The sequence below is a fragment of the Erysipelothrix sp. strain 2 (EsS2-7-Brazil) genome (assembly GCF_016617655.1).
Classification (GTDB): Bacteria; Bacillota_I; Bacilli_A; order Erysipelotrichales; family Erysipelotrichaceae; genus Erysipelothrix; species Erysipelothrix piscisicarius.
In genome coordinates this window covers 73,821-131,491 of sequence record NZ_SCFT01000004.1, presented here as the reverse complement: position 1 = coordinate 131,491, position 57,671 = coordinate 73,821, and the positions used below count along the sequence as shown (strand labels likewise).

Below are 57,671 nucleotides of genomic sequence, written 5' to 3'. Positions count from 1 at the left end.
GCAATTAATACTAAAAATGAAGTAATGCGATACTTTGGTGGAAATACTGAAGCTGTGGAGAAACGAAGTAAGGTTCGTGTACGAGTCATGGCTCAAAACCTCGGTGAACATATTTTAGAATCCAGTAATGTCGTAATTGTAGGACACCGCATGATGGATTTTGATTGCTTCGGTAGTGCCTTGGGTGTCTCATCAATTGTTTCAGTTTACAATAAAGAAGCATCTATTGTGATTGATTTAGAGGACACTGAGGTTAATCTTGCAGGCGGAATTCGAAAGCATCGTGAAGAATTTGAGAAGGATCACAATTTAGTAACACATGAAAAGGCGCGTGAACTTATTGGGCCCAATACATTACTTATTATGGTAGACCATCATTCCTTACAACAATGTCAATTTCCGGATTTAGTGGATAAAGCAGAAACGATTGTGGTGATTGATCATCATCGTCGTACGGGTGATTTCAAGTTTAAACCAACACTAACATATATTGAATCTTCCGCGTCATCTGCAAGTGAGCTAATTGTTGAGTTGTTCCCATATCACCGTCGAAATGTTGTTATTTCAAAGTTGGAAGCAACCTTTATGTATACGGGGATGTTGATTGATACAAATCGATTTAGAAATCGAAGTGGAAGTCGAACATTCCAAGCAGCTGCTGAGTTACGAAAATATGGCGCTGACTTAATGGAAGTTGAGAACATGCTTCGAGATGAATATGAAAGTTTTGAAATGAAGAATAAAGTATTAAGCAAATGTGAATTTTTCGATGATTACTATGTGATTGCGGCCTATAAAGATGAGTTATTACCACGGCCACTCATGTCACAAGCGGCTGATGAAATTCTCACGGTTAAAGAGGTTGAGGCTTCATTTGTGGTTGCTTATGTTGATGAAGACATTGTGGCCATCTCATCGCGTTCAAAAGGAGAACTTAACGTTCAAGTTGTGATGGAACGCCTTGGTGGTGGTGGACACTTTACGGGTGCCGCGGCTCAAATTAAAGGACAGTCGATTCATGAAGTAGTGGAATCGTTGAAAAAAGCTATAGAAAATGTAAGAGAGGAAAGTGAATAATATGAAGTTGATTCTATTAAAAGATGTTAAAAAAGTAGGTAAGAAGAATGATATTGTTGAGGTAGCCGACGGTTATGCACGTAATTTTTTATTACCCAATAAACTTGCAGTTATGGCAAGTGATCAAAGTCGTGAAATTTTAGACCACCAAAAAAAAGAACATGCTGCAGAAGTGCAAGCAGAGATTGAAAAAGCGAAAGAACTCGCAAAAGAACTTGAAAAAATCACTTTAGAATTTAAAGTAAAAGTGGGTGAAGGGGGTCGTGTATTTGGATCTGTATCCACAAAACAAGTAGAGGATGCATTGAAGAAAGAACACAAAATCAAAGTAGATAAGCGTAAATTTAAACCAAATGGTCCAATTACTCATTTAGGATCGAACCGTATCCAAGCAACATTGTATGGAGATGTAACCGGAGAAATCCATGTTAAATTAATTGCTGAATAAAAGGAGGAACTATGCGTAAATTGCCTTACAGTCAAGACGCGGAGATGGCACTTTTAGGAACACTATTGGTGTTTCCAGAGTCTGTTGCAGTTGTTGAAGAATATGACATGCAAGTCGATGACTTTTATAATACCGAGCACCAAAGAATATTTTCTCATATGTTGGAAATTATTGAACGTGGTCGTGTTTTAGATGCGACGACTTTAATAACACGATTAAAAGATCAACATGAAATTGATAGTGTAGGTGGTGTTGAATACTTATTTGCCCTTACGGAAAACAGTGCGACACCAGCAAGTGTGAAGCATTATATCGAAGTAGTTCAAGAAAAAGCACAGATGCGACGTCTTATCGATGTTGGGCAGTCTATCGCTGAAAAAGGGTTTGACTCTACAACAGAACTTACCGCACTCCTTGATGAAGCAGAACAGAGGATTTTAGAAGTAACGCGTGTCCGTCGAACGACTGAGATGCAACAAAGTCGTGATGTTGTACGAGAAGTAATCGACAATCTAAATCGTATTCGTGATAATCATGATCGTATTACAGGTTTGAAAACAAATTACAGTCATTTGGACAATGTCACCAATGGATTACAACGGGGTGACCTAATCATCTTGGCGGCGCGTCCCTCTGTAGGGAAAACCGCTTTTGCGTTGAACCTGGCATTGAATGCTGCACGTCATAACAAAGATGAAAAAGCAGGTATGGCAATCTTTTCTCTTGAGATGCCTGCAACACATTTGATATCTCGGATGTTAAGTGCTCAATCTTCCGTTAAAAGTGAGTATTTACGAACCGGCAACCTCAATGATGAACAACTCAATAATGTTTATGCTGGCGCGAATGTTCTATCGAAACTGAATATTTTTATTGATGATAGCTCAACAATCACCGTTCCAGAAATCTTTTCGAAGTGTCGAAAACTTAAAGCTGAAGGAAATCTCGATATGATTGTAATTGACTATATTCAGTTAATTACAGGACGCGGTAAAACCGAATCCCGTCAACAAGAAGTATCTGAAATTTCCCGTGGACTGAAACAATTAGCTCGTGAGATGGATTGTCCAGTTATTGCTCTGTCTCAGTTATCACGTTTAGTAGAACGACGAGACAGTAAAATTCCTCAATTGAGTGATTTACGTGAATCCGGTTCAATTGAACAAGATGCGGATATTGTTATGTTCTTATATCGAGAAGATTACTATAAAGATCGTGAAGGCGAGGATGACGACGCACCTCAAATGCCAAAACCAGAACAACAAGAAGTATTACTTAAAATGGCGAAACACCGTAATGGTGCATTGGCAGATATTACCCTTATGTTCAATGCTTCCATCAGTAAATTTTATGGAGTAGCCGGAGAAGGAGGTAGATTGTAATATGAAAAAACATAAAAACCTCATTATGATATCCGTTGCATTTCTTTTTGCGATTGGATTGGGTTACCTTTACAAGTCGCCAACTTCCGCAACAGAAATAAAAACCGCGTATGAAGCAATCGATTCGTCATCCGCGATTTTTCCTCAAGAAGTAGTTACTGTAAATGATAATCCAGTGGTTATTACAAAACTTTATCGTGAACAGAAACTTGTCGGCGTTATTAAAGATTCAACACGCTTACAAAAAATGTTCGATGAAGTATATGAAAATGAATATAAAGAAGAATTTCCAGACTCAAAGCTTGGATTTATTGATGACTTGATTCAAGTCGATGAGATGAGTTTTAATATTTATGAAGATCGCGATAATGATATTTTTGACTACCTTTATAAAGAAAATTTATTTGCGATTGAAGCAAATAAGGTAACGTTTTCAAATGGAGCCATTATCTACGTAAAAAACTCCGAAGATTTTGATTCGGCGCGCGATAAATTTATCCAGAACTTTACCAGTGAAAGCACATTTGATGCCATTAAAAACAATAAAAAAATTCCAGCGATTACCGATTATGGAACGAAGGACATCGATGTAAAAGTTAAAGAAACCGTTAAAGTAACGCGGGGTCTGGCAACGAAAGATAAGATTTTAAAAGATGAAACGGAAATTCTTACGTTCCTTAGTTATGGGTATAATCCTAAAGTTGAAACGTATAAAATTAAGCCGTTTGATACATTAGAAGGTATTGCATACCATAGTGGAATGAACGTAAATCAAATTCAGTCCATCAATGCTGATAAAATTAAAGACGTAAATCAAGTGCTTGAAGTCGGTTCGGAACTACGAGTAAGTAAGTTTGACTCACCATTTACCGTTACCGTAACAAAACAACGTATGACGACGGAACCCGTTTATCCTGAAAAAACGGTATATCAATCTGATCCAGAACTGGCAGAAGGAAAAGAAGTTGTGGACGTTGTGGAACAAAATGGTGCACGAGATGTTATTTACGAAGACGTTTATGAAAATGGTGCATCCATCTCAACGAAAGAAATTTCAAGTAAAGAAACTAAGAAACCAGTTCGTGGTGTCATTCGTTATGGAACTAAAGTTGAACCAAAAGTAGGTAGTGGAGCTTGGCGTTGGCCATTAGACAATGCCTATGTCCTCTGTGGATATGGTTGTTATCCAAATCACTCGGGTACTGACTTCTCGACACACGGTAGTGGATACGGTCCAATTTATGCGATTGACCGTGGTGTTGTAACTACAAACTCCTATGATCCAGGTGGATGGGGTAATTATATTGTTATTGACCATGGTAACGGATACCGTTCCCTCTACGCGCATATGGCAAGCCCAGGATATTTCCAAGCAGGTCAAACGGTTGCGAAGGGTGAAAACATTGGTTATGTTGGTATGACGGGTCGAACAAGTTATCCACACGTTCACCTCGAAATTATTGTAGGTGGAGGAACACGTGTTGATGCATGTGGTGTTATTGGCTGTTAAGGCTTAATCAAATCGAAGTATAAACGAGATTACGGTCTCGTTTGTGCTTTCCAAAAGGAGTTGGTTTAATGAAACAACATAAAGAACTGAAATTAATCCTGATAACTTTTGTAGTCTCAGTACTTATTGCGTATGCAATCGAAACTGTGAGTGCGAATGCGAGTGTTGTGGATTTATACAAATTAACCGATACATCTACATCAATTTTCCCACAAGCGGCTCAAGGGAAGTCTGACAAACCGATTGAGGTTACAAAACTTTATCGCGATAATAAACTAGTGGGGATTATCAGCGATGGCTCTAAACTTAATAAGATGTTTGACAAAGTATATGAAGAAGAATATAAAGCGGAATTTCCAGATTCAAAATTAGGGTTTATTGATGATCTAATTCTGGTTAAAGAGCTAAGTTTTAATCACTATGAAGATCGCGATGATGAAATCTTTCAATATCTCTATGATGAAAAATTATTTGCGATTGAAGTAAATCAAGTGAAGTTCTCAAATGGTGCGATTATTTATGTCAAGAATATTGATGACTTCAACAAAGCGCGTGATACCTTTATCCGAAACTTTACGGATGAGAAAACTTTTGAAGCGATGAAAAACAACCATAAAATCGAAAGTATCAAAGATTATGGAACTCACGATGTCAATGTGGAAGTTGAAGAGACGGTTCAAATAAGCAAAGGACTCACGTCAAAAGAAAACATTCTTATGAATGAAAGTGATGTATTAACCTTTTTAAGTTATGGATATAATCCTAAAGTTGAAATTTATGAAGTTCAGCCTTATGACACAATTGCAGGGATTGCTTGGCATAAAGGTATGGATGCAAATCAAATAAAATATATAAATAGTGATATAATTAAAGACGTAAACCAAGTACTTGAAGTTGGATCAAAACTTCGAGTAAGTAAGTTTAATTCTCCATTTACCGTTAAAATTACTCGCGAACGAATGACTTCAGAAGTTGTTTATCCCGAGTCGACCATCTATGAATCGGACCCGGAATTATCGGAAGGGAAAGAAGTTGTGGATGTTGTGGAACAAAATGGTAAACGAGATGTGGTTTATGAAGATGTTATTGTGAATGGTGCTCCGAAGTCTTCAGAAGAAATTCGGACTCAAATGACTAAAGAGCCAATTCGTGGAAAAATCCGTTATGGAACTAAAGTTGAACCGCGTATTGGATCGGGTAACTATCGTTGGCCATTAGATAACGCGAATATCTCTTGTGTATACGGAAATTCCTGTTATTACAATCACAATGGAACAGATTTTGTACTTAATGGTGGAGGATTTGGTCCAATCTATGCGGTTGACCGTGGTGTTGTCTCGGAGACGGTAAGTGGTTGTTTCGAAGGGAATTATGGCTGTGGAAGTGGCTGGGGAAACCATATCGTAATTGATCATGGTAACGGCTATACAACACTTTATGCACATATGGCTACCGGACCATACTTTAATGTTGGAGATCTTGTAAAGCGCGGAGATAATATTGGCTATATGGGTATGACGGGAACGACTTATGGTCCTCATGTTCATTTAGAATTCCGTTATCATGGCGTGCGGGTGGACCCATGCTCTGTTATGGGATGTTAGATAAAGGAAGATGTTTATGAAATATTCAATGCTTGCAAGTGGATCTAAAGGGAATTGCTGTCTTGTGGAATCGCAAGGGGTTCGAATTATGATTGATTGTGGAACCACCAAGCGTTATCTTAAGCAAAGTTTTGAATCACTTGAACTAACATTTGATGATGTAGATTGTGTGTTGATTACGCATGATCATAGCGATCATACAAGTCAGCTTAAACATTTTTCACACCATCAAATCTACTGTCCTTCTGATATTGTGTTCAATCATATCAGAGTTGAACCGTATACAAATTATCACGTTGGACCATTCGTAATTACAGCCGTGAAAACATCTCACGATGCGGATGATTCAGTTGGCTATATTGTGGATGATGGACATCGAAAACTTGTTTATATTACTGATACAGGATATATTCGAGAACAAGATTTTGAACTGATTCGTGATGCAGATTACTACATACTTGAGAGTAACCACGATCCTGAATTGTTAATGCAAACCAATCGTCCTTATGCCATAAAGCGTCGTATTTTATCGGATACAGGTCACTTGTCAAATGAAGAAGCGGGTGTTCTGTTATCAAAAGTTGTTTCGGAAAAAACAAAGGAAATTTTACTAGCCCATCTTAGTTCGGAAGCTAATGATGAATATTTAGCCCTATCAACAGTTCGTGAATTAGTTGATAATGAGGGGATTGAATTCAATGTCGCTAAACAATTTGAAATTGTAATTGGAGGATATCAAATATGAAAAAAGACCAAGGCTTTAAAAACACATTTATCGGAATTTTAGTTATTTTACTTGCTTGGAATGGATTTTTAACATACCAAGTGTATGATTTAAACAATCGCCCTACAGTCACAGAAAAGACAGAAGATGGAAAAACTGTTGAGAAAGTTGTCACAGAATTTGAAACAGATCCAACAAAAGTCGTTGAGAATGTTCGCGACCAAGTAGTGAGTGTCTTAAATGTTCAAGGTGGACAACTGGCGGGTAGTGGATCTGGAGTTGTATACAAAAATGAGGGTGGTAAAATTCATATCATTACCAACAATCATGTAACGGAAAAAGGGGAGCAGTTTTATGTTCAGTTCTCTAATGGTGAAAAAGTCGAAGCGAAATTGTTAGGATCAGATCCATTTACCGATCTCGCATTGCTTCAGGTAGAAACCGAATCGGACGTAAAACCCATGAAACTTGGAGATTCATCGGTTGTTAAAGTAGGGGAATTTGTACTTGCAATCGGAAGTCCCGTCGATTTGGAATTCGCAAACTCAGTAACGTTCGGCGTTATTTCGGGTAAAGACCGAAAAGTTCCGGTAGATTTAAATGGTGATCGTAATCCAGATTGGGATATGGTTGTTATGCAAACAGATGCCGCAATTAACCCGGGAAATAGTGGTGGTGCCCTTGTGAATATGAATGGCGAATTAATTGGTATTAATTCAATGAAACTTTCTTCGGCTCAAGTTGAGGGGATGGGATTCTCGATTCCAATCAATGAAGTGGTTCCAATCATTAAACAAATTGAAGAAACAGGTAAGGTTCAATATCCCGTGATCGGAATTTCGGGTGTTTCCGTTTCAGAAATGAATCCATTCCTAAGAAATTACTATAAAGTGCCTGCGGATGTAAGTGCCGGCGTCTTTATTGCGGAATTAACACAAAATGGCCCAGCCCGAAAAGCAGATATTAAAGAGGGTGACATCTTAACTCACATTAATGACAAAGCTATTTCGAGTTATCGAGAATTTAGACGCGAACTTTATACACATAAAGTGGGCGATGCTGTTAAACTCACCATAAATCGAAATGGCGCAACACATGAGGCAGAGGTAACATTGCAGTGATTAAAATAATCGCAATTGGAAAAATAAAAGAGAAACCAATGCAAGCACTGATCCAAGAGTTTGAAAAACGTCTTAAACCCATTCATGCCGTTGAGATGGTTGAACTTACGAATTCCAATAAAACAGATATTACAAGCATCATCGAAGATGAATGTCAGCGTATTATGGAAAAAATTGATGATCGTGATTACGTGATTCTTATGGACTTAAAGGGTAAAGATTTGGATTCTGTATCAATGAGTGAGAAAATAATTGACCTGATTGATATGGGAAAACCAATCATCTTTATCATCGGAGGTTCTCATGGTGTGAACCAAGCGATTCGAGATCGTGCGAACTATCGATGGAAGATTTCAAACCTTACATTTCCGCACCAACTTGTACGACTCATGTTGTACGAACAAGTGTACCGTTTTTTTATGATTTCAAAAAATCATCCATATCACAAGTAAAAAAAGACTAATCATTGTATTAATCTTTAAAATAGTATAAAATTGAAATGAAAAGTAGGAGGTTATACTTATGAAAGAGATTACAGTAACAGTTATTGATCCTGTTGGATTGCATGCACGTCCTGCAACCGTAGCAGTAAATGCAGCAAGCAAATTCAAGAGTGAAATCAAAATCAGCTACAAAGGTAAAGCTGTAAACATGAAATCAATCATGGGCGTTATGTCATTAGGAATTCCAACTCAGTCAGAAATCGTTATTTCAGCTGAAGGCGAAGATCAAGATGATGCAATCGCTACAATTGAAGAAGTACTAAAAGCACAAAAAGTAATTGCTTAATTTTATAATTAGAATAAAATAGAAGATGAGAATCTTCTATTTTTTTTATGCAGGAGGGAATTATGTCATTAGATAGATGGAATGAGTTGGCTCGCAATTATTCATGGATTGAGGAAGCAATGAAATCAATGGATGAAAGCACAAAACAGGACGCTTTTTATAAGTCATTAGAATTTGGTACTGCAGGAATGCGCGGATTATTAGGAATCGGACCTAACCGCATGAATGTTTATACGGTAGCGAAAGCAAGTGTGGGATTTGCGAAATACTTAGTTGAGACATTCAAAAATCAAGAATTAAAAATAGCGATTGCATATGACAACCGTCATATGTCTAAAGAATTCGCGGATGTGAGTGCAATGGTATTGTCCACATACGGTATTAAAAGTTACATTTTCTCACAACCTCGACCAACACCGGAGTTATCGTTTGCGGTAAGAACTTTAAACTGTGTTGGGGGAATTGTTATTACAGCAAGTCATAACCCTAAAGAATACAATGGTTATAAAGTCTATGATGAAAATGGTTGTCAATTGGTGGATCACAAGATTGCGCGTGTGATTACGCTCATCAATGAGGAACCGGATGAAACATGTGTTGATATCAATCAAGGTGATCGTTCAATGATTACATATATGGAAGCTGATTTTGATGAGACCTATAAAGATGCCATTCATTCGATTCAATTACGCCCTGAGGAAGAAAAGACGTTATCGGTTGTATTTACATCTCAACACGGAACATCTTATCCGCTTGTACCCGATATCCTAACGGATGCAGGATATCATGTTATACCCGTTCTTGAACAAAGTAATTATGACCCTAATTTTAGTAATACTAAAACACCAAACCCTGAAGAAAAAGTATCTTATGATCTCGCGGTTGAATATGCGAAAAACCATGATGCAGATCTCGTGTTGAGTTGTGACCCGGATGCAGACCGCATGGGGATTGTAGTTAAACATCAAGATACGTATGTTTACCTTACAGGGAACCAAGGTGGGTCGATCCTCCAAGAATATATTTATGCTACGCATATTGAAAAAGAAACGATGCCCGAAAATCCAATTATGTTTAATACAGTTGTGACTTCTGATCTAGGCGAAAAGATTGCGCAAGCATATGGTGTTAATGTGGAGAAAACATTAACCGGATTTAAGTATATTGGTGATAGCATTGAAAACCACAATAAAGTTGGTGATTACAATTTTGTATTTGGATATGAAGAGAGTTATGGTTACCTCATTGCGGACTTTGTACGTGACAAAGATGCATTGCAAGCATGTATGATGGTTGCGGAGGCAGCAAACTACTATAAAAACAAAGGTTTGACGCTTGTAGATGTTTTAAACGGACTTTACGACCGCCATGGTGCTTATCATGAAACGCAGGTTGCGATTACGTTATCAGGACAAGAAGGCTTAAATCGTATTCAAGAAATACTAACAACGTTTAGAGAATCAAATATTGAAATGTTTGCAGGAATTAAGGTTCTATATCGTGATGACTATCTCACTTCGACACGATCAAATGGTGAGATGTTAACATTACCAAAATCAAACGTTATTAAATACAGTCTTGAAGATGGTTCTTGGATTGCAATTCGTCCATCGGGAACCGAACCAAAATGCAAGTTCTACTATTGCGTTGTCGGTAAAACAATCGAAGAATCACTCTTGAAATTTGAAGCACTAAAAAAAGACATTAATCAAATAGCGCAACTCGACTAAAAATACAGTGTGCTATGTCTTTTTAAGGCGTAAACGGTACATTGATATATTCGTTAAAATCATGTATCTTATATATGAAAAAGAAGGAGCACATATAAATTATGAATAATATAGAAAACTTAGCAGTTAATGCACTACGTGTGTTATCTGTCGATGCAGTTCAAAAAGCAAATTCTGGTCATCCAGGGATGCCTTTAGGTGCTGCACCCATGGCATACACAGTCTGGGCAAACCATATGAACTTTAACCCTGCTGATCCAAAATGGATTAACAGAGATCGTTTTGTTCTGTCTGCAGGACATGGTTCGGCACTGCTCTACTCATTACTCCATGTATTTGGGTATAATGTTTCAAAAGAAGATTTACAAAATTTCCGTCAGTTTAACTCGTTAACACCAGGTCATCCAGAATATGGTCATACGGATGGCGTAGAAGCTACAACAGGTCCTTTAGGAGCGGGTCTATCGACAGCAGTTGGTATGGCAATGGCTCAAGAACATCTTGCAGCAAAATATAACAAAGACGGTTTTGAAGTCTTCAATAACTTCACTTATGTCATTTCAGGTGATGGTTGTATGATGGAAGGAATTACAAGTGAAGCTTCCTCATATGCAGGAGCAATGAATTTAGGTCGCTTGATTGTTCTTTATGATTCAAACAACATTACAATTGAAGGAAGTACAGATCTTTCATTCCATGAAGATGTTTGTGCACGTTATGAATCCTATGGGTTTGATACATTCGTGGTTGAAGATGGTAACGATATCGAAGCAATTAATGCTGCAATTACAGAAGCTAAAGTAAATCTGGATAAACCTTCATTTATTGAAATTCGAACAAAAATTGGTTTCGGAACACCTAAAGAAGGTTCTGCCGCATCACACGGTGCTCCAATCGGTGAAGAAGGTATCAAAACATTTAAAGAACTTGTAAATTATCCAAGTCTTGAACCATTCTATGTACCCGAAGAAGTTTACGAACACTTTAGTTCAATTGCAGCTGAAGGCGCAAAAGCACAAGAAGCATGGAATGCAATGATGGATTCATATAAGAATACGTATCCAGAATTAGCACAACAATTAGAGCAAGATTTCAAAGATATTACTGTTGAAGAACTCACAGCAAATAAATCACTTTTTGAATTTGAAGATAAGCCAATGGCAACACGCAGTGTTTCAGGTATGATGATTAACCGTCTTAAAGATCAATATTCAAATATTTTTGGAGGGTCTGCAGATTTAGCGCCTTCAAACATGACTCATATGAATGATGAAGATTCATTCTCTTCACAAAACTTTGCAGGACGTAATATCCATTTTGGTATTCGTGAACATGCAATGGCTGCAATGGGAAATGGGATTGTTCTCTATGGTGGACTTAAAGCATATGTTGCAACATTCTTCGTGTTCTCAGACTTCCTAAAACCAATGGCTCGTTTAAGTTCACTTATGAACTTGCCACTAACCTACGTTTTAACGCATGACAGTATCGGCGTTGGAGAAGATGGACCAACTCATGAACCTGTTGAACAATTAACAATGTTACGTTCATTACCGAACTTCTATACATTCCGTCCTGCAGATGCTACTGAAACAGCATACGGCTGGGTTTTAGCACTTACATCAAAAACAACACCAGTTGGACTGATTCTTTCACGTCAAAACTTACCACAACTTAAATTAACAGGTGCGGATGCACTTAAGGGTGGTTATGTTGTGAAGGATGCGGAAAAGGTTGATGCAATCATCATGGCTACTGGATCTGAGGTTTCACTTGCAATTGAAGCAGCTGAGTCATTAGAAAAAGAAAACATCGGTGTTCGTGTTATTTCAATGCCATGTATTGAACTCTTTGAAGCACAAAGCAAAGAATATCAAGAATCGGTACTTCCTTCATCCGTTCGTGCCCGTGTTGCTGTAGAGGCAGGGTCATCGATGAGTTGGGGTAAATTTATCGGACTTGATGGTGCGTATGTAACCTTGGATCACTTTGGTGGTTCTGCACCAGCACCAAAACTTTTTGAAGCATTTGGATTTACTGTTGAAAATGTATCTGAAACTGTAAAATCAGTAATCAAATAATAACGATTAAGATGTGAGGAAGTCTCACATCTTTTTTTATTCAAAGGATAGGGTATAATAAACATAAAAAGAAGAGGTGCATGTTAGATGATACGTTATATGGAAATTCCCGAGATTGAACAGGTTATGAAAATATGGTTGGAGTGCAACTTGGAGGTTCACTCCTTTATGGAGGCCACCTATTGGACAGACAATTATGATACTGTAAAAGAAATGATGGAGAATTCAAACATCTATGTTTCAGTTGAAGAAGGTGTTATTCAAGGGTTTGCAGGTGTGACTGAGGGCTATTATCTTGCGGGTATTTTTGTTTTGAAAGATTATCGAAACAAAGGAATTGGTAAGCAACTTCTTGATTATATAAAAACGCGATATGATGAACTCACACTTGATGTTTATGATCACAATAAACAAGCACAAAACTTTTATAAACGCGAAGGATTTGTTGTTGTGGAAACGCATCCCGAGAGTCCTGTCGAACATACCATGGTTTGGCCAGAAACAGTTTAATGATCTCTCATTAAGAGACTTGACTTAGACCGATGTAAGATGTAAAATATATAAGCCTGTAAAAAGGCTTTTGTTATGTGGGAGAGTGATGCAACCATTCATTTAACCACAGCACAGACAAACACATATAAGGAGGAATGTCTCGTGAGTAAAAAAGTTGCAAGAGTAGTTAAACTACAATTCCCTGCCGGTGGCGCTAAACCAGGACCTGCATTAGCTGGTGTTGGTATTAACATGCCTCAATTCTGTACTGCGTTCAATGATCAAAGTAGAGAACGTGCAGGAGATGTCGTTCCTGTAGAAATTACAGTATACGATGACAAGTCATTTGATTTTGTCTTAAAAACAACACCTGCTGCAATCTTATTAAAGAGAGCTGCTGGCGTTAAGAGTGGATCAGCAACACCAAATTCAAACATTGTTGCTACAATCTCAGCAGATCAATTACGTGAAATTGCTGAATATAAAATGCCCGATTTAAATGCAAATAGCATCGAAGGTGCTATGAACATCGTTGCTGGTACAGCACGTAATATGGGTATTGCTATTGAAGGAATGGAGGACTAGAGTATAATGGCTAAAAAATCAAAAAACGTCGTTAAAGCTAATGAATTAGTGGATCGCTCAAAAGTTTACTCAATTTCTGAAGCAATCAAATTAGCAAAAGAAGCAAGTTTCGCAAAATTCGATGAAACATTTGAAGTTTCATACCGTTTAAATGTTGATCCTCGTCATGCTGATCAACAAATCCGTGGTGCTATGGTATTACCTAATGGAACAGGTCGTTCACAAAAGGTATTGGTTGTAACTCAAGGTGCTAAGGAACAAGAAGCAAAAGATGCTGGAGCAGATTTTGTTGGTGGTAAAGAAATTCTTGAAGAAATCCAAAAAGGATGGTTCGAGTTTGATATTATCGTTGCAACACCAGATATGATGGGTGAACTTGGTAAACTTGGTCGTGTATTAGGACCTAAAGGTTTAATGCCAAACCCTAAAACTGGAACAGTAACAATGGACATTACTAAAGCTGTTGAAGAAATCAAAAAAGGTAAAATCGAATACCGTGTTGATAAAGAATCAAACATCAATACAATTATCGGTAAATCATCATTTACAGATGAAGCATTAGAAGAAAACTTTAACGCATTACATGACGTAATTCTTAAATCACGTCCAGCTGCAGTTAAGGGTGCTTTTATTAAAAACCTTACAATCTCAACATCAATGGGTCCTGGAATCAAAGTTTCAATCGACTAATTTATGTTAAATTAAACAAACCGGTCTTAGACCGGTTTTTCTATATTAAGGAGTAACCATGGACTTAAAATTTAACAGTGAATACTGTGTTTTTGTAACAGTTCTCACTAAATACAACAATCAATTTTTATTTGATAAAAACCAAAAACCCATTCAAGGGGTTTTACGATACAAAGAACGCATTGAAGATTGCGCAAAGCGCTTGGTTAAAGAAACGCTTAATCAATCGATAGAAAATCTTGAATTTATCGGTCTTGGAGAGTCATTTGGATTTGAGTGTAGTCACGGTCATAATTTTATCTTGATTGCGGATGTGGAAGGTTTCAGTGAAAATACGTCTTTCTCTGTGGTACAAGAAGCAAATTATCCTGAGATGTGGCTCCCATTGATTAATGCAGAGGATTTTGATTTTTATGAGTATCGCACCGTAGAACCGAGTTCTTTGGAGTCCAAGGATTTAAGTTATGCGATCGCTACCGGACATGAGTTTACATTTCGAGTAAGTGCGGTAATACGTTCAGATCAGGGAATTCTCTTCGATGATGCTCATAATTTAATTGGTGGTCGTCAACGACTTAATGAAACAATCTATCAAGCGTTGGAACGTGAAGTTAAAGAAGAATCTGGATATGATATCGATGACTCATATTTCATAGGGATTGCGGAAGATATTGTGGAACTGCCAAAGTACAATAAAATCGTCCATTATTTAAATCTTGTTTTTGAAGTGTCGGGTGATTTTTCAGAAAACATTAAGTCATCCGGTCAAGGATTCGTATGGAAATCCGAAGATGACATTGAAGACTTAGATATGGGGATGGTTGAAGTTAAACATATCATTGAGAGCATGTAAAAAGACAGCAGATATAGGGTGCTGTCTTTTTTTGTGTTTATATGCAATGACGAAGTGTCTCGCGAATGACTGATTTGATGTCGTTTTCAGGAGTAATTCCTAGGGTTTCCATTGTATCCGCGGGATCGAGGTAGAGATCCTCTTCATTCATCTTTTGGGATATGGCGACGTGGATCCCGTGTTCTTTACCTTCAGCTGCAGCATGTTGATCTGCCGCGATGTATCGATCAGCCATGCTTTCATAATCAACAACGTGTATTTGAGTGTCTTGGTTTAATGCTTCCACAATCATGTGGAAAAATTCTTCATATTTAAGGTTTGAATCGCATATTGCGTAGGTTGTACGGTGGGTTCCGTTTTCAAGTGCTCCTACAGCGGCTTCTGCGACCTGTGTGGCGGTTATGATGGCAGTCCCCCCTTTGTGTACCGGATAAACGGGTTGGTCACGTACCATGTCCACAAACATCTTCCAAAGCGGTGTTCGACCTGGCATTGTACCAAATATATAAGGGAGTCGAAGACTTGTAACGCGCATCGCTCCTTCACCTTCAGCAAAGGCAATTTGTTCTTGAAGTAAACGTGTTCCGGGATAACCTTGATTTTTTAAGTTATATTGCGGCAGACGTTCCGCAAACTCTGAAAAGTAAGATCCAAAAACAACAAAACTTTCAACACCTGCTTGAACAGCTAGTCGCGCAATACGTTGTGTGGGTAAAACATTTGCTTGATAGAAAGCCCGATAGGATGGGGCATCTGGCAACCAGCGTTCATCGGCACCAATTGCGTAAACAAATCCATCGACATCGTAAAGCATATCAACAATTTCAGAGTCGCTCATTTGATTAATATCACCTAAATGGCTTTCCACATTATCCGGAAATAAATTTTCGGAGGGCATTGGAGGAAGGGACATTGTCTTTACCTGATAGTCTTTTTTCAAGAGTTCGCAAATGGTATGATAGCCAAGAAATCCCGTTCCACCTAAAACAAATACTTTTTTCATGTACATAAACCTCGCTTTCGAGTACAGTGTAGCATTTTGACGATATCCGTTGGAAAAAGTATGGTGAAAACTGCACAAAAAAAAGAAAGACTTAGCTTTCTTTACGCGTAAATATATAGGTATCCTCTGTGGACAATTCACGATTGTAACTGTAACCATCAAAACGTATGGATTTCAGTTCTTGGAAAGAATGGATACGTTTTTCAATTAAGTGTGAGACCATTTTCCCACGAGCGATTTTTACGTATGTCGATTTTGTTTTGAAGGTGTCACCGACCTGTTCTTTAAAATCAAGCGTAATCATCGGCACATTGAGATGTGCTTGGTCAATCATTGAACTGTACTCGTTGGATGCGAGATTAACAATAGGTTGCGCAAGACGGTTTAAGTAGTTTGTAATTGGGTTACGCCAGATTTTATAGAGATCCATGGGTCCATTCATCATAAAATCAAGACGATAACGGCCTACAGCAGAAGAACACTTTGAAAGGCCGTAGAGTGCGGAGAAAATATACAACCGATCTTGTGCCTCTTGATAATCATCAGTAGACCACTGTTCTCGATTCATATTTTTAAATGAAGACCCTTGATAAGACCACAGTGCCGGGGTTGTTTCAGAAAAATTTTGGTAATTATGATACACGGTATCCGCAATTTTATCGGAGATGTTCATCATCGATTTAAGTTCATCCCGTGTATATGCTTGCATGGTTCTAAGAATTTCTGATTTGAGGTCGGGAAAAAGAGAATTCTCAAGATTAAATTGAGAATTCTCTTTTTGTGTTTTCGTTGGTGATACGAGAATAATCATTACTTTAAGGTCTCATACATCTCTTCGTGGAACCCAACAAACACACCATGGTCTCCAATTAATAACGGTCTACGAACTAAACGACCGGTTGTAGAGAGCAATTCAAGGGCTTCATCATCGCTCATTTCAGGAAGTTTATCTTTAAGTTTCATTTCGCGATAAACAATCCCAGATGTATTAAAAAAGCGTTTAATAGGCAAGCCACTAATCTGGAGCCATTCTTTTAATTCTGCTTTCGTTGGATTTTCAAGCATCATGTCACGATAAACAACATCGATATTGTTTTCTTCCAAATATTTTACAGCGCGTTTGCATGTGGAACATTTTGGATAGTAAATAAATAATGGTTTCATAAGAACCTCCCTTTAAATATATGTTAATGATAACATATTATTTTAAAGGAATACGTCTTAAAATTGTGGATGCGATGGTAAAGTCGACAAGACTGTGGATAAAACCACCAACACCAACCGCTAAGAAGACAACGGTAAAATAAGAACCGGTAGATATTGATTGAGAAAAAAAGAAAGGTGTAACGGCGAGACACTCAAGGGTAGCATGAATGATTCCGATAATAATATTAAAACGGATGCGTTTTCCTTTATGACTTAAGAAGTCTGGATTTTTTTTGATATAAAGCGACCCTAATAACGCAAAAACACAATGCGAAAAAGCACGAACGGCTACGATAAATGGGGTTGAGAGAAGAAACCCAATACCGGTACCAATTGCAACGGCAAGTGCTACAGATGGCGAAATAAACATCGCAACGAAAAGTGGAACATGGCTTGCAAGTGTGTAGGATGCAGGTGGGATGATGATTTTAGGCATAAACATCGGTATGGTGATACCGAGTGCAATCAGCAGTGCAGTGATGCTTAGATTACGAACAGATTTCATTGTGAACCTCCAAAGTGTCTTGACACCTAGGAGTATTGTAGAGGGAAAAGAAAAAGGTGTCAAGACACCCTAGTTACTTTCATAGAGAAACGCATGTTTTTTTAATTCAGTGATTAAATCGGCGTAATTTTCTTCAGAGACGGCAACGCGATGCAAGTGAATACCATTGGTTAAGGAGGCAAGCAATTCGGGGTTTTGATTCATAAAAAGGTCTATATCCTCTTGAGATTGGATGTTTAATTGCCCTGTAAGGTAACCATAAATTGGATGTTCAACGGTGACATCCAAAACTTGAGCGTGATGCTTAATGAATATTTCTAATTCTCTTTGGGTATCCTGGTGATTGTGTTGCATCGCCAAGGTGTATATATTTCGATTCGCATCAATACGATTCATGAGATAACCCTTACCCGTTGCGATGATATCGTGCCCTTGCGCTCTAAGTAGTGCGACATCACCAACAATAATCTGTCGTGAGACATTGAAACGTCTTGCGAACTGATTTGCACTGATTGCATGCTCGGATTCTATCAATTTTGTAATAATTTGTGTACGTCGCATATCGCCATGCATCTAAAATCACCTCTTATAACTTATTGTAACGAAAGATACACAAAATTGAAAGGGAAAGGTTGTCTTAGAACCTTTATTGACAGGTTCTAGTCACAATGATAGGCTAAGAGTACAGATGAAAAAGGCGGTTAATCATGAAAATATTACTCTATCAAAAGGGCGAGAAAGCATTTAGTAAATCGGGAATTGGACGTGCAATGAAGCACCAAGTTCGTGCATTGACCGAAGCTAAAGTCGATTTCACAACAAACACGCAAGACGACTATGATTTGGTTCATATTAATACTGTGGATTTTGGTGCGCGCATGTTTGCACGTAAAGCCCATCGTCGGGGTAAAAAGGTTGTGTATCACGCCCATTCTACCGAGGAAGACTTCCGAAATTCATTTATGTTTTCCAATCAAATTGCCCCACTCTTTAAAAAACATATTGTTTCAAGTTATAAGTTGGGGGATTATATTTTGACACCAACACCCTATTCCAAGCGAATTCTTGAAGGATATGGAATCACGATCCCAATTGAAGATATTTCCAACGGCATTGATTTAAGTCGATTTGAATATTGTGATGAAAAGGTTCAAGCATTTAGAGAGTACTTTAAGATTAAAGAAGGTCAACCTGTAGTGGTTTCGGTGGGACTCTATTTTGAACGCAAAGGATTGCCTGATTTTATGGAAGTTGCTCGCAAGATGCCCGAGGTAACATTCATTTGGTTTGGTCACACTCCGCTTGCAAGTGTTACACAAAAGATTCGTGATGCGATTAAACAGAAACCGGATAATGTCTTACTACCTGGTTATATTGCGGGTGATATTATAGAAGGGGCATATATGTGTGCTGATCTGTTCTTTTTCCCATCTTACGAAGAGACAGAAGGTATCGTTGTTTTGGAAGCATTGGCTGCACATTGCCAAACCCTTGTTCGAAATATTGGCGTATACGATCCATGGCTTGTGGATGGTGAGAATTGTTATAAGGGTGAATGTAATGAGGATTTTATCCGCATTATTCAAGGATGTCTTGATCAAACTTTGCCTTCTACAACTGAAGCAGGATATCAAGTAGCGAAAGATCGCAGTATTAAAGCGATTGGGGAACAATTAAGAGGGATTTATACAAAAGTTTTAAATCAGGATTCCGACATCTTTAAGTAAGGTTGTACTTATGATATTATGACGATAACGAGGTGGATATATGAAACGTCTAAGTGTTTTTTTAGTTCTATTACTAATTTTAACGGGTTGCAGCGATACGCCGGAAAAACCGGAAGTGGTTGAACCGCCTGTGAATACATATGAAACCATTGCATTTAAACTGGGTGGGAAAGCGTATCAACTCCCAGTATCGTATCAAACCTTATTTGAAGATGGATGGATTCCGACAACAGATATTGAAAGCATCTCCCTGGCTTCAAATAGTTATACAGATGGTTATGCTTTACGCAAAGATCGAAATATTATCTGGATTGCATTCTTTAATCCCGAAGATGAAGAAAAGATGTTAGAAGAGACGCTTGTAGCATCGATAAGTGCTGAAAATCGTGAATCGTATTATGATGATCCTGTGGATATTATTGTCCATGAAGGCATTTCCTTTGAAACACCCAAAGAAACAATCATACAACAATTAGGGGACTACACGGAAGATGAAAATGCACGATTTAAAAACATTACATTTGAACATACTAAAAAAGCTAAAAGTGTTTTCAAATTTGATATTGATTCGGGACGTATGGAATATATTGAAATTACAAATTATCGAAAACCAAGGTCGTAAAATAGATACAAATGCGTATCTATTTTTTTTTTATTTATTCTTGTCAGAAAAACATCATAAGCGTATGATAATGAAGAAAAAGTTGGGAGTTGTCATTTTGAAGAAAAAAGAACAGATTATTAATTATTTTGATAAGACGCGTTTAGCCTTTATTGGTAAGGGAATACTGGTAGGTATCTGCGCAGGTCTTGTTGTCAGTTTATTTCGATATCTTATTGAGGAATTGTTAGGACTTGTGAAGTTGGGTTATGCACTCTTACACATTAATCCTCAAATGATTCTTTTCTGGGTTATCGCATCAATCATCCTTGCGATGGTTTTGGGGCTCTTTATTAAAAAAGATCCAATGATTAAAGGCAGTGGTATTCCGCAAATTGAAGGTCAAATATTAGGGGTAATGCACATGAATTGGCTCTCGATTGTTTTGCGAAAAGGAGTTGCGGGTGTTTTGGCTATTGGATCTGGGCTCTTTTTAGGTAGAGAAGGACCTTCGATTCAGTTAGGTGCAGCCGTTGGACAAGGTGTTAATGAAGGATTTAAAGGCAATAGGATGTCTGAAAAGGTATTGGTCTCAAGTGGAGCAGGAGCGGGTCTCGCCGCGGCGTTTAACGCTCCGGTAGCAGGGTTGTTGTTTGTATTGGAAGAGGTTCATCATAATTTCTCGCCACTTGTTCTTCTAACGACACTTGCGGCAACGACAACAGCAAATTTTATTTCACTTTACTTTTTTGGTTTAAGACCAATCCTATCGTTTGGATATTTACAAACATTTGAGTTGAAGCATTATGGATTCTTAGTGCTCTTAGGTGTGCTTTTAGGTGTAGCGGGCTTTATCTACCAAAAAGTCGTTCTCTGGATACCTACGGTCTACAGCAAGCTCAAAAAAATTCCACCATATTTTTACGGAATTATTCCATTTATCCTCGTAATTCCGATTGGTTATTTTTATCCACACTTAATTGGAGGAGGTAGTGATATTATTCATCTTCTTGCGGAGAATCCTTTTGGACTTTCCACACTCATTTCAATCTTTATTCTAAGATTTATATTCTCGATGATTTCTTATGGTTCTGGTCTACCAGGAGGTATATTTTTACCAATTCTTTCTCTTGGTGCCTTGTTAGGGGCAATATATGGTGTATTTTTAACGACACAGTTTGGCTTCGATCCGAACCTTTTAAAATCATTTATTGTGATTGCAATGGCAGGGTACTTTACCGCCATTGGTAAAGCACCGCTCACGGCAATTGTGTTAATCACTGAGATGGTTGGTAATTTTGATCAACTGATGCCGATGGCGGTTGTTTCTTTGGTTGCTTATGTCATTTCGGATTTATGTGGGGGAGAACCTGTGTATGAAGCGATGTTGGAACGTTTGGTGGGAGAACGGGAACCCAATATTACCGGTCAAAAAGTTATTGTTGAACTGTGTGTGCACGTTGAAAGTGCTCTTGACGGTTGCATGGTTCGTGATGTTAGTTGGCCAAGATCAAGTCTTTTGACAGGGATAAGTCGGGGAGACCATGAATTTATTCCACATGGAGATAGTATTATTTGTGCGGGTGATACATTAATGATTTTAACTAATCGTGATTCAAGCGCAGAAGTACGTGAGTATCTTTCCAGTTACGTAGGTGTTAAAAAACCAGTTTAGGACTGGTTTTTTAATGGACTTATTTATTATTAGGGTTAAAGCACTAAAAAAATTCTCAAACCCGTTGACAAAATACAAGAATGCGATATGATATTAGCACTTAACGAATTAGAGTGCTAAGGAGGAATAGAATGGCTCGAACAAAACAATTTAAAGCTGAATCAAAAAGGCTACTGGACTTAATGATTAATTCTATCTATACAAACAAGGAAATTTTCTTACGAGAACTCATATCAAATGCGAGTGATGCGGAAGATAAACTTTACTATAAATCTTTGCAGGATACCTCGATTGAAATCAGTAAAGACGATCTAAAAATAGAAATTGAATTGGATGAGGAGAACCGTACCTTAACCATTCATGACTATGGTATTGGTATGACTGAAAAAGAATTAGAAACTTATTTGGGGACAATTGCGAAAAGTGATTCGCATGCCTTTAAAAAAGCGCTTGAGGAAGGTGATGATGCGGTTGACGTCATTGGCCAATTCGGTGTGGGTTTCTACTCTGCGTTTATGGTAAGTGATCACGTTGATGTTATCTCAAAGGCTTATGGTTCTGAAGCTGCTTATAAGTTTAGCTCGGATGGATTAGATGGATTTAAAATTGAAGCAGCAGAACGGGAAAAACACGGAACCACAATCGTATGTAAGATTAAAGACAATACGGATGACGAATTTTATGAACGATTTATTGATGAGTACACAATCAAGAATTTAATCAAAACATATTCAGATTACATTCGTTATCCAATTGAAATGAAAGTAGAAGACGAAGTCGAAGTTTTAAACTCAATGATTCCAATTTGGAAACGATCCAAAAATGATGTTACTGAGGAAGCATTAAATCAATTCTATAGAGATAAATTCCATGATTATGATGATCCATTTAAAACAATTCAGATGAAAGTTGAAGGAAACCCTTCTTTCGATGCATTACTGTTTATTCCGAAACATGTTCCAATGGATTTCTACTCACAATCCTTTGAACCCGGACTCCAACTTTACAGTCGTGGCGTGTTTATCATGGATCACAACAAGTCTTTAATTCCGGAAGAATTCCGATTTGTAAGAGGACTTGTGGATTCACCTGATTTAAATCTAAATATTTCACGTGAAATCCTACAACATGATCGACAACTTGCTGCGATTTCAAAACGAATTGAACGAAAGATCAAAAGCGAACTAGAGCTAATGATGAAAAACGATCGTGAATCGTATGAATCATTCTGGAAAAACTTTGGTCTTTCAATAAAATATGGTATTTACACGTCTTACGGATCAAAAAGCGATGCCTTAAAGGATCTTGTCCTCTTTAAGAGTTCACAGGGTGATGATTTGGTATCGTTCAAAGAATATATGGAACGTATGAAAGAAGATCAAGAAGAAATCTATTATGTTTCTGGTGAAAACGAAACAAAATGTGCTCATCTACCTCAAACTGAATTTGTTGTTTCAAAAGGTTATGAAGTACTTTATTTCACAGATGAAATTGATGAATTTGCAATTCAAATGTTGCGTGAGTATGAGGGCAAAGCCTTCAAATCAATTAATCAAGGGGACCTTGATTTAGTTGATGATGAAACTAAAAAATCAATTGAAGCGAAAAAAGAAACGCATAAACTTTTAATTGAAGCATTAAAAGAAGCTTTAAAGGATGAAGTTGATGATGTAACCTTATCCACTCGCCTCGTAAATCACCCAGTGTGTCTCGCCAGTGAAGAGGGTGTTTCATTTGAGATGGAGAAAGTGTTGAATGCGATTCCTGATCAAGGGGAACACGTGAAAGCAAAACGGATTTTAGAAATTAATCCAGAACATCCACTACTTGATGCACTTGAAAATGTTCATCAAAACAAACCTGAGGAACTCGGTGATTTTGCGACCATCTTATATGATCAAGCATGTCTAATCGAAGGACTTCCTATTAAAGACCCAGTAACATTCTCAAAACGCGTTGCTGACTTAATGGTAGCTTCCGCAAAATAATAACATTATGCAAAACCCCTTTATGAATCGTAAAGGGGTTTCGCGTATGCGGTTGATAATAAAAAAACTGTGGTTTTAGACTGATTGTGCTACAATAGATTTAGAAAAAGAGGATTTGTAATGCGAAGTGTAGGAGAAAATCTACTGAAGTTTGTTCCTAATTTTACGGTAATTGACTTAGAAACAACAGGACGTAGTAATAAGTTTGAAGACGTAACGGAATTAAGTGCGATAAAGTATCGAAATTATAAACAAGTCGATGCATTTTCCACATTGGTAAAACCTGATAATTCAATTCTTCCTTTTGTTGTAGAGCTAACTGGCATTACCGAAGAAATGGTTTCCGATGCACCTAAAATAAATGAGGTTATCGAACAATTTGTTGAGTTTATTGGGACTGATGTTATTCTTGGTCATAATGTAATGTTTGATTATGGTCTTGTTTATGATGCTTATCTCGATGTTGTTGGGAAACGTATGCATAACGATTACGTTGATACGCTCCGCGTTTCAAGGCTTTTAAATAAAGATTCTAAGAACCATAAATTAGAAACTTTATGTATTTACTTTAATGTTGAGCGTTTAGTGGGACATCGAGGTTCAGAAGATTGTCTTCAGACTGCAGAAGTCTATATCAAAATGAAGGATAAGTATAAACGCCTACGACAGATTCAAAAAGAACAAAAACCAAAAGTATATCCTGTAGAAAAGGGGGCAGAATAAATGAATGTTTATGATTTCGATAAGACCATTTATGATGGGGATAGTTCCATGGATTTCTATAAGTACAATTTAAAACGTGATAAATCGATCATGAAATTTTGGCCGCGTCAAATCAAAGCAGCGCTTGACTATAAACGTGGAAAGATTGATAAGACAGAAATGAAAACGGTTTTTTATGAGTATTTCACGGCGATTCCTGATATTAGAAAACGAGTCTTAGAATTTTGGGATGAACACCGTGATAAGATTAAACCATGGTATCTTGAACAAAAACGTGATGATGATTTAATTATATCAGCATCACCGGAGTTTATGCTTGAACCAATTTGTGATGAATTAGGTATTGAATTGATCGCTTCGGTTGTTGACCCAAAAACTGGGAAGAATCTCAAACATAATTGTTGGGGTGCTGAAAAAGTTGCACGTATGGAAGCATTTTATGATTTGGGTCTGATGGAAGATTTCTATTCTGATTCCTATTCAGATGATCCACTCGCACAGTATGCCGAGCATGCGTATCTCGTAGAAGGTAATACGATAAAACCTTGGTAGAAATAAGACTGATACTCTCTTTACGAGGGGATCAGTTTTTTTATTTCACTAATTATTGGTGAAAATATTGAAATTAGTGAAATTAGTGGTATAATTTGAAAAGTAAAGGAGGTCGCTATGTTTGAATGGGTAACAGGAAATGCACAACTTCAAGTTGTGACTTTGACTGAAAAAAGTTTAACATTAAATCAAAATGCATCATCTCATTTTAAAGACAGTCAGTATGTCTTGGTTGGTTTTTCAAAAGATGGGCAGGTTGGCATTAAGCCAGTTACAAAACGCGATCTTGAACTGAATGTCTATCCAGTCGAGAATTTGCATAAAATTTCAATTGGTAAAGGTTATGCGAAGGTAAATAATAAAGCGTTGTGTGATTTAATCTCTGCTAAAGTAGGGAAAAATCTTGACGGTCAGAAGGTTATTGCGAATTATGACAAAAAAGAACGTGTTCTAACATTTGATTTGTCATCACTAAATGAAGAGGGAGTGATACTATGACATTAACGATGGATTGGGTATGGCTAATTGTTTGTTTAGGGATGTTGGTGCTTGAAGTAATCACGGTTGGAAATTTGGTTTCCCTTTGGTTTTCATTTGGTGCGCTTGCGGCACTAGGTACAACATTTTTAACAGATAATGTAGCAGTACAGTTAGCGGTTTTCGCTATAGTAAGTGTTGCGGCATTAATTATGATTCGTCCAATGACTAAAAATCTCTTAAGAGGTAATGTTGTTTCGACGAATGCGGATCGTTTAATTGGCCGTCAATTTATTTTAAATGAAGAAATTAACCAAGATTCTTGGGGAAAAATCAAGGTTCATGGCGAGGAATGGTCCGCAACGACGGCAGATCAATCTTCAATTTCAGCACATACACGTGTTGAAGTTATTGCCATAGAGGGTGTAAAATTAATTGTGAAAAGTGTAGAGGAGGCTTAACATGCCAGGAATAATTTTATTTTTAGTCATTTTAGCATTAGTATTAATCATTATTGGATATTGCATTCGTGTGATTCCGCAATCAAATGCCTATGTTGTTGAACGATTAGGTGCTTACAGTCATACACTCGATAAGGGAATGCATTTAATTCTGCCGTTTGTAGATCGTGTTGCAAATAAAGTTTCTTTAAAGGAACGTGTTCAAGACTTTGCACCACAACCTGTTATTACAAAAGATAACGTAACAATGCAAATTGATACGGTTGTCTATTTCCAAATTACAGATCCAGTATTATATACATACGGTATTCATAATCCAATTAATGCTATTGAAAATCTTACAGCAACAACGCTTCGTAATATAATTGGGGATTTGGAGTTAGACCAAACCTTAACGTCGCGTGATATCATCAACTCAAAAATGAGAGCAATTCTTGATGAAGCAACAGATCCTTGGGGTATTCGTGTACAACGTGTTGAAGTTAAAAACATTATTCCTCCACGTGATATTCAAGAAGCAATGGAAAAACAAATGCGTGCTGAACGTGAACGACGCGAGTCAATCTTACGTGCAGAAGGGGAAAAACGCTCTGCAATTCTGATTGCTGAAGGGGAAAAGGAATCAACCGTACTTCGAGCTCAAGCTCGTAAAGAAGCAATGATTACAGAAGCTGAAGGGGAAGCCCAAGCTATGGAACGTGTGTTTGACGCTCAATCTAAAGGGGCACAAATGTTAGCATCTATTGATCCAAATAGCGCTTATCTAAAACTTAAGAGTTTTGAAGCGTTTGAAAAAGCAGCAAATGGCCAAGCAACAAAAATTATTGTTCCTTCCGATTTACAAAACTTAGCTTCCGTTTTAGCAGCAGGTAAAGAAATTATTAACAAATAATATAAGACCACTCTTAGAGTGGTTTTTTTTAGGTTTATTTAAGCGCGCACCATACTTATTATTGGGTGATTTAAATGATTTGTGACCGTTGCGGCTACATCGTTCAAAATGATAAATGCCGAAGATGTCTTTATTACAGTCAATATCTCGTGGATTTGGAGTCATGTCGGCAGGAGTCTGTAACCAACAATGATGCGATATGTACACTTCCTTTTAAATTGACAGCATATCAAAACGATATTGCGAATCGTTTGTGTGAATTGGTTAAGACGGAAGATGTATTTTTAGAAGCGGTTTGTGGTGCTGGGAAAACAGAAATCTGTGTCCCCCTTATTGAACAATTACTGAGAGATGGGAAATGTGTTTGTTGGGCAGTTCCTCGCAGAGCAATTGTGCTTGAGTTGTATGAACGATTTCAATTGTATTTTAAAACTGTCAAAGTCGCATGTGTATGTGGCGGGAAAACGGATGATGTTATTGCACCGCTTATTATTTGTACGACGCATCAACTTTATCGATACGATCATCAATTTGATCTGTTAATTTTAGATGAGCCGGATGCCTTCCCATTTGCAAATGATGCGTTGTTGCTTAAATTTGTTTTGAACGCTTGTAAAGGACGTATTGTCTATCTTAGTGCAACATGTAATGCATACCTTGAATCCTTATGCGAGTCCAAGCAGGTAAAACATCTATATGCATCATTGCGTCCCAGTGGGAAACTTTTACCGGTCCCAATTTATATTCAATCGTTCTTTCCAATACTACGAATGTTAATTGAGTATCGAAAAAACAAAAAAGAGAGTTTGCTCATATTTGTACCAACACGTAAGCTGGCGCAGGTGCTATCGTTATTATTACGTGTGCCTTCGATTACATCACAGACCACAAATCGTGACGTGGTCTTGGAGCATTTTAGAGAATGTGGAGGGGTACTCGTTTGCACAACGGTACTCGAACGCGGTGTAACGTTTAAAAAATGTGATGTATTTGTACTTTATGCAGATCACCCAATTTTTAATACTTCATCTTTAGTACAAATTGCTGGACGCGTAGAACGTGGTTTGAATCCAAAAAAAGGAGTATGTATGTGTTTTTTTCTCGAATTGACACCGCCCTTACAAAGGGCAAAACAGATCATCGACAGTGCGAACAAGCATGCGATATTTGCTTTAAGAGCATTGGAATGAAACCATTCATTGATTCGGTTATGCATCCAAGGCAGCATTTGTTATGTTCATGCTGTTGTGCCCAGCTACGAATCAAGAAATTTTACCGCGAAGACCTTTCCGTCAAAACGTGTGTATTGTTTGAGTATCGAGATTTTATTCGAAACCTTATCCTAAGATACAAAGTTCATAATGATGATTATCTGAAACGATATTTGTTTGAATATCATCGACTTTGGATTCGACTTCATTATGTAGGGTACCATTATGTTATTGCGCCATCGCACCAAAATACAACTAAAAGTAGTAAGAAAAATCATTTAGAAAATTTAGTTGAAAATATCGGACTCAAGTGCAGTGGAATCAACCTCATCAACACGGCACCCATAAAGCAAGCTCAATGTAATGCGCAACAGCGATGCTTGATCAGAAACCATATTCAACTCGAAAAAGTCCTACACACAAAGACAAAGAAAATTTTAATCATTGATGACATTGTAACAACTGGAAATACTTTAGAAACAATTGCAGGTCAACTCAGTCCCTATGTCAATCAGATTGAGGCACTCTGCCTCGCGGGGACGTTACCAAACCATAAGTAAGCGATTTCACTTGCCTTTTAAGTACCTCTATCGTATAATTTTATTGAAATTAAAAGTATATAAATATGCTTAGAAAGGGTCTGTACAATGAAGGGGAAAGTTAAAACATTCAACAAAAACAAAGGATTCGGATTTATCACGGCAGAAGATGGCCAAGACATATTTTTCCATTACACACATCTGATTATGGAAGGATTTAAAACCATTGAAGAGGGTACTGAAGTTGAATTTGAACTTGTGGAATCCGATCGCGGTTTGCAAGCACATAATATTGTGAGAATCTAGAGTAAAAAAGTTGGTCATGCCAACTTTTTTAGTTATGTATTCTGAAATCGTTATGTGTTACAATATCAAGGAATGGAGGCTTGAATTATGGCTGGATTTTTAAGTAATCTTTTTAGTGGCGATCGTAAGATTTTAAATGAAATTGAAAAAATTGCAAATGAAATTGATGCATTGGCAGATGAGACGCGAGCTCTATCTGATGAAGCATTAAAAGAAAAAACTAATGAATTTAAAAACCGTATTGCGCAAGGGGAAACTTTAGATGATCTTCTTGTGGAAGCTTATGCTGTTGCACGTGAGGCTGCATATCGCGTTATTGGCGAATTTCCATATGTTGTTCAGCTCATGGGGGCTATAATTCTTCACCGCGGTGATATCGCGGAAATGAAGACCGGAGAAGGGAAAACATTAACTGCAATTATGCCTGCTTACCTTAATGCGTTAGAGGGTAAAGGGGTTCATGTTATTACGGTTAATGAGTATCTTGCTCAACGTGATGCGGAATGGATGGGTGAGATTCACCGATTCTTAGGACTTACAGTCGGTATAAACGTGCGCGCTTTATCACCTTCAGGTAAACGCGAGGTATATGAATGTGATATTACATATACGACAAACTCGGAAGTTGGTTTCGACTATCTTCGAGACAATATGGTGACAAAGGTCGAACAACGTGTTTTACGTCCTTTAAACTATGCGCTTGTTGATGAGGTTGACTCGATTCTCATTGATGAATCACGAACACCCTTAATTATTTCAGGTGGTGCACGTGATGGTGCGAAGTTGTATGAATCTTCAGATAAATTTGCGAAAAAACTAAGCGAAGGTGCAGACTACGTAATTGATGTTAAGTCAAAAACAGTCCAACTTACTGAAGCGGGTGTTGAAAAGGCAGAACGCACTTTTAAAGTAGATAACCTCTATGATCTTGATAATACATCGTTGGTGCACCATATCAATAATGCATTAAAAGCAAATTACATTATGCTTAATGACATTGAATATGTTGTTCAAGATAATGAAGTAGTGATTGTGGATCAGTTTACAGGACGTTTGATGGAAGGACGTGAGTATTCTGATGGACTTCACCAAGCACTGTGCGCAAAAGAAGGCGTAACAATTAAACAAGAAACGGTAACGTTAGCAACCGTAACGTATCAAAATTTCTTCAGACTTTATAATAAACTTTCAGGGATGACCGGAACTGCGAAAACGGAAGAGGAAGAATTCCTTGAAATTTATAACATGCGTGTTTTAGAAGTTCCGACAAACCGTCCGATTGCACGTCAAGATCTACCAGATCTTGTATACGGTACACGCAAGGCGAAATTTGAAGCCCTTATTGAAACCGTACGTGAGCTTAATGAAAAAGGACAACCCGTGCTTGTGGGTACTGTTGCTGTTGAAACATCTGAATACTTAAGTATGATGATGAAACAACGTAAGATTAAACATGAAGTTTTAAATGCGAAAAATCATGCTCGTGAAGCACAAATTATTGAAAAAGCAGGGCGTAAAGGTTCTGTAACAATTGCAACCAACATGGCTGGTCGTGGTACCGATATTAAACTTGATGAAGAATCAAGAGCGTTAGGTGGTCTTGCAGTTTTAGGTAGTGAGCGTCATGAATCACGTCGTATTGATAACCAATTACGCGGTCGTTCAGGTCGTCAAGGGGATCCAGGGATGTCCCGTTTCTTCGTTTCATTTGAAGATGATTTAATGCTGCGTCACGGTAGTGAGCGTTTTGAAAATGTTTATAGTCAATTGGGAGATGTAGCAATTGAAAACAAAGTAATTACAAAACAAATTAGTGCTGCACAACGACGTGTTGAAGGGGTCAACTTTGACATTCGTAAGACACTGCTTGATTATGATGATGTACTACGTCAACAACGTGAAATCATTTATGAACAACGCGATTACGTTTTAGAAAACGAAGATGTTCATGGAATAATTAAAGAAATGTATAAACGTGTTGTATCAGATACCATCGCATCGTATACAAATACAGAGTCAAGAGATCTTTCAATTGACAAGGAAGGACTTGTAGAAGCATTAGACAAACTTGGTTTGATCGATGACACATTCGATCTAACATCGTTGGATAAAGCATCACAAGAAGATATTCAAACAATCATCACGGATGCTGCATGGGAAAAATATGAAACCAAAATTTCTGATGTTCAAGATCAATTTACTCGTGTTGAAAAAGAAGTTGTTCTTAACATGATTGATCGATCATGGGTTGATCATATCGATGCTATGAGTAAGTTGAGAGAAGGGATTCATTTGCGCTCTTATGCACAGGATAAACCGCTCCAGGCTTATGTGACTGAAGGATTTGAAATGTTTGAAGAAATGCTAGGACAAATTGCACAAGACATTGTAATGTTCTGTGTAAACGTAAAAATAGAGTACAGACAATAGATAGGGTGATACGATGGAATTATTTGAAATAGCACAGATTGTTGATTCAACAACATCTGATTTGAAAGCACTTGGTGATTCACTTTGACTTAGCTCAAAAAGAAGCTAAAATCAAAGAACTTGAATCAGAAATGGTTGAGGATGGTTTTTGGGATGATCATCGTCACAGTTCTCAACATATTCAAAAGCTGAATCAATTAAAAAAAGTCGTTGAAACACATCACGATTTACTCGAACGATTGATGTCATGCTCCGATAGCATTCTTTTACTAAAAGAAGAGTCGGATGAGGAGTTTCAAACCTCACTTGAAGCAGAAGTTAAAGAAATTCAAAAAGAAATGGAATCTTTCTCGGTACTTGTACTTCTAAGTCATGACTACGACCAAAAAAATGCAATTGTGGAAATCCATCCGGGTGCCGGTGGGACAGAAAGTCAAGATTTCGCAGAAATGTTGTACCGTATGTACACACGCTGGGCGCAAGATCACGGATTTAAGATTAGTGTTCTTAACTATCTTGATGGCGATGAAGCAGGGCTAAAGTCCGTATCTTTTTCCGTATCGGGAATGTTTGCATATGGTTATCTTAAAGCTGAAAAGGGTGTGCACCGTCTTGTTAGAATTAGTCCTTTTGATTCATCAGGTCGCCGTCACACATCATTTGCTTCCGTTGATGTCGCACCCGAGTTTGATGATAGTATTGAAATTACAATTTTACCAGAAGACATTGATGTTGATACCATGCGTGCAACAGGCGCTGGAGGACAACATGTTAATAAAACGGATTCAGCAGTGCGGATAACGCACAAGAAAACGGGTATCGTTGTGACATGTCAAGCGGGAAGAAGTCAACTTCAAAATAGAGAAGAAGCCTTAATGATGCTTAAGAGTAAATTGTATCAAAGAGAAATCGAAGAAAAACAGGCTCAACTTGCAGCCATAAAGGGTGAGCATAAGCTTATTGAATGGGGATCACAAATTCGATCTTATGTCGCTCATCCATACACAATGGTGAAAGATCATCGTACAAAATTTGAGACGAGCCAATATGGTGATGTATTAGATGGTGATATTGATGATTTTATTGAAGCATTTTTAAAAATGAATGTAGGAGTATAGAATGGATCGTATAAAAGAACATTTAAGCGACTTGCTATTTTTACTTCTAGGAAACTTTGTACTTGCGGTAGCTGTAACATTTTTTATACTACCCAATAATATTCTTTCTGGGGGCGTATCGGGTGTATCCGTTGCGCTCTACCCATTTATAGGGATTGAAAAAGAATTGATGATTAATATTATTTATGCATCATCGTTTCTATTAGGGTTGGTTTTCTTAGGTAAACGATTTGCAATTAAAACGCTAGCGAGCACAATATTATCCCCTTTGTTAATTAACCTTCTATCAACAGTCGGATACGCACCTGTCGTTGAGCCAATACTAGCATCGATTTTTGGAGGCGCATTAATGGGAATTGGATTGGGATTAACATTTAGGACTGGTGCAAGTACTGGTGGTATGGATATTCCACCCTTAATTCTATCAAAGTATACTGGGATTAAGGTCTCTGTATGGATTGCACTTATCGATACTGTTACAGTACTACTAGGCCTAAAGAGTTATGGATTGAACAATGTCCTGATTGGGTTTTTATCAATTTTTACTTCAGCGGTAGCGATTGATAAGATTCAGATGATTTCGGGAGAGCAAGCAAAACAAGTATTTATTATAACCGATGAAGTAAATGAAGTTTTAAATCGTATTCATACTATGATTGATCGAGGATCAACGCGCATTCCGGCAACTGGTGGATATACGAATGAATCACGTGAAATTATTTTAACGGTATTAATGAAGGACCAATATGTCGAGCTGGAGCGTCTTGTTAAAGAGGTTGATCCAAATGCATTTTTGATTGTATCAGATGCTACGGAGGTTCATGGGAAGGGCTTTATGAAGGCATCAATCACATAGCCTACCATACTTTTTCACATTATGGACATAAACGGTGTGATATAATAACACATGATAAAAGGAGTGAGTTGATCGATGTTATATTTCGAAAATGTATCAAAACAGTATAAAAACGGTGTTAACGCGCTCTATAATATTAATCTTGGAATTGAACAAGGCGAATTTGTTTATATCATTGGACCGACAGGTTCAGGAAAATCTACGATGATTCGTCTCTTAAATGGTGAAGAAATACCTACTAAAGGAACCGTTAAAGTTGGGAAATTTAATGTAGGTAAATTAAAACATTCAAAAGTGCCGCTCTATCGACGTCACATTGGAGTAGTATTTCAGGACTTTAAATTATTAGAACGTAAAACAGTATTTGAGAATATTGCTTTTGCACTTGAAGTTGTTAATACACCACGCGTTGAATTACGCAAGCGTGTACGCGAAGTTTTAAGACTTGTGGATTTAACTGAAAAGGCAAATGCTTATCCGAATGAATTATCAGGGGGACAACAACAACGTGTTGCAATTGGACGCGCGATTGCAAATAGACCCAAAGTTCTTATTTGTGATGAACCAACAGGGAATCTTGATCCCGATAAATCAACGGAGATTATTCATTTATTGGAACGCATTAATGAAGAAGAAGCAACAACAGTCGTAATGGTCACACACGATGTTGAAATTGTTAATAAAAACAAAAAACGTACAATTGCTTTAGATGAAGGCCACTTGGTGGCAGATTTGACTGCGGGAGGATATATCAACCATGGGTAGAGTCTGGCGTCATATCAAAGATGGTTTTACAGGTGTTACACGACACTTTGCATTATCACTATCAAGTATTTCATCGGTTACTGTGACCCTCTTACTAATGTCAATCTTTCTATTTTTAAGTGTAAACATTAGCACAATTACGAAATCAATGGAACAAAGTGTTCAGATCCATGCTCAGATTTCGAATGATTATGAGGAAAAATCACAGATTAATGAAATTCAAAAACAAATTGAACAATTACCAGAAGTTTTAGATGTTAAGTTTTCATCCAAAGAAAACGAGCTTGATGCATTTATTCGAGCCAATGACTCAGAAGATGCCGAAAGTCTTTACGGTGGTTATCGTGGAGAAAACAATCCGATGTTGAACGCGTTTTTAATCAATGCCAAATCGGGGGATGAAATTAAAGACTTATCAAATAAAATTGCGAAAATCGAAGGTGTTTATAAAACAAGTTACGGAGGAAGCGGAACAACTGATTTCCTTGGTATGCTTGAACAAGTTCGAAATATCGGGTTTATTATTGTAATCACACTTGCTGTGATTGCTGTATTTTTAATATCGAATACGATACGTGTTTCAATTCATTCACGTCGTCGTGAAATTAGTATTATGCGAACGGTGGGTGCAACCAATTGGTACATCCGTTGGCCGTTTATCATCGAGGGGATGATAATTGGATTACTCGGAGCAGTAATTCCTATTGTTATATCGATATTTGGATATCAATACTTATATCAAGCAACGGGCGGTATATTAATATCGCAAATGTTTAAATTGGTTGCAGTTTATCCATTATCACTACAAATCTCAGGGATTCTAGCATTAATTGGAATCGTTGTAGGAGCATTGGGAAGTCTCTTCTCAGTGGGTAAATTCTTAAGGTGGTCACGATGAAAAAATTTTTCAGAAATGTTATAATCATATTAGTAGTAGTATTGATGCTTGCTGGCGTGCTGGCACCCGTGTTTGTTACGGTGCCAATCTACGCTGAGGATATTGAATCACTTCAAAATTCAATTGCTGAACGTGAGAAAGAGCTCGAGGCGCAAAAGGCGAAACAGGCTAATATTAAAGAACAACTTTCTGAAGAAGTCGCTAAGTTGGATGATTATCGCCAACAAATCAAAAATCTTGAAGCAGAAATTGAGTCGATGAAGACAGCGATCGCAACTTCGGAAGAAGAGATCAAACGCCTTCAAACAAGTATCGATGAGAGAGCGAAAAAGATTAAAGAAACGGAAGAGAAGGTTAAGGGCTATATGGTCAATGCCCAATCATCTTCTCGTGTTAACGGTTATTTCGAGTTTGTAATGGGTGCTGAAGATTTCGCTGAGATGGTTCGTCGTCTTGAAGGTATGGGCGCCATTAAACGTTATAACGAAGATCTAATCCGTGAAATGAATGAAATTAAAACAGAATTGGAAGCAGATAAAGCAAAACAAGAAGAAGAAAAACAAGCGATTGTTTTACGTAAAGAAGCTTCGGAACTTCAAAAGGAAGAAGCAAAACTTCTTGAGGAACGTGTTCGCGCCGTCATTACAGAGCTTCATCAAAAAGAAAAAGAAGCCCAAGAGCAAATTGCGAGCATTAATGACAAAAACAAAGCGGATGAAGAACGTATTAAAGAACTTCAGTTTCCCTCAACACCTGGAACAGGTGGCAATGGTTTTACATTACCACTCCCATCAGGAACCTTTAGCGTCACTGCCGATGTTTGGCATTATCCAGAAGAATATGGTGGAAGCGCTCATGCTGGTGTCGATTTAGGTGTAAGTCAAGGAACTCCGGTATTTGCGGTTGGTAATGGACTTATTGTTTCAACCAATTCAGGCTGTTATCCAGGCAATTGGAGTTGCGGTGGAGGTTATGGAGACTACATTTCATATATTGTAAATGTAGGGGGACATAACTATGGAATTCTTGTTGCCCATCTATCCGCTGTATCGGTTTCAAAAAATCAAGTAGTATCTGCTGGTAGTCAAATTGGACTTTCAGGAAATACCGGATCTTCAACCGGACCACATCTTCATGTCGAAACAATTGATATGGGACCTGGGACCATTTTAGATGCTTGGAATCGATGGAATGGTGATCCTCAATTTGGAACAGGTCCGGCTTCTTACGGGGGCCGACGTTGTGATCAAGGTTACGGTGTTCCATGTCGCCTTTATCCGCGACAAACATTAGGAATTTAATTATAGAAAAAAGTACAAATTTCCGTTTGTACTTTCTTTGCCTAGTATCCTACTCGTCTATGATTTGTTCATAGTTCTGTACTATTACGAAATAGGAGTGATTGTATGAAAAAAATAATCAAAAATGGACTGTGTATATTTCTTGCGTTGTTTGTGCTTGGTGGAACGTTAACACCTGCAATCAGTACAACTGTATTTGCTGCGTCCTCAGACACAACAAAAGAACAAGAAGAAAGACGCGCACAAATTGAAGAAAATAAGAAAAAATTGAGCGCGCTTGAAGGATCTCAGAAAGATATTAAGGCAAACTTAACAGAAGAAATGAAAAACTTAAGCGGATATAAAGAACAAATCGCAAGTTTAGATTCAAAAATAAAAGAAATCGAAGGTGAGATTCGCGTTTCTGAAGCACAGATTGTTCAGCTTCAAAAATCGATTGATGAACGACAAGCTAAGATTGAAGAGACAGACGTAAAGGTTAAATCCTATATGTTAAATGCGCAATCTGCTACACGCGTAAATGGTTATTTTGAATTTATGATGACGGGCGAAGATTTTTCTCAAATTGTGCGACGGTTTGAAGTATTGAGTTCCATTAAACGCTATAATGAAGAACTTGTACGTTCAATCTATAAAATCAAACTCGAACTTGAAGCAGATAAGAAACTTCAAGAAGTTGAGCGTGAAGAAATTAAACTTCACAAAGAGGACATCGAACTTCAAAAAGAGACTGCAAAGATCTACGAGAAACATGTCGAGGAAATTGTGAAAGAACTTCAAAAACAAGAAGCAGAATTACAAGATGAACTTGATGAAATTAAGTATGTTAATGCAGGGCATGAAACTCAGATTAAAGCGTTAGCAGAACAACTTGCTCATGAACTTGCCCAAGAACAAAATAATAATTCAGGTTCGCAAGGATCAAATGGTGGCTCTACCGGTGGTGAGTCATCAGGAGAATCTCAAGAAAATGGTTCTACAGGTGGAGAATCAAGCGAAGGGGGATCTACCGGTGGTGGATCAACTGGAGGAGGCTCTACGGGTGGTGGATCAACAAGTGGATTTTCACTGCCTCTCGATCCGGGAGTATACCGAGTAGGAAACAGTGTTTGGGCGTATGACTGGGGCTCACCTCATATGGGTGTGGATCTTGAAGTCTATTATGGAAACAATGCACGTTCAGTAGGAACTGGAATGGTTATTGCAACGAATTCCGGATGTTCTGAAGGAAACTGGGCTTGTGGTGGAGGTTATGGAAACTATATTTCATACCTTGTGCACGTAAACGGCCAAAATTATGGTATTCTGTTTGCCCATTTAAGTGCTGTTTATGTTTCGGAAGGACAAATTGTTCATCCAGGTTCAGTACTTGGACTCACGGGTAATACCGGTGCATCAACCGGACCTCACTTACATGTTGAAACCATTAACATGGGTGGGGGATCAATCTATGATGCTTGGAGTTTATGGGCTGAGAATAGTACTATGAACTTTGGGACAGGATCTGCAAGCAGTGGTGGTCGACGTTGTGATCAAGGCTATGGTGTTCCATGTCGATTACATCCGCAATCAACGCTTGGACTCTACTAAAAAAACTGAGCTCAATAGACTCAGTTTTTTTCTGCTCAAATCCAAATTTTGAATCCATCAGTTTCGCTTCCATTTGCCGGATAAACGCATCAAAATTCGATTCAAAAATAATGCAATCAATCTGTTCATGTGATGAGAATCCGACATTTGCTGCTGTATCCAAATATGTTTGAATCCCATCATAGTAATGGTTAATATTTAAGAAACCGTAAGGCTTGTTATGAATTCCAATCTGATTCCATGTAATGACTTCAAAAATTTCTTCCATCGTTCCACATCCACCGGGAAAAGCAATAAACCCATCTGCCATATCCATCATCAGTGCCTTTCGTTCATGCATATCCTTCACAAGTATGGATTCGGAGAGTCCTTCATGGAGGATTTCCTTATCCGCAAGAACCTTTGGCATTACACCAATAACATATCCGCCTTCTTGCAACATCGTATCCGCAAGAAGCCCCATAATCCCTACTTTTGCGCCACCATAAATTAATTGAATACCATGATGTGAAAAATACGTTGCAAGTCGTATCGCTTCATCGCGATAAATCGGCAATTCTGGCATTTTTGATCCACAAAAAACTGCAATTCGTTTCATAATGTGTCCTCCGTGATTTATTTGTGATTATTAATATTATAACATTGAATTCTTATTCCCTTATGCTAGGATTATATTAGATTACTTTTACCATAGTCTATGTTAACGCTTAAGGCTGAGTCTATGGTAAACTATAACCATATTGAGGTGATTTCATTGAAAGATAAAAATAAAAAAGTAAGTATAAAACTCGAACGTCATCGATGGCCTGATGAAATAGCAAAAGACCAACAGAAACGACGCAAGGCTTTTAAAATCGTAATCGTGATTATTGTTGCATTTTTACTTGGTACTCAATTTAATAAAATTTCAAGCTTTGCGGGAGGGCCAACAGAAGCTCATGCTGGCGTAGAGCGTTTTGATCGTGTTTACCGTGATTTGCTTGCAAGTTGGTATTTTAAAACGGATATGGATCATCCGGAATCAGAAATGATTGATAATGCGATAAAAGGGATGCTTGAAAAAAACGGAGATCAACATACTTCGTACATGACTCAAGAAGAAATGAATAATTTAAATGAGTCGATAAACATGAATTTTGATGGTATTGGTGTCCAATATTACGCAGGAAATGGTGCGAATATCATTACTCGTGTATTTAAGGGATCCCCAGCGGAAGGTGCTGGCCTTTTAGCGGGTGATGTCCTTTCTAAAGTTGATGGTGTTGAAATTAAAACCGTAGATCGTGAAAAAATTCAAGAATTAATCATGGGAAAGGAAGGCACTTCAGTTAAAGTTGAAGTCTTACGTGATCAAAAACCGATCGAGTTTGATATTAAACGTGGAAAGATTAACGCACTGGTTTGGGGCGAGATTCGTGATGGCGTGGGTTATATCGAAATATCCTCATTTGGTAAAAATCTTGCGGATGCAACGAAGCTTTATCTTGATGAATTTCTGGAGCAAGGCATCGATAAACTCGTAATTGATTTACGCGATAATGGCGGCGGATACTTGCAAGCTATCGAGGACATTGCACGAATTTTCTTTGATAATGATGAAATTGTCTATAAAGAAGACTTTATGAACCATTCTGAGAAGGTGTATAAAGTGACAGATAGTGAGAAAAATCAGTACCCATTCAAAAATATTGCAGTACTTATTAACGAAAAATCTGCAAGTGCTTCGGAAGTACTGACACTAGCACTCCAAGAAAATCGTGGCGTTCAAGTTGTTGGGGTTAATTCATATGGAAAAGGGACAGTTCAAACACAACATGAATATCCTGATAAGAGTGCTTTAAAAGTAACAATTGCGAAGTGGAATTCACCAAAAGGAAATAATATTCACGGTACGGGTATTAAACCGGATGTGGAAGTGAAGTTACCGGCAATTTTCTATACCAATTTTGTCGTGTTAGACGATTCTAAGGAAATACACGTTGATGCAGTGCATGAAGCGGTTGTGTATACTCAAAATGCGCTCAAATTTTTAGGATACCACAATGGCCGTACGGATGGCTATTATGATATCCAAACATCAGAAGCCTTAATGAAATATAAAGCCAATCTTAATCTAACGATAAATGATACGATTGATCATAGCGTTCAAGAGCAGTTGTACAGTTCGGTTGTTTCAGAGTGGTCAAGTAACCGTAATGCTCGAGATGTCCAGTTACAAAAAGCAATTGAGGTTGTGAAAAATGGCAAATAAAGAGGAACATAAATTTGAACTTGTTTCCAAATTCGAACCGAAAGGGGACCAAATTAAAGCAATTGGTGCACTTACAGATGGAATTTTAGAAGGTAAAAAAGAACAAGTTCTTTTAGGGGCAACTGGAACGGGTAAAACCTTTACAGTAAGTCAAGTTATTGCGAAGTTAAACAGACCAACCCTTGTTTTTGTACATAACAAGACACTTGCTGGGCAACTTTATTCAGAGTTCAAAGAATTTTTTCCAAATAACCGGGTTGAATACTTCGTTTCAAACTTTGATTATTATCAGCCAGAAGCTTACTTACCCGGCTCAGATACTTATATCGAAAAAAGTTCAATGATTAATCAAGAATTGGATATGCTGCGACACGCTGCACAAAACTCGGTATTACAACGTCGTGACACAATCATTGTCGCATCCGTGGCGAGTATTTATGCAACTGCGGATCCAAGTTACTATAAAGAAATGCTTTACGTAATGCGCGTTGGACAAGAAATTTCGCGGGAAGATTTGATGCGTGATCTTGTGAAGCGTCAGTACATTCGTAATGATATTGAACAAAGTGTCGGAACATTTAGGGTTCGTGGTGATGTGATTGAAGTCGTTCGCGGTGATCGTGACGATATCGTGGTTCGCGTTGAATTTTTTGGCGATGAAATTGATCGAATCGTGGAAGTCGATCGCATTACCGGGAATGTTCGTGAAGGTTATTTAGTCTACGATATCTTTCCGGCAAATCAGTATGCTCGAGATATGGATCAAATTCGTCCTGCAGCCGACCGGATTGAAGCAGAGTTGCAGGAACGTCTTGCTTATTTTGAATCTGAGAATAAACTGGTTGAATACCAACGCCTCAAACAACGGACTGAATATGATCTTGAGGCATTACGGGAATTTGGGATGTGCTCGGGTGTTGAAAACTACTCCATGCATATTGATGGTCGAGATCCAAATCAACGTCCTTATACATTATTCGATTATTTCCCTGATGATTATTTATTTGTTGTGGATGAGTCTCATGTGTCATTACCGCAAGTTCGAGGGATGTACAACGGTGATCAGTCCCGTAAACGCACACTTGTGGAATATGGATTCCGCTTGCCGAGTGCCATGAACAACCGTCCAATGACATTTGAGGAATTCACAAGTGTTCAAAAACAAACGATATATGTTTCTGCGACACCTGGCGATTATGAACTTGAAAAAGTGAATCATGAGGTTGTTGAACAAATTATTCGACCAACTGGACTTCTAGATCCGACAATTGAAATTAAAAAAAGTCAGGGACAGGTGGATGATTTAATTGACCAAATTCTCGAACGTCGAGAGCGTGATGAACGTGTCCTGATCACGACACTTACGGTGAAGATGGCTCAAGATTTAACGAATTATCTTCTTGAAACGGGTATTAAAGTCGCATACCTTCATCATGAAACCAAGACTTTGGAACGTATTGAAATATTAAGAGATTTACGCTTAGGAAAATACGATGTCGTTGTTGGGATTAACCTCTTAAGAGAAGGGTTAGACCTTCCTGAGGTAAGTCTTATTGCGATTCTTGATGCCGATAAAGAAGGATTCCTAAGATCCTATCGATCACTTGTTCAGATTGTAGGGCGTGCAGCTCGAAATTCAAACGGTCATGTTATTATGTACGCAGATAAAATAACGGATTCCATGAAAAAAACAATTGACGAAACGAGACGAAGACGCGATATCCAAATTGCGTATAACGAAAAACATGGCATTACTCCGAAAACCATTAAAAAAGAAATTCGTGATGTAATTGCAGGGAAAGAAACCGCTGAATTGACACATTGTATCCGCAATAATAAAGGAAAACGTAAAGATAAAAAAGCTGTGGATGAACTTATCCAAAAACTCGAGAAAGAAATGCGAGAAGCTGCGGCACTTCTTGATTTTGAGAGAGCAGCTCAACTTCGTGATATTGTTATGGAGATGAAAGCAAGCTTGTAGACCAAGGAAACTTGGTCTTTTTTTGTAGTTTTTGTGCACTCATGCGATAATAGAATTAAATGAAGAGAATGTTGATTTGTTTGAAATCAAATATTGGAACGAAGTAATGTGATAGGGTTTCTTAAAAATGGTAATTATTTATTACCAGAGGAGGCGTGCTATGCGAACTGAAACTGAAATTATGACTGTAATTTTGGAAGAAGCGGAATCAAGTCCACAGATTCGAATTGTTGCGATGAATGGTTCACGGGTAAATAAAAATATCGAAAAAGATGCAATGCAAGATTATGATATTGCATACATAGTCGATGACATCGAATATTATAAAAATCATCAATCATGGTTGGAACCTTTTGGAAAGATATTGATGATGCAAAGACCCGATGATTTTACGCTGTTTGGGCAAACACAGTCTCGAGACTATCATTACTTGGTTCAGTTTGAAGACGGGATTCGTATCGACTTCACATTTGTATCCATCGAGAATCTTGAAGATTATCTTCAGGAAGATCATCTAGTATCCATCATTTTGGATAAGGATTCCATTATATCCGGTGTCCTTCCTGCAAGTGATCAAGATTATTGGGTTCGTAAGCCAAGTGAGCAAAGTTACCGTGACTGTATTAATGAGATGTTGTGGTTATCCTTTTATGTCGTTAAAGGTATCAAGCGCCATGAGCCAATTTACGCAATGGACCACCTTGCATTGATGCGCGGAATGTTGCTTCAAATGATTACGTGGCAAGTTGGATTTGAAACAGAATTTTCCTTGAGTGTTGGGAAGAATTATAAACATCTTGATCGATATATTAGTTCGAGTATGTGGGAAAAGCTACTTTCAACGTATAACTTAAGTTCAAAAGAGCAGTGTGTCATTGTGTTGGAGTCCATGCTTACAATCTTCTCGGTAGTTGCTGATCGCGTAGGAGATTATGGAACTTTTGTATATGATCGTCATGAATACCATGATGTTTCAACTTATGTCTTAAATCAGATTAACGGTGAGTAAAGCGGTATTGTGGAGTTAAGAAACATGTTATAATTTGTTCAGTAGGTGAGAGATATGGAAAACAATAAAATTGTCATTAAAGGTGCAAAAGAGAATAATCTAAAAAATATTAGCCTTGAGATTCCAAGAGATAAACTTGTAATTATGACGGGCCTTTCTGGGTCTGGTAAAACGAGTTTAGCGTTTGATACGATTTATGCTGAAGGACAGCGTCGTTATGTCGAGTCACTCAGTTCGTATGCACGTCAGTTCTTAGGAAATATGGAAAAGCCGGATGTTGAGTTAATTGAAGGACTTTCTCCATCGATTGCAATTGATCAAAAAACAACAAGTAATAATCCTCGTTCCACTGTTGGAACAGTAACGGAGATTTATGATTACTTGCGTCTTTTGTATGCTCGAGTGGGTATCCCTTATTGCCCTACGCATAATATCGAAATTACGTCTCAGACGATTAAACAGATGGTTGATCGCATTATGATGCTTGAAGATAAAACACGTCTTGAAATCTTGGCGCCGGTTGTGAAAGCACAAAAGGGAGAACATCGCGATTTACTGGATCATCTTCGTAAAGAAGGTTATGTCCGTGCGTACATTGATGGTGCTTTAGTTATGTTGGATGAAGAAGTCGCACTTGAAAAGAATAATCGTCATGATATCGACGTTGTCATTGACCGAATTGTTAAGAAGGAAGACAGCCGTTATCGATTGAGTGATTCATTAGAGACTGCCTTAAAATTGAGTAATGGAGTTGTACTCGTGAAAAATGGCGAGGAGAATATGGTGTTTTCAAGTAATTTTGCGTGCCCGGAGTGTGGATTCAGCATTGCATCCATCGAACCACGTCTTTTTTCTTTCAACTCACCCATGGGTGCATGTCACAACTGTAATGGTTTAGGCATGACGCAATCAGTAGATCTTGAGTTCTTAATTCCTGATCCGACTTTGTCGATTTCTGAAGGTGGGATTCGATACTATAAAAATATTGTGAATTCACAAAATATCGAGTGGCAGACATTTGAGCATCTCATTCAATTTGCGAAAGTTGATATTGATAAACCCATTAATAAATTAACGAAAAAACAAATGGATATTTTACTCTACGGAAGTGTTGTGCCCGTAAAATATGTTATTGAATCGCGTTCGGGAAATAGTTTTCACCGTAACGAACCCATCGAAGGGGTTGTAAGTTTAATTGAGCGACGTCATCGCGATACGACATCTTCATCATCGCGAGAATGGTATGGTTCGTTTATGGGTGAAGCTGTCTGTTCAGAGTGCCATGGTGCACGTCTGAATCAGGAAGCCTTAAGCGTGCGCGTAGGCGGATTAAACATTAGTCAATTTACTGAACAATCGATTGGTGATGCACTGCATTTTATGGATCATTTAGAACTCGATGAGATGAAAGCAAATATTGCTGAGCTTGTGATTAAAGAAATTGTCTCACGTCTAACATTCCTTAAGGATGTAGGACTAGAGTACTTAACGTTAGACCGTATTGCAGGAAGTCTTTCAGGTGGAGAATCTCAACGAATTCGTCTTGCCACCCAGATTGGGTCGTGCCTTACGGGCGTGCTCTATGTTTTAGATGAACCCTCAATTGGTCTACATCAACGTGATAATGCGCGTCTTATTGAGACGCTAAAGAACATGCGTGATCTAGGGAATACCTTGATTGTTGTGGAACATGATGAGGAGACGATGGAAGCTGCGGACTGGATCGTGGATATCGGACCGGGAGCGGGCGCACTGGGTGGAGAAGTTATTGCGAATGGCCCCCTAGAATCGATTTTAAAAAACGAAAATTCAATTACCGGTCAGTATCTAAGTGGTAAACGAAGAATTCCTACACCTCAAAAACGCCGTAAAGGCAATAAAAAGAAAATCGAAATTATGGGTGCGGAAGAAAATAACTTAAAAGGAATTAATGTTAAGTTTCCACTTGGAACATTTATCGCAGTTACAGGTGTAAGTGGTAGTGGTAAGTCGTCACTTGTTAATGAGGTCTTAAGCAAAACCGTTTATCATGCGCTTGGAAAACAACGTGTAAAACCTGGTAAACATAAAAAAATTAAAGGTCTCGATAATATTGATAAATTAATTACAATTGATCAAAATCCAATTGGACGTACACCACGTTCTAACCCTGCAACCTATACAGGGGTATTTGATGATATTCGTGACTTGTTTGCGAAAACACCTGAGGCCAAAATGCGCGGTTATGATAAAGGAAGATTCTCCTTTAATGTTGCCGGTGGCCGTTGTGAGATGTGTAAAGGGGATGGAGTCAAACGGATTTCGATGCACTTTTTACCGGATGTATTTGTTAAATGTAGTGAATGTGATGGTAAGCGCTATAACGATGAGACACTCCAAGTTCATTATAAAGAAAAAACAATTTTTGATATTCTTGATATGAGTATCGATGAGGCGACGGAATTCTTTGCACCGATTTCGAAAATTCGAAAAGGACTTGAAACGTTGCAGGATGTCGGACTGGGTTATATTAAACTGGGTCAATCAGCAACCACTTTATCCGGAGGGGAAGCACAGCGTGTTAAACTTGCGAGTGAGCTTCAAAGACCTTCTACTGGGAAGACGATGTTTGTTCTTGATGAACCGACAACAGGTTTACACAGTTATGATGTGGAAAAACTAACGGGAGTATTACAACGTATTGTGGATAATGGTGATACCGTAGTTGTGATTGAACATAACCTTGATGTTATTAAAAATGCGGATTATGTTATTGACCTTGGTCCAGAAGGCGGTGAAGGAGGTGGAACACTTGTTGCTTGTGGTACACCTGAAGACATTTGCCAAGTCGAAGACAGCTATACTGGACATTATCTTAAAGGGGTCTTAGAAAAGGGGTAGTTTATGGAAGAAAGAGTTTCATGCAGTGTAAAAACACTCGTACATCATTTTGGATTTGAACAAGTGGCGGGAGACCGAGAATCGTTAAAACGACGAATTACTCTTCCGAATACAAACAGACCTGGCTTGGAATTAACGGGGTTTTATGCACATGCAGAACCAAAACGTGTAGTCATAATTGGGAATAAAGAATCCTCATTTATCAAAACATTGGATGAGTCCGAACAGGCCGAACGATTTGATACAATCTTGAATGAAGAAACACCGTTCGCGTTAATTACAGGTGGCAATCCATGTCCGCCAACCCTTCGTAATGTTGCGAACAAAAAGAATTTCCCCGTGTTTGTTACAGACCGACCAAGTTCAGATATCATGGTGGAAATCGTTACGTTTTTAGATGAGGTCTTGGCACCGACAGGAAATGTTCATGGTGTTTTAATGAACGTTTTTGGAAAAGGTGTACTTATTATTGGTGAGAGTGGTATGGGTAAAAGTGAAGTCGCACTTGAATTGGTCTTACGTGGTCATGCGTTAATTGCCGATGATCGTGTAGATATTACCCGTGTTAAAAATAAAATAATGGGAACAGCCCCCGAGTTATTACGTGGAATGCTCGAAATTCGTGGAATTGGAATTATCGATGTCAGCCAGATGTTTGGGGTCCGCTCATATCTGGAACAAGAAGAAATTAACTTTGTAATTGAGTTTACAAAATGGGATGACAACCAGCAATACCTTAGAGCCGGTATTGAAGAACAACTGCCTTATGAGGCATTGGGACTAAAAATACCGCACCTTGTATTCCCGGTGAAAGAAGGTCGTAATATGTCAGTACTCGTTGAATCCGCTGTACGTGATCATATGCTTAAACAACGAGGAATTAATAGCGCAGAACTTTTTGATGAGCGCGTAATGGATTTTATTAAACGTCAAGCAAAGGAGCAAGTTGATGATTAAGTTTTTTCCAAATACTCAAACATTCGTTCAAATTGGACCTGTAAATATTGCGTGGTATGCAATACTGATAATGTCTGGTGCATTTCTAGCGTATTCTATAAGTCAACGAAATTTACTCAAAGTAGGTTATAAAAAAGAGGATATCGAAGATTTATTCATGGGTTCGCTCATTGCGGGTTTTCTGGGCGCGCGTCTTTGGTATGTTTTGTTTTTTGAATTTAAGACATACCTTTCTCAACCTTTACGCATCTTTGCAATCCATGAAGGTGGACTTGCGATTCAAGGGGGTTTAATTGCAGGGGTGGCATTTGGCTATTGGTTTACAAAGCGCCGACGTCTAAATTTTATTCAATGGGCAGATCTCATTATTCCAAATATTCTCCTTGCACAAGCTATCGGTCGATGGGGGAATTTTATGAACAAGGAAGCTTATGGACGTGTTGTTCAAGAAAGCTTCTATAATCATTTTCCAATTTGGTTTAAAGATATGATGTATATTGATGGAGCATTCCGTCAACCAACATTCCTCTATGAGAGTGTTGCAAATATTATTGGATGGATTCTGATTGTATTTGTACTCAAACGATTCAGTAAGATTAAGCGCGGCGACTTAACTTTCGCATATATGATGTGGTATGGAGCAACCCGCTTTATCATTGAGGGATTTCGATCAGACAGTTTAATGTTTGGTCCAATTCGAGTTGCACAATTTATTTCAATTATTTTTGTAGTACTTGGTGTGGCTGGATACATGGGACTTTTTAAGAAATACCTTAAACGTCAGAAACCAATTATTCTATTTGATTTTGATGGAACCATTGCGAATACACAAGCGTGCATTTTGGAGACGTTCCGTCGCGTGTTTGAAACATACAAGCCTGAGTATAAACTCAGCGAACAAGAAATGAAATCCTTTTTAGGACCAACACTTCATGATACGTTTAGTAACTATTTTGAAGAAGCTGACATTGAGGCAATAATCCAAGAATACCGTCGGATCAATCATGAGCTGCATGACGCTTATGTTGTTCCTATGGAACATGCGATTCCATTATTGGAAGATCTTAAAAATGATGGATATCGTATGGGTGTTGTTTCAAATAAAATCACATCGACACTTGAACTTGGGATGGAAGTAACGGGTATCAACCCTGAACTTTTTGAAGTGGTATTAGGATGTGATCAATTTGAACCCGTAAAACCCGATCCTGCGGGCATCGATAAAGCACTCGAGTTGATGCATGCAGATCGTGGACAATTAATTTATGTTGGAGATACTGCTTCAGATATTCTCGCAGGACAGCGGGCAGGTTCATTTACTATCGGATACGTATTTGATAAAATACGTGAGAAGGATTTAGAAGAAAGTAAACCGAATCGTATGATTTCGGATTTAATGGAAATCAAAGAAATATTGAAGGAGGATCATGAATGGACAATAACTATGATGTAGTCATCATTGGAGCAGGTCCAGCAGGTTTGACGGCAGCGGTTTATGCAGGACGCGCTGGCTTGAAAACAGCAATGTTGGAATCGGAAGCCCCAGGTGGAAAAATGATTAAGACGGACTTAGTCCAAAACTATCCCGGTGTGGATAATATTGCGGGGGTCGATTTATCGATGAAAATGTTTGAGCACTCGACCGCTTATGGAACAGAATACCTTTACGGGAATGTCAATGGCATTGTTGATGAAGGGGATTATAAAGTAATCAAAACTGAAGATGGATCGGAGTACCGTGCTCATGTTGTCATCGTTGCAACGGGGACAAATGAACGTACTTTAGGATTTGAAAAAGATGACGCACTCTTAGGTCACGGTCTATCTTATTGTGCAGTGTGTGACGGTGCATTCTTTAGAGATAAAAAAGTTGTTGTTATTGGTGGGGGGAATTCAGCCCTTGAAGAAGCTGTCTATTTAACCCAGTTTGCAAGTGAAGTTAATCTTGTAATTCGTAGAGATGTCTTCCGAGGTGATGATTCAGCACAACGCCAAGTATTTAGCAACGATAAAATTAATGTAATTAAAAAACATATTCCCGTTGATTATATCGATAGCGATGGGAAATTAACAGGGATGAAATTTGAACATGTTGAAACAGGAGAACCACTAGTAATTGAAACAGATGGTGTCTTCCCTTACATTGGGGCGATTCCAGCAACAGGGTTCCTAAAAGATTTAAATGTTTTAGATAATGAAGGTTATTTAATTGTTAATAATCAACTTGAAACTGAAATTCCAGGCATCTTTGGAGCCGGTGATGTTATTCAAAAACATTTACGTCAAATTGTTACTGCAACAAGTGATGGTGCAATTGCAGCACAAAATGCATTTCACTATATACAAGATCTTAAATCTAAGGCATAGCCTTAGATTTTTGTTATAATTGGGGTAAGAGGTGGAACATGGAAAAACAAAAAGTAGTTTTAGTCACAGGTCTATCAGGTGCAGGGAAAACAAGCGCCATGGCTGTTTTAGAAGACATGGGGTACCATTGTATTGATCGTTTTCCAGTATTTATGATTGAAGATCTTGTACGAGATATTGAGGCGATGAAAGATGGGACTTACAGCAATCTTGCGTTAAGTGTGAATGCTGCAGATTTCGATGTTTTCTATCGTACATTCAAGAACTCAGAGTGTGAGTTGATTGTCTTGTTTTTAGATGCGAGTAAAGAACAACTTCTGCTACGCTATAAGTATAATCGACGCAATCATCCATTAATTGTTGCGAATCTGGCAAATGGGCTTGAAGAGGCCATTGATGCGGAAATCGAACAGTTTTCAAATATTAAGTCACGCGCATCGATTATCATCGATACAACATTTTTAACACAACAAAATCTAACATCACGCATTAAGCGGTTCTTTAAAATAGAGGGAAATCAATCCTTATCCCTAAGCTTTATTTCGTTTGGTTATCGTAAAGGTCTTCCAATGGATGCAGACCTTGTTTTCGATGTGCGATTCTTAAACAATCCATATTGGGAAGAATCTCTGCGATCTATGACGGGGAATGATAAACCAGTCTTTGACTACGTAATCAACGATGAAAAAACACAAGAATTTTTAAAATATCTAACACACTTTTTAGATTACGCATTTGAACGTTATATCGAAGAGTCAAAGCACTTGTTAACTGTTGCAATTGGTTGTACAGGTGGTCAACATCGATCTGTTTCGATTGTGAATTGGCTCTATGAAAATTATGACAAACAATATAATACCTTAAAAGACCACCGTGATATGCCCGAGGATAAAGAGTAATGAAGGTCGCGGTAGTTGGTGGTGGAAAAGGGCAATCTGCGTTATTAAGAGGTTTAAAACATATAGAATCACTGGAGTTAAGTGCGATTGTTACGGTGGCTGATGATGGTGGTAGTACTGGGCGATTGCGAGAAGATTTTAATGTTCCAGCTATGGGTGATATTCGAAATGTGATGCTTGCTTTAGCGGAGTCGGAAAATTTGCTGTCGCAAATTATGAACTATCGTTTTAGTAAAGATTCAAGGTCAACCCTTGCAGGTCATAATCTTGGGAACTTAATCCTTACGGCACTTACAGATACCACTGGCGATTTTATGGACGCGGTTGCATCGGTTTCAAAAGTTTTAAATGTGATGGGTGACATTATTCCTTCATCCGAAGAAACCATTACATTATGTGCACGGATGGAAGATGGAACGATTGTCCGCGGAGAATCGAATATTCCAAAATATGCGAACTCAATTGACTGTGTTTACTACGATGAGCCGGTACATGCAACAGATCAGGCGATTCAAGCCATTCTTGAAGCGGATGTGATCTTATTAGGTGTTGGTTCGTTGTATACCTCAATTCTTCCAAATATCATCATTCCAGAAATAAAAGAAGCACTGCAAAAAAGTAATGGGAAGATTGTGTATTATTGCAATGCAATGAGTCAGCCCGGAGAAACAAATGGCTATAGTGGGGAAGATCATGTGAATGCAATTGTAAAACATATCGAAAAACCTGTCGATCTTGTTGTACGTTGTGTTGATGAAATTCCTTCTGATGTAATTCAAAACTACGAAAATGAAGATTCTCATCCAATTTACTTTAGAAGTTCGGTTCATACGTATACCGTTGTAGACCAAAACTTATTGAATTTTGAGAATGGAAAAATCCGTCATGATCATGATCGTGTGCGTGAGGGATTCTATGAAATACTGGAGGTGATTGGATGTCCTTTAGCAGTGAAGTAAAACATGAAATATCCACAAATATTTATCACGAGTGTTGTGAACGTGCATTCTTATCGGCATTCTTACAAATCAATTCAAATTTGATTATTGCGAATAAGCGCATGCAAATTCAAATTGAGATTGAAAATGCAGCAATTGCGAAACGATTGTTTTCACTTCTTAAAGAACGTTACCAGGTCGAAATTGACTTGACGGTTGTTAAAAAACAAAAATTAAAGAAAAATAATGTCTATGTTCTCCGTGTTATGGATCGCGGTATGGAAATCTTGGAAGATTTGGGAATTTATTCGTCGAAAGGCATGCGAAGCACACCATATAGCGTAATTACACTTAAAGAATGCTGTGCGCGTGCTTATCTTGCGGGTGCATTTCTGGCAAGTGGAAGCATTAATGCGCCAACAACTGCAAATTATCATATGGAAATAACGTGTGAAGGCGAGGAACTTGCGCGTTATCTACAAAAACTACTCAATCGTTTTGACATCACCGCTAAAATAACAACCCGCCGCAATCGTCAAGTTGTTTATGTTAAGGCAGCAGACCAAATTGCGGATTTCTTAAAAATAACAGGCGCTCATGTTAATACTTTGGAATTTGAAGATATCCGCATTCAGCGCGATTTTAAAAACTCCTTAACACGACTTGATAATTGCGAAGTTGCAAATGAGGTCAAAACCATTAAAGCCGGAAGTCAACAATTGGATGCAATTTACAAACTTATTGAACATAATCGTTACAATCAACTTGAAGCGCGATTAATTCAAGTGGGTGATTTACGCATGAATCATCCTGAAGCAAGTTTAAACGAGCTTATTGAATACTATGAAGAAGAACATAATGCAACCATTAGTAAATCAGGTTTACAACACCGTTTTAAAAAAATAATTGAATTAGCAGATAAATTAGACCAAGAGGTAGCATCTTGATGCATTATGAAGGTGTAAAATTTAACTTGAGAGAAGCTCGTGATGATGATGCACACGAACTTTTCCAGATAATGTGTGATGAACGTGTTACGAAATATTATGGAATGGGTCGCTTTGAAGATCATGACGAGGCATTAAAGGAAATCCATCGCTTTAAAGAATCTGAGACCAGCTTTGATGGGTTTCGTTGGGTTATTTCAGATAAAAATGACTGTTATATCGGCGATGTAGGGTGTTATAACTATGATCTGGATTTTAACTGCATTGAAGTCAGTTTTAAACTCAAATATGAATATTGGAATCAAGGAATTCTTTCGGAAGCATTACAATACGCAATTGATTATGCGTTCAATTTCAAATACTATAATCGACTCCAAGTAAAAGTTTGTCCTGAAAATCAAGGATGCATTCGACTCTTGGATAAAACAGGATTTAAGTATGAGGGGACGTTGAGGCAAGCGGAGTATGAAGCGGGACGCTATATCGATATATGTATCTATTCGCTACTTCAAACCGACATTATGTGATGATTAGTGAACCGCGCTAAAAGTGGTATTGACATTTTTTTTCGTGTTATAATTATTAAAAGGCGGTATTTATTATGGGTTCTATTATTTCGTTTTTAATTTTATTCTTTATAACAATGATTATTATCAAGATTTTACCCCAATTATTGGGTATTGTCGTCATCATTTGGGTTATTAGTACGATTGTACGTGTAATCCAAGAAGTGCGTCGTCCTCGAGGATCTTCTCGAGATTTTTATGGGAGTCAAAGTTCGCATACAGATCAATCGTATTCGGATAATCATAACGGCGATGTTATCGATGTAGAATATACAACACGTGATGTCACAGATCAAGAAAATAAATAGTGATTAAGGGAGGGGATGCTTGATGATCTCGAAAGCAGTTATTGCAGATAAAAAACAATTAAATCTATTGTGGAAAGATGCGTTTCCAAACCTCAATCGCGGTGCAGTCGATGCGTATTTTAATAATTTTTATCATGAAGATCAATGTTATGTATCCAAAAATGATTATGACGAGATTTTGGCTGCAATCCAAGTTCATGATAAAGTCCTATCGTTACATGATAAAAATATTAAAGCTTCCTATCTCGTTGGGAGTTTTATAAGACCGAATGTCTTGGTTCAAACGATGACGACACTGATTGAAACAATCTTAGAAGATGTTTCAAAGACAGATATCATTACATTGTGTCACACAGATCATCCGGAATGGTTTGAACCATTTGGATTTGAGACAGTTGTGGAAAACTATATTTATACAATCCCAGCAATTTCACTTCCTGCATTAGGAATGGAAGGGATTGTTAGAGATCCAAGCCCAGAAAGTCTGTTAGAAGTATATCGACGATTCACAAGTCATTTCACTGCGAATTTTGTACGGGACGAAGTTTATTTTGGAAAACTCAAAAAAACAATGCGAGAACAAAACGGCCAAATTATTGGACTTCAAGAAAATGGCGTTTTAATTGCCTATGCAATTGTTACAAATGGGCCTCATTCGGTAGAAGTGTTAGAGTGCTGTTATGATAAGAGTGGTTCTTTAGTACGCCTTCTTGCCTTTGTCTCGCGCTCTGTTCAAGATGTTCGTCTTCATGCTTCAATTTCGGAGCGACTGGATAAAATATTTACGGAGGCTCAGCGTGTAAAGGCACCTTTTCTTATTGCGCGTGTTAATGATAAAGAATTATTTGAACGATTGTATCATATAAAAATTATCAGTGCGTATTCGGCATTTCATGCCTTTGGGAAGCCACTGTTTAATAGGGATTTTTTATAGATTGTTAGTTGGCTCACAATTGACAATTGGTTGAGATGGTATATAATAAGAATGTCAATTATAAGGAGGATATAGACACTATGACAGTTAAAGTAGCAATTAACGGTTTCGGCCGTATTGGTCGTTTAGCAACACGTTTATTAACAGGTTCAAAAGACATGGAAATCGTGGCAATCAACGACTTAACAGATGCAGCAACATTAGCTCATTTATTAAAATATGATTCAGCACAAGGACGTTTCGAACATGATATCGAAGTTAAAGACGGAGCTTTCGTAATCGACGGACACGAAATCAAAGTTTTAAGCGAACGCGATCCTAAAAACTTACCTTGGAAAGAACTTGGTGTTGACGTAGTTATCGAATGTACAGGTTTCTTCACAACAGAAGAAAAAGCTGGCATGCACTTAGAAGCAGGAGCACGTAAAGTTATTATCTCAGCTCCAGCAACAGGCGACATCAAAACAGTTGTTTACAACACAAACCATGAAATTCTTGACGGTAGCGAAACAGTTATCTCAGGTGCTTCATGTACAACAAACTGCTTAGCTCCAATGGCTGCAGTATTAAATGACAAGTATGGTATTATTTCAGGAACAATGACAACAATCCATGCTTACACAAACGATCAAAACACATTAGATGGTCCTCATCCTAAAGGTGACTTACGTCGTGGACGTGCAGCTGCACAAAGCATTATCCCTAACTCAACAGGAGCAGCTAAAGCAATCGGTTTAGTAATTCCTGAGTTACAAGGTAAATTAGATGGTGGAGCACACCGTGTTCCTGTAATCACTGGTTCAATCACTGAATTAGTAGCAGTAGTTGAAAAAGCAACAACAGTTGAAGAAGTAAACGCAGCTATGAAAGCAGCAACTAACGAATCATTCGGTTACACTGAAGAACAACTTGTTTCAACAGACATCATTGGTATGAGCTACGGTTCATTATTTGATGCAACACAAACTAAAGTTTCATCAATCGGTGGTGTAAACTTAGTTAAAGTTGCTTCATGGTATGACAACGAAGCATCATACACAAACCAATTAGTACGTACAGCACATTACGTTGCTTCAAAATTCTAATTGATTCAATTATGATCTTGAAAGCTATCCATTTGGATAGCTTTTTTTATATTTGAAGTGTGCCTAAATAAAGACGATTTATGATATACTTATTGCAAAGGTTTGGAGGCTATTATGAAGTTATATAATTCGAAATCAAATTCGCTTGAAGAGTTTACACCGATTGAGGAAGGGAAGGTATCCATGTATGTCTGTGGACCAACTGTTTACAACTATGCACATATAGGAAATGCACGCCCAATCGTCGTATTTGACTTATTGCGACGCGTTCTAACGGCACTTGGGTATGATGTTAAACTTGTATCGAATTACACGGATGTTGATGATAAAATCATTAAGAAAGCGTTAGAAGAAGGTGTTGATGAATCGGTTATTTCAAATCGTTATATTGAGGCCTATGAAAAAGTTCGTAAAGGACTTCATGCAGATTACGTTCAAGCAACTCCAAAAGTAACAAGTACGATGCCAGAGATTATTGCGTTTATTCAGGACTTAATTGATCATGGTTATGCGTATGCATCCAATGGAGATGTTTATTTTCGTGTGTCTAAAGCAAAAGAATACGGCTCCATTTCTTCACAAAATATTGATGAATTGATGGTAGGTGCACGAATTGAGGAAAACAGCAGCAAAGAAAACCCTCTTGATTTTGTATTGTGGAAAGATACAAAGGATAATGGCATTAAGTGGGATGCACCATGGGGTAAAGGAAGACCGGGTTGGCATACTGAGTGTGTTGTTATGATTGGTAATGAATTTAAACAAGAGGTTATCGATATTCATGGCGGTGGTCAAGATTTAAAATTCCCGCATCACGAAAATGAATCAGCACAATGCCGTGCACTCCATAATCATGATCTTGCGAATTATTGGATTCATAATGCGATGCTAAATATTGATGGTGAAAAAATGAGTAAGTCAATCGGTAATGTTATGTGGGCCCAAGAGTTTATTGATAAATTGGGTGAAAATGCTACACGGTGGTTGCTTATGTCGACACATTATCGTCTCACATTAAATATTACGGAAGAACTTATTGAACAAACTCAGAAAGAACTTGATCGTATCTTCCAAGGACTAAACAAAGCATATATTGAACTTGAAAAGATGGAATATCATATTGGCCCACAATTTGATGATGTACGCTATCATCAATTTATGGACGCCATGGCGGATGATTTAAATGTCGCGAATGCGAATGTTGTCCTGTTTGACACCGTGAAACAATTAAATGCTGCAGTGCGCCAACGTGAAATTAATGGTGAAGAGGTATCTAAATATATTGTGACTGTGGAGAAAATGTTGGATGTTCTTGGTATTGCTTATTCAAGAATTGTCCTTGATGACAAATCTAGAGCGCTGTTTAAGCAATGGAATGATGCTAAAGCACGCAAAGATTTTGAAGACGCAGACCGCTATCGTAGCGAACTCATGGAACGAGGATTATTATAATATGATGCATTCAGGAAATGTATTGGCTTTTGTGGGTGATGCGGTTTTATCCCTTCAAGTGAGGCAATATCTGGTAGAACAAGGAATTACGAAAACAAAGCAATTACAAGAAACTTCGGTTAAGTTTGTGAGTGCCATGGCACAAGCCGATTACATGAAGACATTACTGGATGGTAATGCACTTTCTGAGGAAGAGATGGGTATCTACAAACGAGGCCGAAATGCCAAAAGTGCATCAATGGCTAAAAATGCGGATGTTATGTCGTATCGTATTGCGACGGGATTTGAAGCATTGTGGGGATATCTTTATATGGAAGGTCATCATGAACGTTTGGACACGCTTTGGAAAGAATATATAGAAACGGTGGAAATATAATGTCGAATTACATTTTTGGGAAAAATACGGTCACTGCATATTTAAAAAGTGGGCAGAAACCAAAGAATTTATATTTATTCAATAAAGGAAATTATCAAGAAATTGTGACGCTTGCGAAAGAACACGGAATTAGACCGCAATTTGTCGATAAATTTCGATTGGATAAAATGGCTGATGGTGTGCACCAAGGTGTCGTGATAGAAATTCAAGACTACAAATATTACTCACTTCAAGAAATTATTCAAGGCGCTCAAAACAATTTAATCGTGCTCTGTGATCAACTTGAAGATCCACATAATCTGGGTGCAATTTTAAGAACGTGTGATGCATGTGGTGTAGATGGAGTGGTAGTTGGAAAACATCGAAGTGTTGGCTTAACATCAACGGTTGCGAAAGTTTCTACAGGTGCAATTAATACGGTAAAGGTAGCGGAAGTTACAAATATGGTTAAAGCTATCGCAGAACTTAAAGAAGCGGGCTATTGGGTAGTAGCTGCTGAGAATGCGGTGGAAGCAGTTGATTATACTGAATTTAATGTTGATATGCCACTTGTATTGATTGTGGGTTCTGAGGGTAAAGGAATTTCACGTCTTGTAAAGAAAGAGTGCGATATATTAACAACGATTCCAATGCAGGGAAGCGTCAATTCACTAAATGTATCCGTCGCAACGGGTGTTTTGCTCTTTGATATAGTACGTCGCCGAAAATAATGCAGTATGGGGGGATTTGCATGATAAGCGATTTTGAGTATCTTTATATGATTCGCCAGAACAGTGAAGATGCATTGGATATTGTAATGGGGAAGTTCAAG

General features: G+C 38.0%; 58 protein-coding genes (2 of these 58 cut by a window edge). 52 read left to right on the top strand and 6 right to left on the bottom strand.

The window, feature by feature from the left end:
• From EPJ90_RS03355 to EPJ90_RS03285, 15 genes are all read left to right on the top strand, one after another.
• On the top strand, positions 1-1,077 hold the 3' portion of the coding sequence (locus tag EPJ90_RS03355; protein ID WP_161636813.1) for a DHH family phosphoesterase. Its footprint begins 879 nt before the window's first position; the window shows 1,077 of its 1,956 coding nt (coding positions 880-1,956); its start codon lies off the left edge, out of view; the stop codon is at positions 1,075-1,077.
• Between the two features lies 1 nt (position 1,078).
• On the top strand, positions 1,079-1,525 hold the full coding sequence (gene rplI / locus EPJ90_RS03350; RefSeq protein ID WP_125163981.1) for a 50S ribosomal protein L9: 447 nt from the start codon (positions 1,079-1,081) through the stop codon (positions 1,523-1,525).
• A gap of 11 nt (positions 1,526-1,536) precedes the next feature.
• Complete coding sequence (gene dnaB, locus EPJ90_RS03345; protein ID WP_125163982.1) at positions 1,537-2,907, top strand: replicative DNA helicase; 1,371 nt, start codon at positions 1,537-1,539, stop codon at positions 2,905-2,907.
• Position 2,908: 1 nt separating this feature from the next.
• Positions 2,909-4,417, top strand: coding sequence for a M23 family metallopeptidase (locus tag EPJ90_RS03340; RefSeq protein ID WP_125163983.1), 1,509 nt, complete (start codon positions 2,909-2,911; stop codon positions 4,415-4,417).
• Positions 4,418-4,485: 68 nt separating this feature from the next.
• Positions 4,486-6,021 (top strand): M23 family metallopeptidase, encoded by a 1,536-nt coding sequence (locus EPJ90_RS03335; RefSeq protein ID WP_200542578.1) that lies wholly within the window; start codon positions 4,486-4,488, stop codon positions 6,019-6,021.
• Between the two features lie 16 nt (positions 6,022-6,037).
• Positions 6,038-6,766: an MBL fold metallo-hydrolase gene (locus EPJ90_RS03330; protein WP_125163985.1), complete on the top strand. Its 729-nt coding sequence runs from the start codon at positions 6,038-6,040 to the stop codon at positions 6,764-6,766.
• Complete coding sequence (locus EPJ90_RS03325; RefSeq protein WP_200542577.1) at positions 6,763-7,866, top strand: S1C family serine protease; 1,104 nt, start codon at positions 6,763-6,765, stop codon at positions 7,864-7,866. The genes EPJ90_RS03330 and EPJ90_RS03325 overlap by 4 nt, the downstream gene beginning before the upstream one ends.
• Positions 7,863-8,318 (top strand): 23S rRNA (pseudouridine(1915)-N(3))-methyltransferase RlmH, encoded by a 456-nt coding sequence (locus tag EPJ90_RS03320; RefSeq protein ID WP_125163987.1) that lies wholly within the window; start codon positions 7,863-7,865, stop codon positions 8,316-8,318. The genes EPJ90_RS03325 and EPJ90_RS03320 overlap by 4 nt, the downstream gene beginning before the upstream one ends.
• 70 nt (positions 8,319-8,388) lie before the next feature.
• Positions 8,389-8,655, top strand: a complete 267-nt coding sequence (locus tag EPJ90_RS03315) for a phosphocarrier protein HPr (RefSeq protein ID WP_003774368.1) — start codon at positions 8,389-8,391, stop codon at positions 8,653-8,655.
• 62 nt (positions 8,656-8,717) lie between these two features.
• Complete coding sequence (locus EPJ90_RS03310; protein ID WP_161636810.1) at positions 8,718-10,385, top strand: phospho-sugar mutase; 1,668 nt, start codon at positions 8,718-8,720, stop codon at positions 10,383-10,385.
• Between the two features lie 101 nt (positions 10,386-10,486).
• Positions 10,487-12,466 carry a transketolase gene (tkt, locus tag EPJ90_RS03305; RefSeq protein WP_207106262.1) on the top strand — a complete coding sequence of 660 codons (1,980 nt, stop codon included), beginning with the start codon at positions 10,487-10,489 and terminating at the stop codon, positions 12,464-12,466.
• A gap of 87 nt (positions 12,467-12,553) precedes the next feature.
• Positions 12,554-12,976, top strand: a complete 423-nt coding sequence (locus EPJ90_RS03300; RefSeq protein ID WP_161636808.1) for a GNAT family N-acetyltransferase — start codon at positions 12,554-12,556, stop codon at positions 12,974-12,976.
• A 144-nt stretch (positions 12,977-13,120) separates the two neighbouring features.
• Complete coding sequence (gene rplK, locus EPJ90_RS03295) at positions 13,121-13,543, top strand: 50S ribosomal protein L11 (RefSeq protein WP_125163991.1); 423 nt, start codon at positions 13,121-13,123, stop codon at positions 13,541-13,543.
• Between the two features lie 6 nt (positions 13,544-13,549).
• Complete coding sequence (gene rplA / locus EPJ90_RS03290; RefSeq protein WP_161636807.1) at positions 13,550-14,233, top strand: 50S ribosomal protein L1; 684 nt, start codon at positions 13,550-13,552, stop codon at positions 14,231-14,233.
• Between the two features lie 58 nt (positions 14,234-14,291).
• Positions 14,292-15,086 carry an NUDIX domain-containing protein gene (locus EPJ90_RS03285; protein ID WP_200542576.1) on the top strand — a complete coding sequence of 265 codons (795 nt, stop codon included), beginning with the start codon at positions 14,292-14,294 and terminating at the stop codon, positions 15,084-15,086.
• A gap of 37 nt (positions 15,087-15,123) precedes the next feature.
• Here the strand turns inward: EPJ90_RS03285 and EPJ90_RS03280 are convergent, their stop codons facing one another.
• The 5 genes from EPJ90_RS03280 to EPJ90_RS03260 form a co-directional block, all read right to left on the bottom strand.
• Entirely contained in the window at positions 15,124-16,089 is a 966-nt protein-coding gene (locus tag EPJ90_RS03280) for an NAD-dependent epimerase/dehydratase family protein (RefSeq protein WP_161636805.1), read from the bottom strand.
• Between the two features lie 91 nt (positions 16,090-16,180).
• On the bottom strand, positions 16,181-16,900 hold the full coding sequence (locus tag EPJ90_RS03275) for a YaaA family protein (protein WP_200542575.1): 720 nt from the start codon (positions 16,898-16,900) through the stop codon (positions 16,181-16,183).
• Positions 16,900-17,253, bottom strand: coding sequence for an arsenate reductase family protein (locus EPJ90_RS03270; RefSeq protein ID WP_125163994.1), 354 nt, complete (start codon positions 17,251-17,253; stop codon positions 16,900-16,902). Before EPJ90_RS03270 ends, EPJ90_RS03275 begins: the two co-directional genes overlap by 1 nt.
• A 37-nt stretch (positions 17,254-17,290) precedes the next feature.
• Positions 17,291-17,800, bottom strand: a complete 510-nt coding sequence (locus EPJ90_RS03265) for a hypothetical protein (protein ID WP_200542574.1) — start codon at positions 17,798-17,800, stop codon at positions 17,291-17,293.
• Positions 17,801-17,869: 69 nt separating this feature from the next.
• On the bottom strand, positions 17,870-18,373 hold the full coding sequence (locus tag EPJ90_RS03260) for a transcription repressor NadR (protein ID WP_200542573.1): 504 nt from the start codon (positions 18,371-18,373) through the stop codon (positions 17,870-17,872).
• Between the two features lie 134 nt (positions 18,374-18,507).
• Between EPJ90_RS03260 and EPJ90_RS03255 the strand changes: the two genes are divergently transcribed.
• From EPJ90_RS03255 to EPJ90_RS03165, 19 genes are all read left to right on the top strand, one after another.
• Complete coding sequence (locus tag EPJ90_RS03255; RefSeq protein WP_200542572.1) at positions 18,508-19,527, top strand: glycosyltransferase family 4 protein; 1,020 nt, start codon at positions 18,508-18,510, stop codon at positions 19,525-19,527.
• A 40-nt stretch (positions 19,528-19,567) separates the two neighbouring features.
• A complete protein-coding gene (locus tag EPJ90_RS03250; RefSeq protein WP_200542571.1) occupies positions 19,568-20,149 on the top strand; it encodes a membrane lipoprotein lipid attachment site-containing protein in 582 nt (193 codons plus the stop codon).
• Between the two features lie 97 nt (positions 20,150-20,246).
• Entirely contained in the window at positions 20,247-21,803 is a 1,557-nt protein-coding gene (locus tag EPJ90_RS03245) for a ClC family H(+)/Cl(-) exchange transporter (RefSeq protein WP_244660374.1), read from the top strand.
• Between the two features lie 131 nt (positions 21,804-21,934).
• The gene (gene htpG / locus EPJ90_RS03240) at positions 21,935-23,791 is read left to right on the top strand and encodes a molecular chaperone HtpG (RefSeq protein WP_200542569.1); all 1,857 of its coding nucleotides are present in this window, start codon (positions 21,935-21,937) and stop codon (positions 23,789-23,791) included.
• 120 nt (positions 23,792-23,911) lie between these two features.
• Positions 23,912-24,514: a 3'-5' exonuclease gene (locus EPJ90_RS03235; RefSeq protein ID WP_161636797.1), complete on the top strand. Its 603-nt coding sequence runs from the start codon at positions 23,912-23,914 to the stop codon at positions 24,512-24,514.
• Positions 24,515-25,066 carry a haloacid dehalogenase-like hydrolase gene (locus EPJ90_RS03230; protein WP_125164001.1) on the top strand — a complete coding sequence of 184 codons (552 nt, stop codon included), beginning with the start codon at positions 24,515-24,517 and terminating at the stop codon, positions 25,064-25,066. It begins immediately after the preceding gene.
• A 117-nt stretch (positions 25,067-25,183) separates the two neighbouring features.
• On the top strand, positions 25,184-25,564 hold the full coding sequence (locus EPJ90_RS03225) for a hypothetical protein (RefSeq protein ID WP_013853417.1): 381 nt from the start codon (positions 25,184-25,186) through the stop codon (positions 25,562-25,564).
• Positions 25,561-26,004: an NfeD family protein gene (locus EPJ90_RS03220; RefSeq protein WP_161636796.1), complete on the top strand. Its 444-nt coding sequence runs from the start codon at positions 25,561-25,563 to the stop codon at positions 26,002-26,004. Before EPJ90_RS03225 ends, EPJ90_RS03220 begins: the two co-directional genes overlap by 4 nt.
• 1 nt (position 26,005) lies before the next feature.
• Complete coding sequence (locus EPJ90_RS03215) at positions 26,006-26,896, top strand: SPFH domain-containing protein (RefSeq protein WP_161636795.1); 891 nt, start codon at positions 26,006-26,008, stop codon at positions 26,894-26,896.
• Between the two features lie 74 nt (positions 26,897-26,970).
• Entirely contained in the window at positions 26,971-28,086 is a 1,116-nt protein-coding gene (locus tag EPJ90_RS03210) for a DEAD/DEAH box helicase (protein ID WP_200542568.1), read from the top strand.
• Positions 28,087-28,202: 116 nt separating this feature from the next.
• Positions 28,203-28,667: a ComF family protein gene (locus tag EPJ90_RS03205; RefSeq protein ID WP_244660373.1), complete on the top strand. Its 465-nt coding sequence runs from the start codon at positions 28,203-28,205 to the stop codon at positions 28,665-28,667.
• An 87-nt stretch (positions 28,668-28,754) separates the two neighbouring features.
• Positions 28,755-28,952, top strand: a complete 198-nt coding sequence (locus EPJ90_RS03200) for a cold-shock protein (RefSeq protein ID WP_018580254.1) — start codon at positions 28,755-28,757, stop codon at positions 28,950-28,952.
• Positions 28,953-29,039: 87 nt separating this feature from the next.
• Positions 29,040-31,382: a preprotein translocase subunit SecA gene (gene secA / locus EPJ90_RS03195; protein WP_161636792.1), complete on the top strand. Its 2,343-nt coding sequence runs from the start codon at positions 29,040-29,042 to the stop codon at positions 31,380-31,382.
• Positions 31,383-31,395: 13 nt separating this feature from the next.
• Positions 31,396-32,500, top strand: a protein-coding gene (gene prfB, locus EPJ90_RS03190; RefSeq protein ID WP_161636791.1) for a peptide chain release factor 2 whose coding sequence is annotated in 2 segments (ribosomal slippage) — positions 31,396-31,467 and positions 31,469-32,500 — 1,104 coding nt in all. Because the reading frame shifts where the segments join, the coding sequence is not laid out codon by codon here.
• A 1-nt stretch (position 32,501) separates the two neighbouring features.
• The gene (locus EPJ90_RS03185) at positions 32,502-33,356 is read left to right on the top strand and encodes a YitT family protein (RefSeq protein ID WP_161636790.1); all 855 of its coding nucleotides are present in this window, start codon (positions 32,502-32,504) and stop codon (positions 33,354-33,356) included.
• Positions 33,357-33,431: 75 nt separating this feature from the next.
• Positions 33,432-34,121 (top strand): cell division ATP-binding protein FtsE, encoded by a 690-nt coding sequence (ftsE, locus tag EPJ90_RS03180; protein WP_125164008.1) that lies wholly within the window; start codon positions 33,432-33,434, stop codon positions 34,119-34,121.
• Positions 34,114-35,019 carry a permease-like cell division protein FtsX gene (ftsX, locus tag EPJ90_RS03175; protein WP_161636789.1) on the top strand — a complete coding sequence of 302 codons (906 nt, stop codon included), beginning with the start codon at positions 34,114-34,116 and terminating at the stop codon, positions 35,017-35,019. Before ftsE ends, ftsX begins: the two co-directional genes overlap by 8 nt.
• Positions 35,016-36,320, top strand: a complete 1,305-nt coding sequence (locus tag EPJ90_RS03170) for a murein hydrolase activator EnvC family protein (protein WP_200542566.1) — start codon at positions 35,016-35,018, stop codon at positions 36,318-36,320. Before ftsX ends, EPJ90_RS03170 begins: the two co-directional genes overlap by 4 nt.
• A gap of 105 nt (positions 36,321-36,425) precedes the next feature.
• Positions 36,426-37,910 (top strand): murein hydrolase activator EnvC family protein, encoded by a 1,485-nt coding sequence (locus EPJ90_RS03165; protein WP_200542565.1) that lies wholly within the window; start codon positions 36,426-36,428, stop codon positions 37,908-37,910.
• Here EPJ90_RS03165 and EPJ90_RS03160 read toward each other — a convergent pair.
• Entirely contained in the window at positions 37,804-38,508 is a 705-nt protein-coding gene (locus tag EPJ90_RS03160; RefSeq protein WP_200542564.1) for a TIGR00730 family Rossman fold protein, read from the bottom strand. The two genes, EPJ90_RS03165 and EPJ90_RS03160, sit on opposite strands and share 107 nt — an antisense overlap.
• A gap of 99 nt (positions 38,509-38,607) precedes the next feature.
• Between EPJ90_RS03160 and EPJ90_RS03155 the strand changes: the two genes are divergently transcribed.
• The 18 genes from EPJ90_RS03155 to EPJ90_RS03070 form a co-directional block, all read left to right on the top strand.
• Entirely contained in the window at positions 38,608-40,161 is a 1,554-nt protein-coding gene (locus EPJ90_RS03155; protein WP_244660372.1) for a S41 family peptidase, read from the top strand.
• Positions 40,151-42,142 carry an excinuclease ABC subunit UvrB gene (gene uvrB / locus EPJ90_RS03150; protein ID WP_200542563.1) on the top strand — a complete coding sequence of 664 codons (1,992 nt, stop codon included), beginning with the start codon at positions 40,151-40,153 and terminating at the stop codon, positions 42,140-42,142. The genes EPJ90_RS03155 and uvrB overlap by 11 nt, the downstream gene beginning before the upstream one ends.
• 160 nt (positions 42,143-42,302) lie before the next feature.
• Positions 42,303-43,151, top strand: coding sequence for an aminoglycoside 6-adenylyltransferase (locus tag EPJ90_RS03145; protein WP_125164013.1), 849 nt, complete (start codon positions 42,303-42,305; stop codon positions 43,149-43,151).
• Between the two features lie 54 nt (positions 43,152-43,205).
• The gene (gene uvrA, locus EPJ90_RS03140) at positions 43,206-46,031 is read left to right on the top strand and encodes an excinuclease ABC subunit UvrA (RefSeq protein WP_200542562.1); all 2,826 of its coding nucleotides are present in this window, start codon (positions 43,206-43,208) and stop codon (positions 46,029-46,031) included.
• Between the two features lie 3 nt (positions 46,032-46,034).
• Entirely contained in the window at positions 46,035-46,988 is a 954-nt protein-coding gene (hprK, locus tag EPJ90_RS03135; RefSeq protein ID WP_125164015.1) for an HPr(Ser) kinase/phosphatase, read from the top strand.
• Positions 46,981-48,441: a prolipoprotein diacylglyceryl transferase gene (lgt, locus tag EPJ90_RS03130; protein WP_200542561.1), complete on the top strand. Its 1,461-nt coding sequence runs from the start codon at positions 46,981-46,983 to the stop codon at positions 48,439-48,441. Before hprK ends, lgt begins: the two co-directional genes overlap by 8 nt.
• Positions 48,420-49,355 (top strand): NAD(P)/FAD-dependent oxidoreductase, encoded by a 936-nt coding sequence (locus EPJ90_RS03125; RefSeq protein ID WP_200542560.1) that lies wholly within the window; start codon positions 48,420-48,422, stop codon positions 49,353-49,355. Before lgt ends, EPJ90_RS03125 begins: the two co-directional genes overlap by 22 nt.
• A 38-nt stretch (positions 49,356-49,393) precedes the next feature.
• Entirely contained in the window at positions 49,394-50,254 is an 861-nt protein-coding gene (rapZ, locus tag EPJ90_RS03120; protein ID WP_161636780.1) for an RNase adapter RapZ, read from the top strand.
• Positions 50,254-51,213, top strand: a complete 960-nt coding sequence (locus tag EPJ90_RS03115; RefSeq protein WP_200542559.1) for a gluconeogenesis factor YvcK family protein — start codon at positions 50,254-50,256, stop codon at positions 51,211-51,213. The genes rapZ and EPJ90_RS03115 overlap by 1 nt, the downstream gene beginning before the upstream one ends.
• A complete protein-coding gene (gene whiA / locus EPJ90_RS03110; RefSeq protein WP_161636778.1) occupies positions 51,192-52,139 on the top strand; it encodes a DNA-binding protein WhiA in 948 nt (315 codons plus the stop codon). Before EPJ90_RS03115 ends, whiA begins: the two co-directional genes overlap by 22 nt.
• A complete protein-coding gene (locus EPJ90_RS03105) occupies positions 52,139-52,666 on the top strand; it encodes a GNAT family N-acetyltransferase (RefSeq protein ID WP_125164901.1) in 528 nt (175 codons plus the stop codon). The genes whiA and EPJ90_RS03105 overlap by 1 nt, the downstream gene beginning before the upstream one ends.
• A 74-nt stretch (positions 52,667-52,740) precedes the next feature.
• Positions 52,741-53,013: a hypothetical protein gene (locus tag EPJ90_RS03100; RefSeq protein ID WP_125164021.1), complete on the top strand. Its 273-nt coding sequence runs from the start codon at positions 52,741-52,743 to the stop codon at positions 53,011-53,013.
• Positions 53,014-53,035: 22 nt separating this feature from the next.
• Complete coding sequence (locus tag EPJ90_RS03095; protein WP_161636777.1) at positions 53,036-53,947, top strand: hypothetical protein; 912 nt, start codon at positions 53,036-53,038, stop codon at positions 53,945-53,947.
• A gap of 80 nt (positions 53,948-54,027) precedes the next feature.
• The gene (gene gap / locus EPJ90_RS03090; protein ID WP_125164023.1) at positions 54,028-55,032 is read left to right on the top strand and encodes a type I glyceraldehyde-3-phosphate dehydrogenase; all 1,005 of its coding nucleotides are present in this window, start codon (positions 54,028-54,030) and stop codon (positions 55,030-55,032) included.
• Positions 55,033-55,146: 114 nt separating this feature from the next.
• On the top strand, positions 55,147-56,484 hold the full coding sequence (cysS, locus tag EPJ90_RS03085) for a cysteine--tRNA ligase (RefSeq protein WP_200542558.1): 1,338 nt from the start codon (positions 55,147-55,149) through the stop codon (positions 56,482-56,484).
• A 1-nt stretch (position 56,485) separates the two neighbouring features.
• The gene (locus EPJ90_RS03080; RefSeq protein ID WP_161636775.1) at positions 56,486-56,860 is read left to right on the top strand and encodes a Mini-ribonuclease 3; all 375 of its coding nucleotides are present in this window, start codon (positions 56,486-56,488) and stop codon (positions 56,858-56,860) included.
• Complete coding sequence (gene rlmB, locus EPJ90_RS03075; RefSeq protein ID WP_161636774.1) at positions 56,860-57,570, top strand: 23S rRNA (guanosine(2251)-2'-O)-methyltransferase RlmB; 711 nt, start codon at positions 56,860-56,862, stop codon at positions 57,568-57,570. Before EPJ90_RS03080 ends, rlmB begins: the two co-directional genes overlap by 1 nt.
• Positions 57,571-57,590: 20 nt before the next feature.
• Positions 57,591-57,671 carry the 5' portion of a sigma-70 family RNA polymerase sigma factor gene (locus EPJ90_RS03070; protein WP_161636773.1) on the top strand. 531 nt of this gene lie beyond the right edge of the window, so the window shows 81 of its 612 coding nt (coding positions 1-81); it begins with the start codon at positions 57,591-57,593; the stop codon falls past the right edge of the window.

What these genes read in the sequence shown, in the direction of transcription:
- EPJ90_RS03165 (WP_200542565.1), top strand. Translation starts at nt 36,426, where the DNA reads ATGAAAAAAATAATCAAAAATGGACTGTGTATATTTCTTGCGTTGTTT.
- EPJ90_RS03080 (WP_161636775.1), top strand. Translation starts at nt 56,486, where the DNA reads ATGATGCATTCAGGAAATGTATTGGCTTTTGTGGGTGATGCGGTTTTA.
- EPJ90_RS03185 (WP_161636790.1), top strand. Translation starts at nt 32,502, where the DNA reads ATGGATCGTATAAAAGAACATTTAAGCGACTTGCTATTTTTACTTCTA.
- EPJ90_RS03230 (WP_125164001.1), top strand. Translation starts at nt 24,515, where the DNA reads ATGAATGTTTATGATTTCGATAAGACCATTTATGATGGGGATAGTTCC.
- EPJ90_RS03265 (WP_200542574.1), bottom strand. Translation starts at nt 17,800, where the DNA reads ATGAAATCTGTTCGTAATCTAAGCATCACTGCACTGCTGATTGCACTC.
- EPJ90_RS03105 (WP_125164901.1), top strand. Translation starts at nt 52,139, where the DNA reads ATGCATTATGAAGGTGTAAAATTTAACTTGAGAGAAGCTCGTGATGAT.
- EPJ90_RS03155 (WP_244660372.1), top strand. Translation starts at nt 38,608, where the DNA reads ATGTTAACGCTTAAGGCTGAGTCTATGGTAAACTATAACCATATTGAG.
- EPJ90_RS03170 (WP_200542566.1), top strand. Translation starts at nt 35,016, where the DNA reads ATGAAAAAATTTTTCAGAAATGTTATAATCATATTAGTAGTAGTATTG.
- EPJ90_RS03220 (WP_161636796.1), top strand. Translation starts at nt 25,561, where the DNA reads ATGACATTAACGATGGATTGGGTATGGCTAATTGTTTGTTTAGGGATG.
- EPJ90_RS03125 (WP_200542560.1), top strand. Translation starts at nt 48,420, where the DNA reads ATGGACAATAACTATGATGTAGTCATCATTGGAGCAGGTCCAGCAGGT.
- tkt (WP_207106262.1), top strand. Translation starts at nt 10,487, where the DNA reads ATGAATAATATAGAAAACTTAGCAGTTAATGCACTACGTGTGTTATCT.
- EPJ90_RS03335 (WP_200542578.1), top strand. Translation starts at nt 4,486, where the DNA reads ATGAAACAACATAAAGAACTGAAATTAATCCTGATAACTTTTGTAGTC.
- uvrB (WP_200542563.1), top strand. Translation starts at nt 40,151, where the DNA reads ATGGCAAATAAAGAGGAACATAAATTTGAACTTGTTTCCAAATTCGAA.
- rplI (WP_125163981.1), top strand. Translation starts at nt 1,079, where the DNA reads ATGAAGTTGATTCTATTAAAAGATGTTAAAAAAGTAGGTAAGAAGAAT.
- EPJ90_RS03225 (WP_013853417.1), top strand. Translation starts at nt 25,184, where the DNA reads ATGTTTGAATGGGTAACAGGAAATGCACAACTTCAAGTTGTGACTTTG.
- EPJ90_RS03330 (WP_125163985.1), top strand. Translation starts at nt 6,038, where the DNA reads ATGAAATATTCAATGCTTGCAAGTGGATCTAAAGGGAATTGCTGTCTT.
- rapZ (WP_161636780.1), top strand. Translation starts at nt 49,394, where the DNA reads ATGGAAAAACAAAAAGTAGTTTTAGTCACAGGTCTATCAGGTGCAGGG.
- EPJ90_RS03210 (WP_200542568.1), top strand. Translation starts at nt 26,971, where the DNA reads ATGATTTGTGACCGTTGCGGCTACATCGTTCAAAATGATAAATGCCGA.
- cysS (WP_200542558.1), top strand. Translation starts at nt 55,147, where the DNA reads ATGAAGTTATATAATTCGAAATCAAATTCGCTTGAAGAGTTTACACCG.
- EPJ90_RS03200 (WP_018580254.1), top strand. Translation starts at nt 28,755, where the DNA reads ATGAAGGGGAAAGTTAAAACATTCAACAAAAACAAAGGATTCGGATTT.
- EPJ90_RS03145 (WP_125164013.1), top strand. Translation starts at nt 42,303, where the DNA reads ATGCGAACTGAAACTGAAATTATGACTGTAATTTTGGAAGAAGCGGAA.
- secA (WP_161636792.1), top strand. Translation starts at nt 29,040, where the DNA reads ATGGCTGGATTTTTAAGTAATCTTTTTAGTGGCGATCGTAAGATTTTA.
- EPJ90_RS03235 (WP_161636797.1), top strand. Translation starts at nt 23,912, where the DNA reads ATGCGAAGTGTAGGAGAAAATCTACTGAAGTTTGTTCCTAATTTTACG.
- EPJ90_RS03095 (WP_161636777.1), top strand. Translation starts at nt 53,036, where the DNA reads ATGATCTCGAAAGCAGTTATTGCAGATAAAAAACAATTAAATCTATTG.
- EPJ90_RS03275 (WP_200542575.1), bottom strand. Translation starts at nt 16,900, where the DNA reads ATGATTATTCTCGTATCACCAACGAAAACACAAAAAGAGAATTCTCAA.
- EPJ90_RS03250 (WP_200542571.1), top strand. Translation starts at nt 19,568, where the DNA reads ATGAAACGTCTAAGTGTTTTTTTAGTTCTATTACTAATTTTAACGGGT.
- EPJ90_RS03260 (WP_200542573.1), bottom strand. Translation starts at nt 18,373, where the DNA reads ATGCATGGCGATATGCGACGTACACAAATTATTACAAAATTGATAGAA.
- EPJ90_RS03115 (WP_200542559.1), top strand. Translation starts at nt 50,254, where the DNA reads ATGAAGGTCGCGGTAGTTGGTGGTGGAAAAGGGCAATCTGCGTTATTA.
- hprK (WP_125164015.1), top strand. Translation starts at nt 46,035, where the DNA reads ATGGAAGAAAGAGTTTCATGCAGTGTAAAAACACTCGTACATCATTTT.
- rplA (WP_161636807.1), top strand. Translation starts at nt 13,550, where the DNA reads ATGGCTAAAAAATCAAAAAACGTCGTTAAAGCTAATGAATTAGTGGAT.
- EPJ90_RS03315 (WP_003774368.1), top strand. Translation starts at nt 8,389, where the DNA reads ATGAAAGAGATTACAGTAACAGTTATTGATCCTGTTGGATTGCATGCA.
- uvrA (WP_200542562.1), top strand. Translation starts at nt 43,206, where the DNA reads ATGGAAAACAATAAAATTGTCATTAAAGGTGCAAAAGAGAATAATCTA.
- EPJ90_RS03160 (WP_200542564.1), bottom strand. Translation starts at nt 38,508, where the DNA reads ATGAAACGAATTGCAGTTTTTTGTGGATCAAAAATGCCAGAATTGCCG.
- EPJ90_RS03310 (WP_161636810.1), top strand. Translation starts at nt 8,718, where the DNA reads ATGTCATTAGATAGATGGAATGAGTTGGCTCGCAATTATTCATGGATT.
- EPJ90_RS03270 (WP_125163994.1), bottom strand. Translation starts at nt 17,253, where the DNA reads ATGAAACCATTATTTATTTACTATCCAAAATGTTCCACATGCAAACGC.
- EPJ90_RS03325 (WP_200542577.1), top strand. Translation starts at nt 6,763, where the DNA reads ATGAAAAAAGACCAAGGCTTTAAAAACACATTTATCGGAATTTTAGTT.
- EPJ90_RS03285 (WP_200542576.1), top strand. Translation starts at nt 14,292, where the DNA reads ATGGACTTAAAATTTAACAGTGAATACTGTGTTTTTGTAACAGTTCTC.
- rlmB (WP_161636774.1), top strand. Translation starts at nt 56,860, where the DNA reads ATGTCGAATTACATTTTTGGGAAAAATACGGTCACTGCATATTTAAAA.
- EPJ90_RS03300 (WP_161636808.1), top strand. Translation starts at nt 12,554, where the DNA reads ATGATACGTTATATGGAAATTCCCGAGATTGAACAGGTTATGAAAATA.
- EPJ90_RS03280 (WP_161636805.1), bottom strand. Translation starts at nt 16,089, where the DNA reads ATGAAAAAAGTATTTGTTTTAGGTGGAACGGGATTTCTTGGCTATCAT.
- ftsE (WP_125164008.1), top strand. Translation starts at nt 33,432, where the DNA reads ATGTTATATTTCGAAAATGTATCAAAACAGTATAAAAACGGTGTTAAC.
- ftsX (WP_161636789.1), top strand. Translation starts at nt 34,114, where the DNA reads ATGGGTAGAGTCTGGCGTCATATCAAAGATGGTTTTACAGGTGTTACA.
- whiA (WP_161636778.1), top strand. Translation starts at nt 51,192, where the DNA reads ATGTCCTTTAGCAGTGAAGTAAAACATGAAATATCCACAAATATTTAT.
- gap (WP_125164023.1), top strand. Translation starts at nt 54,028, where the DNA reads ATGACAGTTAAAGTAGCAATTAACGGTTTCGGCCGTATTGGTCGTTTA.
- dnaB (WP_125163982.1), top strand. Translation starts at nt 1,537, where the DNA reads ATGCGTAAATTGCCTTACAGTCAAGACGCGGAGATGGCACTTTTAGGA.
- lgt (WP_200542561.1), top strand. Translation starts at nt 46,981, where the DNA reads ATGATTAAGTTTTTTCCAAATACTCAAACATTCGTTCAAATTGGACCT.
- EPJ90_RS03255 (WP_200542572.1), top strand. Translation starts at nt 18,508, where the DNA reads ATGAAAATATTACTCTATCAAAAGGGCGAGAAAGCATTTAGTAAATCG.
- EPJ90_RS03340 (WP_125163983.1), top strand. Translation starts at nt 2,909, where the DNA reads ATGAAAAAACATAAAAACCTCATTATGATATCCGTTGCATTTCTTTTT.
- EPJ90_RS03215 (WP_161636795.1), top strand. Translation starts at nt 26,006, where the DNA reads ATGCCAGGAATAATTTTATTTTTAGTCATTTTAGCATTAGTATTAATC.
- htpG (WP_200542569.1), top strand. Translation starts at nt 21,935, where the DNA reads ATGGCTCGAACAAAACAATTTAAAGCTGAATCAAAAAGGCTACTGGAC.
- EPJ90_RS03100 (WP_125164021.1), top strand. Translation starts at nt 52,741, where the DNA reads ATGGGTTCTATTATTTCGTTTTTAATTTTATTCTTTATAACAATGATT.